Here is a 46175-nt window from a genome sequence, read left to right on the forward strand (position 1 = left end):
GGTGTATTCATATCAGCATAAAATGCTGATATGAAACACAAAAGTAAGATTTTGAGTCAGATTTATCTAAAAAATACTCAATATTAAAACATATGAAAAAGGGCTTTCATTAACTCAACAGCCTTTATTATTTGCGGATAGTTCAAAAGGTAGTGTTTGAGGATTTAAATTGTTTTTTTTGATATTTACAAGAGCTGTAGTTCTAGAACTATGGGGAATATACTTATGGTTTACTAGATCAGATAGGCTAGAGGGGATACCATAAAGTTCTAGATATACAGGACTTGCACATAATATATATCTTGTTGTAGCTATTTTACGAGCAATAATATCTTCTGGAGGAGTCCAGTTAACTCCTAGAATTATATCTGTTTCTTGAGTTTTAAAATTAGGCATTCTCTCTTCAATATTTACTTCAATTTTAACCTTGCTAAATTTCTTGGAGTACTCTTTGATCAGACCTATCAGAACACTCTTGGCAAAAAATGAGGAAGTATTTATTTTTAGGGTGCCTGATGGTTCACTATGAAAAGATCCTGCTAGATCACGAATGTTTTCAATTTCATTTTGTAATGTTTTACAATACTCAAATAAAAGTTTGCCTTCATGCGTCAATGAAAGTTTACGTGTTGTTCTAATTAGCAAGTCAACTTTGAGTTCTTTTTCTAATTGCTTAATAGTGTGACTTACAGCAGCTTTTGTTATACCAAGAGCATCTGCAGTATTTGTAAAGCTTCCATAAGTTACTAATTTATAAAAAATTTCAAAAAAATTAATAGGTATATTTTTTTTATTTTTAATTGTCAAATTTTACTAAACATAAGTTTATTAATAATGATATTGTAAAATATATTTTTTAATTTACTATAGCAATAGTTAAATTTTTTGATAAAAAAGGAATGGCTATGAAAAATTATAAAATCATACTTCTGCTTAGTTATATAAGTATAGCGAGCGCATCAGCTGTGATACTAAATCCGGCTTTACCTCACATCAGTAGTGAATTAAATCTTGCAAATGGGCAAGTAGAGTGGATTGTGAGTATTTTTCTGGTAGGGTATGTTGTTGGACAACTTATATATGGCCCAATTGCCCGTAGGTTTGGTAGTGTAAGTACATTACGAATAGGCTTAGTTATTAATTTGATAGGTATTATAGTTTGTATATTTGGTGGGATTCACTTATCTTTTGAGTTATTGCTTTTAGGTAGATTGATTACGGCTTTAGGATCATCTGTTGGATTGGTTTGTACGTTTATTATTTTGAATCACTCTGTAGAACCATCTAGAGCAAAGACAGCACTGTCATTTGCTAGTATATCTTTTGCATTGTCTGTAACTTTAGCTATCATGATAGGTGGCTTTGTTAATTACTATTCACATTGGAACTACTGCTTTTATGTTCTATTAGCTCATGGGGTTGCGATGTATTTATTTACTTATTTATATCAAAATGAAATACCTAGTATTTCAAAGATTAATGTTGGCAATATTTTTTCAGGGTATATAAATGCATTATCAAGTCCAAAACTTTTGATTTTTGCTTTTATAATAGGTGTAATGTCAACATTTAGTTATTGCTATACGACAGCTGCGCCATTTATTACTCAGCAACTTTTTGATTTTAATAGTGCTGAATTAGGTACTTATAATGCTATGACTATAGTAGGTATTATAGCGGGCTCATTTGGCGCAGCAAAAATTATTAATAGTTATGATAATGTTCTAGTTTTGAAAATTGCAATTGCTACTTTGTTGGTTAGTTTTATGATTATAGCTTCTATGGCATATTTTGATATTATTACGCCGATTATATTTTTTGGTATTATTACGCTGATGTATTTTATTACAAGTTTTATATATCCGGCGGCATCACATATAGCATCCAATGCTTTAGCTGATGACAAAGCGAGCGCTTCTGCAATGATGAATTTTATAAACATGGCAGTTGCAGTTTTATCGGTAAGCATCATGGGCTATATAAGCTTAGATTATACATATAGTTTTGTTGTTATTTGTTTAGTGGTGTCAGTTACTGCATTTTTCTTTTTGTTTCTAAAAGGTTTTGCTAAGGAATAATCTTGGTAATATCCTAGCTATAGGTTTTTATATATAGTAAAATCATAGCCATATCAATTAATTACTTTTTTGCGTTAATATGTCATCTTTAGAAAGGGTAAATGGTTTTTTTGAAGCAAGTATTCAAGCAAAGATTGAGACAGCAAATATTTTACCTCCAGCTATTGCACAGGCTGCAAAAGCGATGGTGTCTTGCTTAGAAAATGGTGGTAAAATTCTGGTATGTGGTAATGGTGGGTCAGCAGCTATAGCGCAGCATTTCACCTCTAAGCTTCTAAATCATTTTGATATGGAGAGACCTCCTTTACCAGCAGTAGCCTTAACAGCGGATGTTGCAACAATTACAGCTGTTGGAGATCACTATGGATTTGCCCATATTTTCTCTAAGCAAGTAGCGGCATTAGGCAATGAAGACGATATTTTATTAGTTGTATCTGCAAATGGTGACTCACAAAATATTATCAATGCTGTTGAAGAAGCACATGATTTAGATATGAAGGTTGTTGCATTGACTGGTGCAAGCGGTGGTAGATTACAAGCTATGTACAATGCAGATGATATCGAGTTAAGGGTTCCTTCTGACAATATGGCAAATATTCAAGAGAACCACTTTCTTATAATTCATTGTTTGTGTGATATTATAGACCAGAAATTATTTGTAGGCTTAGAAGATTAATATAATGACATTTAAAACTATATTAAAGAGTGTATGTATTGTTTTGTTCTTTTTAAGCTTATCAGCTTGTGGAGTTATTGAGCCTTATACGGCTCCTGTTCCTCAAGGTAAAGAGATTAAGAATAAAAAACTTTTTGATATCAAGCCTAATATGACTAAAGGCGAGGTTGTTTATATATTAGGCTCGCCAGATATTATCGATACCTTTAATCCAAACCAGTATATTTATATAAATACATATAAAAAACATATGACTGATACTGATTATAGTGAGTCAAAACTAATACTAACTTTTAATAATCAAGATAGGTTGATAGGTATATCAGGTAATTATGCTCCACCAACTGATGAACCAGTTTTCTAAATTAATAAAAATATGAAAAAACAAAATATATTTAATATTCTAATTATTAGTGTTATTGCTGTAGGATTTTTATTCCTCAACTTTTGTCAACCTATCTTTGCAGATGATTTTGGTAGATTATCTGCTTCAGCTTTAACCAAAGGCAATTTGATAAGTATAGTATATAACCAATATTTGAACTGGACAGGCAGGGTATCTGCAGAGTATTTGGCTTACTTGCTTTTCAATAAAGATCACCTTGTTATAAGCCTCTTTATTATAGATATATTAAACTCTATACTTTTTAGTATATTTATCATTCTCAGTTTTAAAATTGTAAGTAAGGATCAATATGAACTTAGCTCCAAACGCTTTGTGATTTTTTTCTTTTTCTTGAGTTTTATTTTTTTGTACTCTGGGGTGATAGGTAATGCTTTATGGAAAACAGCGGCAATTCAGTATTTCTGGGGAATTGTATTGTTGGTAGGGTATTATTACTTTATTTTTATAAGGCAAAAAAACTCTATAACTTTTAGTATTTTTGTAGGAATTTTTATAGGTTTATATAATGAAATATATGTAGGAGTTTTAACTATCCTTTTATTAGCATTTCCTTGACTGTAAATTGGACAATAAGAGTATCAATAGAAATGTAGTTTACTTTTTTGTCACCCTTATAGTAGGAGGTATTATATTGGCAGTAGCTCCTGGTAATTATAAAAGACTAGATGTTTTAGCAGGTTCGAGAAATATTGATTTGTTACAGAATATAAAGTTTATGTGGCAACTATTAATTTATCATCCTTATGCGAAGCTTTTGCATTATATGCTGGCTTTTATAGGACTGCTTTTAATTTTGGATAAGGATATTAGGCTTAAAACAAAGTTTATTTATTTTGCTGCATTGATTAGTTCTTTGTTCGTTTTGACTCCGATTGTTGGCCAGTATGGGGGATTAAACCAAAGAGTTTTAATGATTTATTATGTACTATTTTTTATGATTATTTTTGGATTATTATATAATTCTAAAAATGTTTTTATTATAAAGTTTATTGAAATTCTTTGTAGGTTATCCTGGCTGCTGTTGATTTTACTTTTATTTCAGTTATGGATGCTTTTCTCAGTTTACGATTCGTTACATGATTATGAATTGCAAAGACAGCAACTAATACACTATTATCATGAGCATGATGTCAAATCTGCATCTTTTCCAGTAGATTATAGGCTCTATTTAGATAAAAATTATAGATTTGTCTACTTTGATGATATTACTTTTAATAAGAATGATTGGAGAAATAAGGGCTTTGCTAATTACTATGGTTTTGATAGTGTTGTATTAAAGAGATAAGTTATAAACCAAAATAAAACTCAGTATCAGTTTCATTTACGATTACACGATAATCTATAGAGATATCAGAGTCATTACACAAGGATTTCAGGTCAGTCAATAAAATATTTCCTAATAATTTCCTTAGTTTAGGACTTCTACCTGGTAGAATGTCAATCTCAAGTTGAATAAAGCCATCAAAATTACTCGAACTGTCGCCAACTAGATAGGTTTTGCATGGGTAGATAAGAGTTCTACATGTATCAATGTCTGTTTTAATCACTTCAATAAGTGTAGAGTGTAGGTTTCTACAAAAGTCATCTAATTTATTCGAGATTTTAATATTATCTGTATAGTGAATTTTAATTGTAGGCACAAAATAACCAATCTTCTGCTAATACAGAAAATAGTAACATAAATGAAAGGAATATGTTTATAGAAGAAGCTTGATAAAAAGAAATAATTAAGCAGCTGTAGAAAGAGCTTTGATCTTAGCACTTAGACGAGACTTATGTCTAGCAGCTTTGTTCTTATGGATTAGACCTTTAGAAGCATATTTATCTAAAATAGGAACTACTTTTGCGAAATTCTCTTTAGCAGCTTCAACATCACCTTTCTCGATCGCATAAGCAGCTTTCTTTAAGAAAGTTCTCATCATAGAACGACGTGCAACGTTGTGTTGACGATTTCTTTCAGCTTGAATAATTCTCTTTTTTGCTTGTTTTGAGTTAGCCAATTTAATTCTCCAGTTTTAATTTTTTAACTTTTATAACCTTAGGCTTCTCTAGGGGGATACGTGAGAAACACAAATATATAAATTTAATAGCTAAAGTATTTTGCATACATTGTACATTTTTGTCAACAGAATTTGTAATATTATTAATGATTATTTCGTTATTTAAATATGGCAATCACTACATTTTAAAGTTATTTTATAGCATAATAGGTATCTAGATTTATTAAATAAAAAATTACTTCTTAGTAGCAACAGAGCTTAAATATTATGAAAAATATCAGAAACTTTTCGATAATTGCACATATTGATCATGGTAAGTCTACTCTTTCAGATAGATTTATACAGGTGTGTAATGGTTTGACTGAGCGTGAAATGAAAGAGCAAGTCCTAGACTCTATGGATATTGAAAGAGAGCGTGGAATCACTATCAAAGCACAATCTGTAACTTTAGATTATGTAGCTAGAGATGGTCAAACATATCAGCTTAACTTTATTGATACTCCTGGGCATGTTGATTTCTCTTATGAGGTATCGCGTTCATTAGCTGCCTGTGAAGGTGCCTTGCTGGTGGTGGATGCAGCACAAGGTGTTGAAGCTCAGACAGTAGCTAACTGCTACACAGCTATTGATCAGGATTTAGAGGTTATACCAATTTTAAATAAAATTGATTTACCATCTGCAGAGCCTGATAGAGTCGCAGAAGAGATTGAAGAAATTATTGGTATCGATGCTACTGGAGCAACTACTTGTAGTGCTAAGACGGGCATAGGTGTTGAAGATGTTTTAGAGACAATTGTTGCTAAAGTTCCAGCACCAGAGGGCGATGTTAATGCAAAACTACAAGCTTTAATTATAGATTCATGGTTTGATAATTATCTAGGTGTTGTTTCTCTTGTGAGGATTAAAAACGGAACTCTTAAGAAAGGTGAGAAATTTAAAGTTATGTCAACGGGAGTTTCTTATCAAGCTGATAGAGTTGGGGTATTTACTCCAAAGATGAAAGATCTAGATCACTTGAAAGCTGGTGAGGTTGGTTTTATTATAGCAGGTATTAAAGATATTCATGGAGCTCCTGTAGGTGATACTCTAACTCATACGCATAATCCAACAGATAAGCCTGTTCCAGGATTTAAAAAAGTCCAGCCACAAGTTTATGCAGGGATGTTTACTATAAGCTCAGATGATTATCCTGATTTTAGAGAGGCATTAGATAAGCTAAGTCTAAATGACGCTTCACTGTTTTTCGAGCCAGAAGTTTCACAAGCATTGGGATTTGGCTTTAGATGTGGATTCCTAGGAATGCTACATATGGAAATTATTCAAGAGAGGCTTGAAAGAGAATATAATCTTGATTTAATTACTTCAGCACCAACAGTTGTCTATAAGGCAATCAAGAAAGATGGTGAAACTATAGAAGTAGATAATCCATCAAAACTCCCTGAACCAGGGGCTATAGCAGAAATACATGAGCCAATTGTAAGAGCGAATATTCTTGTGCCAAAAGACTATGTTGGTAGCGTAATTACAATATGTGTTGAAAAAAGAGGAGTGCAAGTCGATCTTAACTATGTTGGTAACCAAGTGTCTATAACTTACGATTTACCAATGATTGAGGTGGTGTCTGATTTCTTTGATACTCTCAAATCTGTTACGAAGGGTTATGGTTCATTGGATTACGAGCTAATTCGCTATGAAGCAGCAAATATGGTTAGACTAGATGTGCTTATAAATGGAGATAAGGTTGACGCATTAGCAAGTATAGTTCATAAAGATCAAGCAAAGTACAAAGGTAGAGAACTTGTTGAGCGCCTTAAAGAGCTAATTCCAAGACAAATGTTTGAAGTAGCAATTCAAGCAGCTATAGGTGGGACTATTGTTGCCAGAAGTACAGTTAAAGCATTGCGTAAGAACGTTTTAGCAAAGTGTTATGGTGGTGATGTTTCGCGTAAGAAAAAATTACTAGAAAAGCAAAAAGAAGGTAAAAAGAGAATGAAAAATATTGGTTCTGTTGAAATTCCTCAAGAAGCTTTCTTGTCAGTTTTGAAGAAATAGTCTCTATAGTTATTACTATTTGTAGTGACAGATCATTGATCTGTTAGCCTATATTAATCTATCATAAGACAGCACACTGTGCTGTCACTACAAAAGGGTATAAAATATTTAAATATGCAAAATAAAAAAATAATAGTAGGTATATCAGGAGGAGTTGATTCATCTGTTTCTGCTTTGTTGTTAAAACAGCAAGGTTATGATGTAATAGGTGTTTTTATGAAAAACTGGGAAGAAGATGATACTGATGATTTTTGCTCAGCAGAACAAGATATTGCTGATGCTCAAGCAGTATGTGACTCTATTGGGATACCTTTCAAAAAGATTAATTTCGCAGCTGAATATTGGGATAATGTATTCGAGCATTTTCTAACAGAGTATAAGGCTGGTAGGACACCTAATCCAGATATTTTATGCAACAAGGAAATCAAGTTTAAAGCTTTTTTGAGCTATGTGCATTTGTTAGGAGGTGACTATATTGCTACAGGACACTATGCTCGTACTAAAGTGGCTGAAGATGGTTCAGTGAAGTTAGTCAAAGGTCTTGATGATAGTAAAGATCAAACATATTTCTTATACACACTTGGTCAAGAGCAGTTAAAGCAGACAATGTTTCCTATTGGTGATATTGAAAAATCTAAAGTACGTGAGATTGCTAAAGAGAATAAACTGGTAACATTTGATAAGAAAGATAGTACAGGGATATGTTTCATAGGTGAGCGTAAGTTTAAAGACTTTTTATCGAAGTTTTTGCCAGCTCAAAGAGGCGAGATACATGATGAAAATGGTATCAAGATTGGTATGCATGATGGGCTTATGTACTATACGATTGGGCAAAGACAGGGTCTTGGTATAGGTGGTGTAAAAAATCGCCCTGAAATACCATGGTTCGCAGCCCAAAAGGATTTAGAAAATAATGTTTTAGTTGCTGTTCAAGGTCATGATCATCCAATGCTATTCAAAGATACATTACAAGCTATAGACCTTAGTTGGGTAGCTGGATCTGCTCCAGCAGATAGTTTTAGATGTAGTGCAAAAGTTCGCTATAGGCAAAAAGATCAGTCTTGTAATGTGCAAATAAATGAAGATGGTTCAGTTAATGTGGTTTTTGATGAGCCACAAAGAGCAATAACTCCAGGACAATCTGTAGTCTTTTATGATGGTGAGATTTGTTTAGGAGGAGGGATAATTATTTAGATTTTTGTTAATATTTATGTGTTAATTATTATCACTTGCTAATGTGGTTTTCTGATTATCTGTTGAGTCAGTCTGTTTTTCTTGGGATGAGCTAGTATTAGAGCTACCGCTTGTAGCTATTTCTATAGCACTACCGCTATTTGCAATAATATCATCATTATCTTGATCAGCTTTTGTGATTAACTCATGATCTAGGGTTGCCGCATCACTAGATATTTCTTGACGAGTATAACTAGACTTCTTGGTAGATGTATCAACCACATCATTCAAGTAGACACCGACTTCTTTTTTGACGTCTTTTTGGCTTTTCAAAACGTCTCTTTGCATAAATTGCGCTTCATGCACTGTATCAATAGTCATATGAGTATATAAAAACTCTGGATCAATAATATATGGTCTGAGGGACGTGTTGTACTCTTTTTCTAGCTCAGGGAAATCAACAGTATAAGCCACTTTTATGCGCTTTGTACCATCCCTATCAGTTATTAACATTGCAACAAGATCTGAATCTATAGGGTACTGTTTTCTAACTAGGTGATACTGTTGTTTTCTATCTAGTACTATTTGTCTGACAGGAGTTGCGTATACACTTTCAGTCTTTATAGGCTTGTTAACAGTTGTTATTCCGGCTTTTTGAAGTTCTGCTATAGCACGATTACCATAATTATCTTTAGCTAACTTAAGATCAATCTCAATCATCTTAGCAAGTACTTTCTCTCTAAACTCTCTAGTTTGCTTTAAAGTAAATGCAAGACAAGTTCCAGTATCATCTTTTTGGAAACAACCATTTCTTTTATCAATTAGTACAAAAAGTTTTCTGGTTTTATCGTAGTATAGTTGGTAATCAGGAGTATTATCACCATGACCAAGATAAACAAACTGGTCATTTGATAGCATTCCGCATGAAGTAACAGTTAAAATTAGTAGTAATAGTGATATTTTGCTTAATATCTTGCGCATATTTCAAATTCCATAATTTAACAACAATTTCAAGACATAATTTTTGCTTAGTGACGCTAAAAAGTAAAGCTTTGATTACAGGAAAATACTAAAAATTAAGTTTTGGCATTTTCTTGCATCAGTTTTTTATATTTTTTCTCTATCATTTTACGTTTAAGTGAACCAAGATGGTCAAAAAAGGTAACGCCATTTAGATGATCTATTTCATGTTGGATACATCTTGCTAGGAAATCATCTTTTTCAATTTCAATCTCCTCACCAAACTCATTAAGTGCTTTTATCCTAACTCTTGTTGCTCTATTAACCTTAGCAGAAACTCCAGGAAATGATAAACAACCCTCTTCATCAATTATCTTACCACTTTGGTCGATTATCTCGGGATTGATGATTGTAATTGTTTCGGGAGTCTCACTCTCTAAGTTATCATACATGATAAAGAATCTTTTTTTGATACCAACTTGTACTGCAGCTAAGCCAACACCATTTGCTTCTATCATTAAATCGCGCATCTCTGCTATTGTTGCTCGGAAATCATCATTGATTTCTTCTGGTGTAACTTCTTGTGCCACTTCTTTGAGTATTGGGTGAGGATATTTTAGGATCTCTAAAGACATATTTTATACTCCTTGTTCTAATATATCTTTTTTCATTTTTGTCATAGTTAGGGCTGCTTGAACACAGTATTTGCCTTTGTGTCCTTTTTTGCCACCAACTCTTTCTAATGCTTGTTCTTTATTGTGTGTGGTCAATATACCAAAGATTACCGGAAGGTTATACTCATGCATAACTCTTTGCGTACCATAGCTTACTTGGTCACAAACATAATCATAGTGATCTGTCTCGCCCCTGATTACACAACCAAGAAGTACAATCGCATCAACTTGGTTAGTCTCTGCTAAAAGTTTAGCAGCATAAGGCAACTCTACTGCACCTGGAACTTTTTTGATATATATTTGACTATCTTTTAGACCTTGAGCATATGCTTCTTCTAGGGCTCCTTCAAGCATTTTATCCGTTATCAATGAGTTAAATTCACTTACGACAATAGCTAGTTTTCTCATGCTCTATATTCCTTTGATTATATGTTTTGCTTTATTTTTCTTGGTTATTAAATAATTTCTGTTATGTGAGTTTACAAATGCTTCGCAGTATACAGGCTCTGCATCTATATCAACATTTCTGAGGGCTGCTAATTTCTCAGGGTTATTTGAGATAAGCTTACACTTATTTACTTTATTATATTTTAGGACTTGTATAGCTAAGTCATATTTTCTTGCATCACTTGGCAAACCTAGAGCTAAATTGGCTTCTATAGTGTCCATATTTTCATGCATTTGTAAGTTATATGCTTTAAGCTTGTTTGTTAGGCCAATGCCTCTACCTTCTTGATTAAGGTAAATAAAGAAGCCACCTTCTTGAGCAATCATCTCAATACCTTTTTGAAGTTGATCTTGGCAGTCACAGCGTAGTGATCCAAAGATATCACCAGTCAAACAAGAGGAATGCATTCTAACAAAAGGGGTTTCACCCTGATAGGCTTTTGACAAGACCACAACTTCTTCATTAGAAAAGTTATCCCTATAAACACTCATCTCAAGCTCACCTATATTCTTAAAAGGTATAGTTGTTCCGACCAAGCGACTAACAAAAATTTCAGTTGCTAAACGGTACTGATAAAGTTCAGCAATAGTTAAAAGAGGTAGACTATACTTTTTGGCAAATGCTTCTAATTCAGGTGCTTTCATCATTGTGCCATCTTTGTTCATCAGTTCACATAGGACACCTGCACTATTGAAACCACTTAGTTTCATAAGATCAACTGTTGCTTCAGTATGACCGTTTCTACCAAGTACACCTTTATCATTTGCTATGAGTGGGAAGATATGTCCTGGTCGAGCTAGCTCCTCAGCTTTTGCATCAGCCTTTGATGCTACTTGTATTGTGTGGGCTCTGTCTTTTGCAGATACTCCTGTAGTCACACCTTCTTTGGCTTCTATAGTTATAGTAAATGGTGTTGTAAATGTACTATTATTTTGATCAGCTGCTACCATTGGTGTTAGATTTAACTGCTTTGCTTTTTTTGAATCCATTGCTAAGCAAACGATACCACTTGTGTATTCAAGCATAAAAGCAATATTTGCTTCTGTGGCTTTCTCACCAGGGAGAATTAAGTCTCCTTCATTTTCTCTATCATAATCATCGAGCACAACCACAGGTGTACCTTGCTTGAGAGCTTGTATTGCGTTTTCAATATTTTCTTTTATTTGTTTAAACATTTTCTTTAAATCCTTGTATATATTTGTAGATATACTTACCTGTTGCATCAGCTTCAAGATTTACAATAGAGCCCTTAGTATAGTTCTTTGCAATAGTGACCTCAATAGTATGCGGTATCAAAGTTACTGTAAAAGAGTCTTCAAGAGTATCGATTACAGTTATGCTCATACCATCTATAGTCACAAATCCCTTTGTGACTAGATATTTAAGTAATTCTTTGGATGCTGAAATCTCAACTAGCCATGCTCCGCTGGCATCTGTGATATTTATGATTTGTCCAGTTTCATCAATATGACCTTGTACCATGTGCCCACCGACATGATCGCCATAGCGCATAGCAAGCTCAGTATTCACTAACTGATTTTCTACTAGGCTATTTAGATTAGTTCTTTGTAGGGTTTCTGGAACTGCGTCAAAATTCGCAGTTAAATTTTGTTTATCGATTTCAGTTACTGTAAGACAAGTGCCATTGATAGCAACGCTGTCACCAATATTGCAATTTGTACTATTATTAAACTTTATACAAAAGGTTTTTATATTACTTTTATCTATTATACTTTCTATTGTTCCTAGTTCTTGGACAATGCCACTAAACATTGGTAGTTTCCTTAAAATATGAATTTATTAGTAAATCTTCGCCTAAAAAAGATACATCTTGAAATATGAGCTTCTCTTTAGGATTGCACCCTGCAATTACAACAGGCGATAAATATGTTACAAGTTCATTAATTAGTTTTTGATTTATAAAATTTTCTAGAGTTTTTTTACCACCTTCAACCAAAAGGCTTGTTATCCCTGTTTGTCCCATTTTGTTTAGAAGGCTGTCTAAGCAAACCTGATTCTGGAATGTTGGCAGTAGCCAGTATTCAATACCAAGATTATCTAGTTCACTGGCAACTTGAGCAGAAATCTTTGAACAAACAAAAATAGTTTTTGCATGAGTTTGGTCTAAAACTTTCCAACGCTTATCTATTTCTAAGAGGTTGTTGGATATAATAAATCTAGTAGGGTGTTTCTTTTTGCTTAGCTGTATTCTTACATCAAGGCCAGGATTATCATCAATTAGAGTTTGCTTTCCAATTAATATCGCATCACAAATATTACGTAGCTGGTGAGTATCTACAAATGCTTCGTTAGAGCTGATTTTTTTTGAATCATTACCATTTACAGCTATTTTGCCATCAAGAGACATTGCCCATTTTGCATACACAAAAGGTTTTTGAGTTTTTTGGTAGTGGAAAAATATTTTATTTTGTTCTTGAGCTTGTTTTTGTAAGATGCCGACTTTGATTTCTATTCCAGCATCTTTGAGCTTTTGTATGCCTTTGCCGGCAACTAATGGGTTAGGGTCAAGTGTCGCGACCACTACCTTTTGTATGCCTGCTTTAATTAAGGCATCTGTACATGGCGGAGTTTTTCCGTGATGGCAACATGGCTCTAAGGTTACGTATGCAGTAGCACCTTTTGCTTTGTCTCCAGCTTTTTTCAGTGCATGAATTTCTGCATGAGCCTCTCCTATAGCTTCGTGCCAACCTTCTGAAATAATGGCTCCATTTTTTACTATTATGCATCCAACCATAGGATTTGGAGATACTGATAGCTTACCTCTATTCGCTAGAGTTAGAGCTTGTTGCATATAATAGTTTTCAATATTTTTCATTTGCCCAGTTAAAATCGTTAGTTACACTTAGGGCAGGGATAGCAAAACGAATAATACACAAACAGCCAACAAAGCAGTTGCTATTACTAAGTTCTACTTATGAATTTCTTCGATCTTCTTTCATCCAGACTATACTGTCGGCTTTGGAGTTACACCAAATCTGCTTGACCTTTTTAGTATCTAAAAAGCGCTCGCGGGCTTCTGTGGTTAGACAGTTACCGCCGGTAGGGAATTTCGCCCTGCCCTGAAGATTATTTTGAAATTATAACACTTATAAACTTTATATAGTAAGAAAGTTTTTAAATAAAATATGCAAAATCATGAATCAATATTATAATTGTAAAATAGCCGTTTATATGGAGCTAAAATGAATCAGTATTATATATTTGTAATATTATGTGTTATAGCAGCCTTCTCTAGTTACGTTAACTATAGGTATCTTAAATTACCCAAAGCTATTGGGTTAACAGTTTTGAGTGCTTTGATAGCACTTTTAATTGCACTATTACTTAAGATTGATCACAAATCTTTATTTCCTATTTATACTCTGCTATACAATGTGAATTTTAAGGAAGTGGTTTTAGAAGTCCTTCTTGGCTATCTTGTTTTTGCATCAGCGATGCACCTAAACTTTGTAGAAATAAAAAGAAACTCGTATGGTATATTTATACTTTCTAGTTTAGGGGTCGTAATATCTACTTTTACAATAGGTACATTATGCTGGATTGCTGCACCATATATACTGGGGATTCATGTTGACTATGTACGTTGTCTTATGATTGGTGCTATCTTCTCACCAACGGATCCTGTTACAGTATTTGACGTATTTAAGAAAAATACAAATGTACCAAAGAAAGTAAAAACGATCTTATCAGGAGAGGCACTATTTAATGACGTATTCTCGATTGTCTTATTTTTATTTTTTCTATCTATTGTCGTAGATGGTAAGCAAAATACAGGCTCGGTAACGCTTCTCTTTATGTTTGCACAAGATATTTTGGGCGGTGCTTTACTAGGTGCTCTTCTAGGATACTTAGCAAAAACATTAATGAGTAGATTAGATGATGGATATACACTTATTATAGTCTCTCTTGCATTTGTTAGTTTTGGCTCTTGGTTTGCGACATACTTAAATGTTTCCGAGGCTGTAGCTATGGCTATAACAGGTATTGTTATAGGGAATTCTCGACCACAAGAACGAGTGTCTGTAGAGTCAAAGGCTATCCTTACTAACTTTTGGATGGTTATCGACGAGCTTCTTAATGCTTTTTTATTCGTATTAGTTGGTATCGAGATACTTGAGATGAATCCTTCTTGGTATTTTATCGCGGCAGGAGTTGTTGTTTTCGTTATCTCTGTTATTGCTAGATACAGTAGTGTGATTATTTCTCTATTTCTCACTGAAAGGAAGAAGCATGTAGACTTTTGGAGGAATAATCTTATTATCACATGGGCTGGGCTGAGAGGGGGAGTTTCTATAGCATTAGCCTTATCTATACCGTTAGCCCATAGAGAGACAAATTCATTCTCGATTGTTTATATTGCTGTTTTCTTATCAATATTTATACAGGGAGTGACCTTTAAAAAACTTCTTGATAGATTGTATAACAATAAGGTGGCTTACTCAAAATCTTAATATATTACCTTTTTCTAAGGGGCTTTATATTTGGGGATTAAGATACATATGAGGCTAATTAACAAGTATAATAAGTTGCAAAATTGTTAGTTGTTCAACTAGAGAGGTGCTTGATTTTGAGCTTATATTCATTGTTTGTTTTGCTTTGTGTTATAGCAGCATATTCAAGTTATTTTAATTTAAGGTTTTTAGGCTTACCTAAAGCTATAGGTCTTACAGCCCTTAGTGCTTTTATATCATTATCATTATTGGTGTTGATAAAACTAGAGCCAAATTTCTTTTCACCGGTATATGATATGCTTGATAGTGTTAATTTTAAGACATTGGTGTTAAAGGTACTTTTAGGCTACCTTCTTTTTGCATCAGCAATGCATTTGGACTTTTCAAAAATTAGGAAATTTTCATTACCGATAGCTGTTTTATCTAGTCTTGGTGTCGTTGTTACGGCCTTTATAATGGGTACACTTTGTTGGTTTATGTCTCCTTTAGTTGTAGGTGTTAATATTAGCTATGTGCATTGCTTGATGGTGGGGGCGGTATTGTCACCTACGGATCCTGTTACAGTGTTTGCTGTATTTAAATCAACAAAGGCTGTTCCTGAGAAGGTTAAGGCGATACTATCTGGCGAAGCTATATTCAATGATGTGTTTTCTATAGTATTATTCTTAATTTTGCTGTCGATAATCACCAACTCTAATCAAAATGTTAGTATCAGTGAGTTCGTAATAATGCTTTTTCAAGAAGGAACTGGAGGTATTGTTTTAGGTATGATACTTGGCTTCTTTGGTGCTCGAGTGATGTCTAACTCTGATGATACCCATACGCTTATAATCATGTCATTAGCAATAGTTAGTGTAGGTTCATGGCTTGCAACTAGAATAGAAGTCTCTGAGCCTTTAGCAATGGTGGTTTGTGGTATAGTGATTGGCAACTCTAAGCCTCGAGGTAAGATTTCTGAAGAGTCAAGAAAGGAACTCTCAAGTTTTTGGGCAATTGTTGATGAACTCTTGAATACTTTTCTGTTTGTGCTAATTGGAATAGTAGCTCTAAAAATGTCTTTTTCAGTTAATGTTTTAATAGCAGGGGCTATATTGTTTATTATAGCGCTAGTTGCTCGTTATTTGAGTGTTATTTTTTCTATGTTTTTGGTTGATAGATCTACCAAGAATCAATTTTGGAAAAATGGCTTTGTTATAACGTGGGCAGGTCTAAGAGGTGGGGTGTCCATAGCTTTAGCTTTGACAATACCTATTGAGTACAGGAGTGATCACGCATCATCAATAGTTTATATAGCAGTGTTACTATCAATATTTATACAAGGAGTTTCTTTTAGAAAAGTTTTAGATAAAGCGTATGCCAAGAAATAACTACTAATTTAGCCGTACATTTCTTTTAAGTGGCTGTTGAAGAAATCAAGTGCATTACCATAATCATACTTGCCTGTAATAATTTCTATATATACACCGCTCTTATGCTCTCTAGCTTCTTTGAGTGCTTGTGCTAGTTCTTCACCTGTTTTTACTTTGATTGTTAGCCAATCACTACAGCCAAAAGCCTTAGGTAAATCTTTATAGTTTAATTGAGCGAGATCATCATAGCTTGGATCAGGGTCTAACTCTAACGCTCTTTCGACCATAAAACCATCATTGTTTATGCATAATATAATAGGGTTTATTTTATATCTTCCCATTACTCCTATTTCATTAAGTGTTAATTGATGAGATCCCTCACCTGTAATTAATACTGTTCTAGAATCAGGATTAGCTAGTGCTACGCCAAGAGTAGCTGGTGTAGCCCAACCAATAGAGCCCCATAACGTTTGATTATGATATTTTACACCTTCAGGTAAAGGTAATTTTGGCATATTAAGAGAAGATGAGCCCGTTTCTACCACAAGATTATCTGTGTTTTTTAAGAATTTTAAAACTTGAGTGTATAGCACGCTAAGCGTTAGGTTTTCTTGCGTTATTGGAGTATCCTGTATTGTCATTCTGGAGTATTCAGGGCGATAGTTTATGCTATCAGCTTTTTCTAATAAAGCATCAAGTAGCTCTGATAAATAGATATCAGTTAGATAAGTCTTTTTATCTTCGACAAATAAAGGACCTAAATTCAGAACCTTATCTAAGTCCAAATTATTAGTAAATCCAGCAGTGTTAAAGTCAGACCATAGTGCGTCACCTAAATTAATTACAAGATCAGCGTCTTCAACTATCTCGGCTGTATTTGTGTCTGATAATAAACCAGCATAGAATCCTATATAGTTAGGATGTGTTTCAGATATCACGCTCTTATCATGAGGCATAATAGCAAAAGGAATGTTTAACTTTTCTATGAGTTTGATAGCTTTTTCGGTTACACCAAATCTGTCTAATTTAATAGCAGGGATAGCAACAACTTTTTTAGCCTTATTTAGGCGCTCTAACACTAGGTTTACAGCTAGCTCAAGCTGCTGAGGATTGGTCTTTAGATAACTGCAGTCTATATTATCTGGTGTTATGTCTGTGACAGGACGATTGCCACCATCTAATGAAACACTTATATAGGCGGGTTTACGGTATTTGAATGCTTCTGCTATGACTCTATTCATTTCTCTGCGAGCGTTTTCAGGGGTGATGACCGCTGAGACACAGGCTGCAGAAGCTGATAAGTCAAAGAAGTTTCCAAAAACGCCATCTCCCAATGTATGGTGAACTTGCTTTTTCTTTCCAACCGCTGCATCATTTGGACTACCAACTAAGTGAAAAACAACTAAGTTCTCTGCTTTTGAGCCCATGACACCATTTAGAGCGCTCAGTTCACCAACAGCATAAGTAGTACATAAGATAGCGGCTCCATTAACTCTGGCAAAACCATCTGCAGCATAGCTAGCATTAAGCTCGTTAGCATTTACGATATTATTAAGTTTTGGATTATTGATAAGTGCATGATCTAGTGCAAACGCAAAATCACCAGGTACGGAGAATGAATGATCTATTCCCAAATCGACTAATCTAGATACTACATATTCAGCCACATTAGTAGCATCTTTAGCAGTATCGAAAACTTTTTTACCATTAATATTCTTACTCATAAATCCCTCTTTTAGTTAAAGGGCACCTCTAAAAACTACCCAACAAATTGATTTATGGTAGAATTTTATCATATTTTTAAAAAATGTTTTTTGCAGATGGGTTTATTCGATTTAGAGTTTCATGAAAATAGAATCAGAGATTATCAAACAGCACTCTCAAAATTAGATGCAGTTATTGATTGGGAGATGTTCAGAGAAACACTTGAATCAGCTTTATGCACTAAACCCAATGGTTTAGGAGGCAGACCTCCATATGACAAAGTATTAATGTTCAAGATTCTGATTCTTCAAAAATACTACAACTTATCAGATGAGCAAACAGAGTTTCAAATAAGTGATAGAACTTCTTTTAGGCAGTTTTTGGGTCTTGAAATAGGGGATAAAGTTCCTGATGGAAAAACAATATGGTTATTTAAAGAGAACCTAGCAAATAAGAATCTTAGTAAAAAATTATTTGAATTATTTACAAGTATGCTTGTTAATAACGGTATAGTAGCAAAGGAAGGAAGCATTGTAGATGCGTCTTTCGTTGATGTTCCTAGACAGAGGAATTCTAGAGAAGAAAATGACTATATAAGAAAAGGAGCAGTTCCAGTATCTTTTGGAAAAAAAGATAAGAGTGGCAAGCAAACTAGACTTTCTCAGAAAGATATAGATGCTAGATGGGTGACGAAGTCGTCAGAACGTCACTTTGGTTACAAAAATCATATAAATGCTGATTCAAAAACAAAGATAATAACCGGCTTCAGTGTTAGTAGTGCTTCGCCTCACGATTCTACTGAAATAAAGAATATCGTTGATGAGAAAGATAGTAAGCTACATGCTGATAGTGCTTATAGGAGCGAAGCTATAGAAGATTATTTAAACTCTATTGGATGCGAAAGTTTTGTTCATGAGAAGGGTTACAGAGGCAATCCTTTAACTAAGGAACAAAAAAAGTCCAACAATATTAAATCTAAGGTTAGGGCACGAGTTGAGCATGTGTTTGGATTTATGACTAACTCTATGAATAATGCATTATTTATGAGGTCTATAGGGATAAAAAGGATTAATTCTGCTATAGGAGTCTTAAACCTAACCTATAATTTATTTAGATTTGAGCAGCTTGTTAGGCTACAGAAAATTAATACTATTTAGCAAAAAATAGAGAATTTAAACAACTATGTCATAATAATGTTTCAAAAACATTAATATTTTGGATTATTATAGTGCCCTAAATCATATTTTTTACTAAAATTTTGATAAATATAACCTTATACTCTTGAAAAGAGGTGTGCTAGCTTGAACCTGATCTAACATTTCAGTTAAAATAAGAGGTTAATAGAGGTGCCCTAAAATAAATTTTGAAATTACTTTCAGCATATCTTTTGCTTATATGTATAGCAATAATTTGATAACTATATTTTTTAAAAAAGATAATTTAAACCAAAAAGTCATTTTAGAGAGATTTTGTACAATGTGTTGTCAAAAACCGAGCCTAGTACTTTAAGACTCTCTTTTTGCAAAAGCGTATTTTTTGACTATTTTGCCACCAATTAGATGCTTTTGGATGATTTTTTCTAGAACCTCTGGAGTACAAGAGTGATACCAAACATTATCTGGTTGTACTACTGCTATTGGACCATTTTGGCAAACTCTTAGGCAGTATGTTTTTGATCTATAGATATGGCCATTTTGTGATAGTTTTAGCTCTTGGAGTCTCTTTTTTAGGTACTCCCAAGATTTCAGTGAAACATCGCCGGCACAGCATTTTTGTCTTTCTTGATCACAACATAGGAATATATGTTTTTCAATATTGTCTAAGCCTAGTTTTTTTGCTTTGGTTTCAAGTGATACTGACATTTTAGTTACCCTTAAATTTAAACAGTATAATTTTATTACAAATAGATTTAAAATTGTTGAGAAAATATTAACAAATATGGAGATAAAATGGAAAATAACATTTCCAAAGAGACGCTAGAAAAGTTAGCTCAAGCTTATCTAAAAGATATCAAAAGTAAGAGACGTTGGAAGTTTTTTACTAGAGCTCTAATTATTCTGGTCGTTTTAGTTATGATTATACCTGGCTTATTTAGCTCATCAAAAGAGCTTACATCTCACATAGGGTTAGTCAAAGTTGATGGTGTAATAGCCGAAGATGCCGAGGCAAATGCAGAGAGGATTAATAAAAGTTTAGATGATGCCTATGCTAGTAAGGCGGTTAAAGGGGTGATCGTTGAAATAAATAGTCCTGGAGGCTCACCTGTACAATCTGACGAAATATATTCTCATATGAGATATCTGCAGAAAAAATACCCAAATATCCCTATGTATGCTGTATGTACAGATGTTTGTGCAAGTGGAGGATACTATATTGCTGCCGGTGCAAAAGATATCTATGCTAATAAAATGACAATTGTTGGTTCAATAGGTGTTATAGGTAGTGGTTTTGGCTTTACTGGGCTTATGGATAAACTAGGTATAGAGCGTAGAACATACACATCAGGCTCTAATAAGGACTTTCTAGATCCTTTTTCTCCAAAAAGACCAGAGCAAACAGCACAATTTAATAAGCTCTTGAATGAAACGCATCAAGTATTTATAGAGGCTGTTGAGCAATCAAGAGGTGACAGATTGAAAGATAAAGCTATGAATACAACATTTTCAGGAGAGCCTTTTAGTGGTATTCAAGCAAAAAATATGGGGCTGATTGATGGTTTTGCGTCAGTCAGTCAAATTAAACGTGATAAGTTTAACAATATAGATATTGTTGACTATACACAGCCATTAGACTTTTTGACAGCAGTGTCAAATAAGTTAGGAAATAGTGTTTATTATAAGGCGCTTTCAGAAACAAGCTTTAGTCTAAAATAAATACATTAAGTGTTGAAACATATAATAACCATGATTATAATCGATATTATACTAAGTTTTCAAAACTAAACATAACTAAGGAATGGAAATTATGAAAAAGACTATATTAGGTGCAATGATCGCTGGTGGTCTAATGGTATCTGCAACTACTGCTATGGCTGGTGGAGTAGGTTTTGCTAATGTTCAAGATATCTTTGAGACTTCACCTTTAGGTAAAGCAAAAGTTACTGCTGATGAGAAGAAATTGAAACCACAAATGGATCAACTTAAGCAAAACATCACATCTTTACAACAAAAAGTAAATGCTTATACTGAAGAAAAAGATGATGTTCAAGCAGATGATTCTAAAGGTGATACTAAAGATGCTCAAGCAGCTGATAAGGTAGAAGGTCAAGATAAACAACAAGCTCAGGCTGATCTTGAGAAAGCAATGAGAGAATACCAAGATCTAATGAATCAAGTTCAAAAAATGGCTTCTGATGATGCTGATGCATTCAAAGATGCTTTGACTAAAGCTTCTGCGCAAGTTGCTAAAGATAAGCAATTAGATGCTATCTTACCTGCTGAGATGAGCCTATATAATGTTGATAGTATTGATGTAACTAAAGATGTTATTGCTAAAATGCAATAATTTAGTCTCTGTAATATAATTCTAATATATTTTTTCTAGTATCTCTTTTAAACTTATAACAATTAAAAGTCGCTTTTTTTTAACTATAAAGCTATGTATAATCTTAGCTTAGATGTCAATAATATTTAAATAAAAAAGAAAATTCAAATTATGGAAAATTTAGGCTATTTTGTATCGCAAAACTTATTGTTTTGTTTGTCTTTTATACTTCTGTTAGCAATTTATATAATTTTTGAGCTGACTCAAACTAAAAAAGCTCAATATACTTTGTCTGTTGCGGATGCTGTTATTACTGTAAATAGAGGTAAAGGCGTATATCTAGATACAAGAGATCAAGAGAGTTTTGCGAGTGCTCATATAATTGGGGCTCATAATATCAAGTTAGAAGAAATTGCTCAAAAGCATAAAAAGTTAGCTAAGTACAAGTCTAAGCCTATAGTTATATATGGAGACGGTGCCGAAAAAGCAATGCATGAGTTACGCAAAGAAGGCTTTGAACAAGTTTTTGTACTTAAAGGTGGTCTATCAGCATGGCTACAGGCAAGTTACCCTGTTAAATCATTATCAAAATAAAAATATTAAGGATCATAGAATGGATCAGCAAGCACAACCACAGTTTCAAATTCAAAAAGTTTATGTAAAGGATATGTCTTTCTCTATTCCTAATTCTGATAAAATCTGGACTACAGCATGGAAGCCAGAGTTGCATACAGATCTGAAAATCGAAGCGACACAGCTACCAGAAGAAAATACTTATGAAAGTGTTTTAACTCTTGAAGTGAAGGTTGAAAATGAAGGTGTGGTTGCTTTTGAGGCAGAGGTTAAGCAAGCAGGGATTTTTACAGTATCAAATATGCAAGAGGCTCAAATTGAGCATGCAAAAAAAGCATTTTGCCCAAATATTTTGTACCATTATGCACGTGAAGCTATTTCTGATTTAGTCAGTAGTGGCGGTTTCCCTCAGCTTTGTTTATCAGCTGTGAATTTTGATGCTATGTATCAGGATTCATTAGAAAAGCCTGTCGATGATAAGCAACACTAAGATTACAATAGGAGTTTGAGTTAGTTATGAGTAAAGAAAAAGCTCTAGAGTCAGCGCTCTCACAGATTGAGAAGCAGTTTGGTAAAGGCTCTATTATGAGATTGGGTGATCAAGAGACAGCTCATGATATAGATGTTATCCCTTCAGGTATTATTGCTCTTGATGTTGCATTGGGCATAGGAGGATATCCTAAAGGGCGTATTATTGAAATATATGGGCATGAATCATCTGGTAAGACTACGCTTACTCTCTTAGCAATTGCACAGTGCCAAAAACAAGGTGGTACAGCAGCCTTTGTTGATGCAGAACATGCTCTAGATCCTAAGTATGCTAAGCTTTTGGGTGTAAATGTAGATGATCTGATAGTTTCTCAGCCAGATACCGGTGAGCAGGCATTAGAGATTGCAGATATGTTAGTTCGTTCTGGAGGAGTTGATATTGTAGTAATAGACTCTGTTGCAGCACTTACTCCTAAGGCAGAGATTGAAGGTGATATGGGAGACTCTCACATGGGCCTTCAGGCAAGACTAATGTCTCAAGCGCTTAGAAAATTAACAGCAAATATCAAACGCTCAAACACTTTGGTAATGTTCATTAACCAAATACGTATGAAAATCGGGGTAATGTTTGGCAATCCTGAAACTACCACTGGTGGTAATGCTCTTAAGTTTTATGCTTCTGTTAGGTTAGAAGTTAGAAAGGGTGGAGCTATTAAAGATGGTGTAGATGTTAATGGTAATGAAATAAAAGTTAAAATTGTTAAAAATAAGGTTGCTCCTCCATTTAAGCAAGCTGAGTTTGAGCTCATTTATGGAGAAGGTATCTCGCTTGAAGCAGAGCTTATTGACCTTGGTGCCAAACATGGAATTGTAGAGAAGTCTGGGGCTTGGTATAGCTATAAAGGTAAAAAGATTGGTCAAGGTAAAGAAAAATCAAAAGATTACCTTAAAGAAAATACAGTAGAACGTGATGAGATAGAAAAAGCTCTTTTGGAACTTTTATTGCCACATAAATATGCTGTAGAAGAACAACCTCAAGAAGAGTCTAAACCTGCAAAGCAATCTAAGTCGAAACAAGCTACACAAGATGAGCTTATCTAAAGAGAAAAATTATCTTTTATATCTACTTGCTAAGCAAGATTATTCCCGCAAACAACTTTCTGATAAGCTTACGACTCGTGATAATATTTCATGCGATCAAATAGTGGCTCTATTAGATGAGTTTGAGAAGAATAAGTGGCTATCAGATGAGAGATTTGCGCGAGTGTTTATAATAAGTGAAATTGCTAAGTATCGAGGCAAACGAAGAATTATAAATACAGCTGTTTACCAAAAAGGTTTGTCACAAGAATTAGTAGAGGTTTTTTTACAAGAGGCTGAGGTTGACTGGATTGATATTTGTCATCAGTGTTTGCATAAGAAATATAAAGATCTAAGTAAGCTACAAAAAGATTTGAAATTAAAGCAAAAAGCGATTAATTATCTCTTATATAATGGCTTTGATTTTGATGAGATAAATTTTGTAATTAGTGGGAAAATTTAAGCAGATAAGTTTTATTCTTAAACTTTTTTACTGTAAGCTTTATTATTAGAAATATTAAATAATATAGGAGTTAAAGATGGCCAAAGGAACAGTAAATAAGGTTATTTTGTTAGGTAGATTAGGTAACGATCCAGAAGTTAGAACTACTCAAAACGGTACTACAGTAGCTACACTAAGTATCGCAACTAATGATGGTATGGGTGAAAATATAACCACTGAGTGGCATAGAGTTGTTGTGTTTGGTAAGTCTGCAGAGGCTATCCAAAGATATGCAAATAAAGGTACACAACTTTTTATAGAAGGTAGGCTTCGTACTAACAAGTGGCAAGATAAAAACGGTAATATGCAATATACTACAGAAGTTGTTGTTAGTAATTTCCAGTTTGTTGGTGGTGGTAATTCTCAGGGTAGTTCAAACTACCAAAACAACCCTAATCCCAACTTTAACCAACAGCCTAATAATAGTTTTGCTCAAAATAATCAGCAACCAGCACCAAAACAGGATAAAATGCCTGATTTTGCTGAGATTAATTCATCAAACTTTGATGATGATATACCATTTTAATCATATATAGAATCATATCGAAATATAGTGTACTAACTGTCACTACTCACAAGATTATTATATAATATAGTTACTTCTTATTTTATTCTTCAATTCATTTATGTCATACATATTAGTCTTAAATTGTGGGAGCTCATCAGTCAAATTTGCGCTTATGAATCCCCAAACATCAGAGTCACTTGTTACAGGTCTTGCCGAGAATATAGGAGCTAGTAATTGTAAGATAACTTTTAAAGCTCAGCAGAAAGTTCAGAAGCTTATAGAAAATGGTAAGTACAAAGATATTTTTGAGCTTTTAAAAGATTTTTTGGTAGAGAACAGTTATTTAGAAAAAATTTCTGCGATTGGTCATAGAGTAGTTCATGGGGGTCAATATTTTTCAAAATCTGTAATCATAGATAAAGATTCATTACAGAAGATAAAAGATTGTATACCTCTAGCACCTCTACATAATCCGGCGCACATTGAAGGGATACTGTTTTGTCAGCAAATATTCCCTAACTTACCTCAAGTAGCAGTATTTGATACAGCATTTCACCAAACTATGCCTGAGTATGTTGCAGAGTATGCGATACCTAGAGAGCTAACGTGTGAGCATAATATACGTAAATATGGCGCCCATGGAACTTCACATAAATACGTTTCTCAACAAGCTACAAAAATATTAAATCAAGATGCTGCTAATGTGATAGTTGCTCACTTAGGCAATGGTTGCAGTATTACAGCTGTTGTTAATGGTAAAAGCATCGATACAAGTATGGGGCTTACTCCATTAGATGGGCTTGTCATGGGAACTCGTTCTGGCTGTATAGATCCTAGTGTTTTTGCATATATCTCAGATAATCTTGGCTGGAGTATTGCAGATATCACAAATATGCTAAACAAAAAAAGTGGTCTATTAGGAATCTGTGGTCATAGTGATATGCGAGAGGTTTCTGAGCTTGCTGATAGAGGTGATAAACTAGCTAAGCTAGCTATTGAAATATTTTGTCATAGGATTGCCAAATTTGTTGGTAGCTATATGATCTATTTTAAAGACTTTGATGGTTTGGTTTTCACAGGGGGGATTGGCGAGAATGCCATTAATATTCGCGAAAGTGTAGTTTCTAAGTTAGCGAATATAGGTTTTGAGATAGATGATGCTAAAAATGTGAAATCAGAAACATTTATAAGTACAAGAAATAGTCATAATATAATGGTTATTGCGACTAATGAAGAGCTTATGATAGCTCAAGAAACACAAAGTTTGATATAAGAGTTTGCTATGAAAAAATCAATATTTATCCTTCCAACATCAAAACATACGGGTCTTAGAATTTTGGCAAGTAGTGTGGTATACGCACTACAGCAGAAAGGATTAAAAGTTGGCTCATTTCATCCTATTTACGATATGGGTATGAGCATTGAACAGATAGAATCATATTTGCTTAATAATCGTGTAAAAGACTATGTTGAAATAGTCATAAGTAGGTTTTATGAGAAGTGTCAAGATTCGGATTTTGCTGTAATATCGGGCCTATTTAGGCAAGGTAATAACTATCATAGGTTATATCCAATCAATGCGGTTGTTGATGAGTTGAATATAGAGATTATAAAAGCTCTTGGTTTGGAAGTGATAATAGCTTCATACCATGGTAATAAGCCTATAGATGATATCAATGATGAGCTTGATTATGTTATGCGAAGCCTACCCAAGCAAGTTAACATTATGGGTGCTGTAATTACAAAGTTAAATGCACCTTATGATGATGATGGAAGAGTTAGTTTTAGTTTGACTGAAGAAGATATTACCTATGACAAACAACAGCATGTAAGTATAGAGGAGCTCAAAGAGTTATCAGTATTTAAACAAAAAGGGTTAGCTCTTTTGGGTGTGGTTGAGTGGGATAAAGAAAGAACTTCGCCAAGAGTATTAGACATCAAAAGTATTCTTAAACTGAAGCACATATCAGAAGTTGGCTTAGAGGCTCGAGTTGAAAGGGTAATGATGTGTTCGAGAGGAGTTGATAACTTTATAAGTGATTTGACTCCAAATTCTCTGGTTATAACTGCTGCTGATAGATCTGATATTTTAGTTACAATTTGCTTAGCTGCGAAAAATGGTATGAAAATAGCAGGAATTATCTTAACAGCTGAAGAATATCTTAATGATAAAGTCAGGGAGTTATGTGTAGAAACTGCTAAAAAAGCAGGTTTAGCAATTCTGACAACAAAAAATAAAAGTGTAAATACAATTTTAAAACTTGCAAATATAGACCTAATGGGAATACCTATTGATGATAAAGAGCGTATTCAAAAAGTTAAAGAAGTAATATCTTCATCTCTAGATAGAGATGCGATAGTTAATTGTATTACTTCAGATGTCACTGAGCATCAGGTGATGTCGCCTCCAGCATTTAGATATCATCTTTTGAAGATGGCGCGAAAAGCTAAAAAGAGAATCATTTTACCAGAGAGTTATGAGCCAAGAACTTTGCAGGCAGCCAAAAACTGTCATGAACAGGGCTTGGCTGAATGTGTACTCATTGGAGATAGAGAAAAGATCTTTAAAGTTGCTGAGATGAATGGTTTTAGTTTACCTGAGAGTATCGAAGTTGTAACTGTTGTCGATGAAGCTGAGGCAAAATACCTAAAAACATTGATGGAGCTTAGAAAGCATAAAGGTTTGTCTGAAAGTATGGCTCGAGATGCTCTAAAAGATCCAATAGTTGTAGCAACACTTATGCTTTATTTGGGTGAAGTTGATGGATTAGTGTCTGGTGCTGAGCATACTACTGCAGCTGTTCTTAGACCAGCATTACAATTAGTCAAAACTAAGCCAAATTCATCACTAGTATCATCAGTATTTTTTATGTGTATGCCTGATGAAGTTATAGTATTCGGAGATTGCGCTGTTAATCAAGATCCTACAGCAGAGCAGTTAGTTGACATCGCGATACAAAGTGCTGAATCCGCTAAGAAGTTTGGCATTGAGCCTCGTGTTGCGATGATTAGTTATAGTACAGGTTCATCAGGTTCTGGGGTTCAAGTTGAAAAGGTGCGTAAAGCTACAGAGCTACTTAAACAAAGTGCTCCTAATTTATTGGTAGATGGACCACTTCAGTATGATGCTGCTATGATCGAGAGTGTAGCGAAGAAAAAAGCTCCAAATAGTCCAGTTGCAGGTAAAGCTACTGTACTAATATTCCCTGATTTGAACACAGGTAACACAGTCTATAAAGCAGTTCAACGAAGTGCAAATGTATTAAGTATTGGCCCTGTGCTACAAGGTATAAATAAGCCTGTTAATGATTTATCTAGAGGTGCAACTGTAGATGATATAACTTATACAATTGCGATAACAGCTATTCAAGCAATATAAACCTAGGAGGCAAATATGTCTAACAAGCTTCTAAAAAAAGTGATAGATAAATACTCTTTTTCTGGTGCAAAAAGTTTTGATGTAGTTAATCCTGCTACAAATAAGTCAATTTGTCGTTTAGAAGAGAAATCCTCAGAGTATGTTGAGGATAGTATTCTAGTAGCTAAACATGCACAAAATATATTTAAAAATATTCCTTCAAGTGAAAAATCGAAGTTATTAGAAAAATGGTTTGATTTGATAATAGAAAATTCTGATGATTTAGCAGAGATTATCACACTAGAGAGCGGTAAGCCTCTCGCTGAAGCAAAAATAGAAGTTCGATATGGAGCTAGCTTTATCAAATGGTATGCAGAAAAGGCAAAAAGAATAGATTCACGTGTTTTTGATCCAAATATTAGTAATTCTGAGGGAAGGGTGGACTATTATCCTGTTGGTGTGGTTGCTGCAATTACACCTTGGAATTTTCCTCTTGCGATGATTACTCGTAAGGCAGCCCCTGCAATAGCTGCTGGTTGTAGTGTCATTGTCAAACCTTCTGAGTTAACGCCTTTGACAGCTTTTGCTGCGCGCGAACTTTTTGTTGAGGCTGGAGCTGATGAGAATCTTCTACAGATAGTTTGTGGGGATTCAAAGATCATAGGTCATGAATTTCAGAAGAGTAATTTAGTCAGAAAAATCACTTTCACAGGATCAACAAGAGTTGGCAAACTCCTAATGCAGCAAGCAGCGGATACTGTTAAGAAAGTTTCTCTAGAGCTGGGAGGTAATGCACCATTTATAGTCTTCAAAAGCGCTAATATCGAAAAGGCTATCGAAGGTTTGCTAGCATCGAAAATAAGAAATGCTGGTCAAGTATGTGTAGCTCCAAATCGTGTTTTTGTTCATCAGTCTATAAAAGAAGATTTTATTACTAGATTGAAGTCAGCTGTCCTTGATCTTAGGCAAGGTAATGGATTAGGTGAAGGTATTAAAGTAGGACCTTTGATTAATGCCGCAGCTGTCGATAAAGTACAGTCTCATGTTGATAATGCTTTAGATAACGGAGCAAAGCTAGTTTGTGGTGGTAGGATAAATCCAGAGCTAGGAGGCAACTTTTATGAGCCTACTATTCTAGAAAATATGCAAGATAGTATGGTTATCAGTTGCGAAGAGACCTTCGGACCAGTTATAGCTATTTTTAGTTTTGAATCTGAAGATGAGGTTATCCAAAGAGCCAATAATACCAAGTATGGTTTAGCAAGCTATTTCTTTAGTAGTGATATGAATCAGATTAGAAGAGTAAGAAATGCTTTAGCTTATGGTATGGTAGGTATAAACTCAGGAGCTATCTCAAACGAGAAAGCTCCATTTGGTGGAGTCAAGCAATCAGGTCTTGGTAGAGAAGGGTCTGATGATGGTATTTATGAATTTTTGGAGGCTAAATATAGTTTACAAAGTTTTATATAAGTGTGTTTATCGTTTGTTACTTATTTCATATTATTTTTTTACTGTAAAAGGTTGTTCTTATTTCTAGAATCGTGTAATTTGGTCTTATAGCGCTGATTTAATGTATCAACTTGCGAGCGCTTTATAAGTTCTGCTAAAGCGTAGTTTGTTGTCTTTGATATTCATTTATAGACCATCCGCTTTTGCAGATGGTTTTTTTGAAATAGTTTTTCTAAAGCCTTTCCAAAAAAGCCTTAATTTTTAAATAAATGCTACATATTTATCATTTTTTATATGTGGTTTAAAGACTAAGAGGAGTATAAAAATGAGTATTAAAGAAAAAGAAGGTTTGCTAGAACGTTTAAATAAAGGTCCTGTTATCTGTGCCGAAGGTTTTATTTTTGAATTAGAAAGACGCGGATTCTTGGCATCAGGTGAATTTGTGCCAACAGTAGTTTTAGATCATCCAGAGATTGTAGAGGGTTTGCATAGAGAGTTTCAGCATGCAGGTTCTGATGTAGTAGAGGCTTTAACCTATTATGCGCATAGAGAGAAGCTTAAAGTGGCAGGACAAGAGCATATTATAGAGGATTTGAATAGACAAGCTCTTAGAATAGCTAAAAAAGTTGCTGATTCTGCTCCTAAAGGAGTTCAGCCAAATTTGATGGCAGGTAATATTTGTAACTCAAATATTTGGAAGCAAGGAGATAGAAAGGCTCAATTAGAAGTTGAGAGAATGTTTGATGAGATGGTGACTTGGGCAGTTGAAGAAGGTGCTGATATGATAATAGGAGAAACATTCTCCTATGCAGAAGAAGCATTTAAGGCTGTTGAGGTAATCAAAAAATCTGGTTTGCCAGCAGTTTTAACAATAGCTCCATTTGGTCAAAACGTGATGTTAGATGGATGGTCAATTGTTGATACCTGTAAAGAACTAGAGCAATTAGGCGCCGATGTTGTAGGCTTAAATTGTTTTAGAGGTCCTCAGACAATGCTTCCATATCTCAAAGATATTCGCAAAGCAGTTAAATGCCATGTTGCCGCATTGCCAGTTCCATATAGGACAACAGATGATCATCCAACATTTTTTAATCTACCAGATAATAATGGTTGTAGTTGCCCATCACCACATGGTAGAGCATTCCCTACAGCATTAGATCCACTGTTCTGTAATCGTTACGAGATCAGAGAATTTGCTAAAGAGGCTTATGATTTTGGGGTTAATTATTTAGGAGTCTGTTGCGGAGCAAGTCCAGCATTAATTAGAGAGGTTGCCGAAGCTGTGGGATTAACAGTACCAGCAAGTAAATATAGAGAAAAAATGCAAAACCATAGCATGTATGGAACACATCAGCGAATAGCTAAGCATATACAAGCGTATGGAGATAAGGCTTAAATCTATATCTCTTTTTATAGTCTCTATTTTGAGGGTATTAAAATGGGCAGACAAAAAACATTAGAACTTCTTTTATTAATACTAGCAGGAGGAGTTATATATCCAATAGTCTATCTTAGACAAAACTTTCAGGATCAAATGCTAGTAACCTTTAATATAAGTATTTTTCAACTAGGTAATTTGTATTCAATATTGGGCTTATCATTTTTCTTGGGATATGTCCCTGGTGGTTGGTTAGCAGATAAGATTTCGATGAAAAAGCTAATTACATTTTCTCTAATTGGTACAGGCTGTATTGGTTTTTATTTTTCAACCGTTCCATCTTTTTACTCTTTATATTTTGTATATTTGGGATGGGGTATAACTACAGGCTTATCATTTTCTGCAGCTTCTCTGAAACTAATAAATATCATTGCTGGTAAAAATGCTCAAGGTAAGTTTTTTGGAGCTTTTGAAGGGGGTAGAGGTCTTGTTGAAGCTATATTAGCGACAACTGCAGTATACATTTATTTTATAACCGCAAAGAAAACTTCTGATAAAGATCCTCAAGCTTTAATAAATGTCATATTGATGTATTCTGCGATTTGTGTTTTTGTAGGCATAATTTTTTATTTTTGCTTTAGGCAAAATACAGATATAAAGAAAGTTAAAAAAATAGCAAAAAGCGACTTATTCTCTAACTTAAAGATTATATTTAAAAATAGAAGATTTAAGTATGTTGTTCTTATAATTTTTTCGGCATATCAAGTATTTTGGGCAACGTATAGTTTTTCTGGTTACTTAAACGAATCAAGCTTCGGGTTAACTGCTTATATGGTTGGCGGTATTATAGCTCTAAAGCTTTGGACAAAACCCTTTGGTGCAATATGTGCAGGAATTTTTGCTGATAAACTTTGTATATTGAAAACTTTATTGCTAATAATGGTCTCTTTATTTTTACTAAGCCTTTCTGCTATAGCTATACCTATTTTTTTTAATAATACTTGGATAATTATCACTATTGTAATGTTGTTTGGAGTAGTAACTTATGCAGCAAGAGGAATTTATTGGTCTACTATAGAGATGTGTGATTTTCCAAAAGAGATATTGGGTTTAGCTATAGGTGTGGCAGCAATGTTATCTTTTTCGCCAGATATATTATTACCTATACTAAATGGATACTTATTAGAAACCTATCCGGGTGTATTAGGGTATCAGCTATATTTTGTGTATATGTCTATAGTCTCTTTAATTGGAGTCTATTCATGCATAGCTTTTTATAGGTTAGATAAGAATATTAAAATTAAGGCTTATGTAGAAAATCATAGTTATAATCAAGTATAACTAAGTTAATAATGGTATAAATAAGTGTATTATTAAGTGCGTAGATTAGCCTGGTCAATTTGTATCAGGCATTAGGTGCGAGATACTTAGTAATAATCATATTATTGATGATGAAACTTTTGATAAGTAATAGTTTATACTGCTTGATTTTTTGTGTAGTTGAAATGACAAATTAAGGATATTTTTTACTGTAAATAGGTTGTTCTTGTATTTAGAATCGTGTAGTTTATTCATATAGCGCTGATTTATTTCAACTTGCGAGCGCTTTACAAATCCTGCTAAAACGAACATTTCTTTTAAGTTTTGTACCCCCCCATCGTTTTAGTAGGAGACTTTTTGCTAATAATCAAAAAGTTTGTTTATTAACTAAAACATGGAGATTTCCAATTAATGAAAAAAGAAAATCTACTTGAGAGACTAAACAAAGGTCCTGTAATCTGTGCAGAAGGTTTCCTATTTGAGATTGAGCGTCGTGGCTATATGTCATCAGGCGAGTTTGTCCCTATGGTGTCATTGGAGCACCCTGAAGTTTTAGAAAACTTACATAGGGATTTTCAACATGCTGGATCAGATGTTGTAGAGGCTTTTACTTATAATGGGCATCGAGAGAAGCTCAGGGTTATAGGCAAAGAGCATTTGCTTGAGAAGCTAAATAGAGAAGCACTTAGAATAGCTAAAAAAGTTGCCGATACAACACCTGAAGGAGTTCAGCCGAATCTATTAGCAGGTAATATCTCTAACTCAAATATCTGGAAGCAAGGTGATAAAGAGTCTCAAAAGGAAGTAACTAGGATGTTTGATGAGATGATTACTTGGGCTGCCGAAGAAGGTGCTGATATTTTGATCGGTGAAACATTCTATTATGCAGAGGAGGCTTTTAGGGCTCTAGAGATCATGAAAAAAGCAAACCTCCCAACGGTATTAACTATAGCACCAATGGCTCAAAATACTATGCGCGATGGCTGGAGTATTGTAGATACGTGTAAAGAGTTGGAGCAGTTAGGAGCTGATGTTGTTGGTCTGAACTGTTTTAGGGGGCCTCAGACAATGCTTCCTGATCTAAAGAAAATCCGTGAAGCAGTTAAGTGCCATGTCGCAGGGCTTCCTATTCCATATAGGACTACTGATGAACATCCTACATTTTTTAATTTACCAGATAATAATGGTTGTGGCTGTCCAGCTCCTCATGGAAGAACTTTTCCAACTGCATTAGATCCGTTGTATTGTAATCGTTATGAGATTAGAGAATTTGCTAAAGAAGCTTATGATTTTGGGGTTAATTATTTAGGAGTTTGTTGTGGAGCAAGTCCTATGTTAATTAGAGAAGTTGCAGATGCCGTTGGTTTGACTGTACCAGGTAGCAAATACAAAGAAAGGATGGAAAACCATTTTATGTATGGCACAAATAAACGTATTGCCAAACATATGCAAGAGTATGGTAATAAAGCATAAGAGAGTGACAAACTAACTTAAAGAGCGCTGATTTATTTCAAATTGCGGGCGCTAGATAAAATCTGCTAAAGCGAAAATGTTAATAATATTGTTCTCATCGTTTTAGCAACTAAAAATTATGGGAGCAAACAATGACCATTATAAATTGTAAAATTGATACTCTAGCTGTTCATGCAGGTGATCCAGGTGATCCAGTAACAGGTGCAGTAACCACACCTATTTATACCTCATCAGTCTATCGTCAACAAACTCCAGGTGGTGAAAAAGCTTTTGAATATGGTAGAGTTGGTAATCCTACTAGATCTAGTTACGAAAAAGCCATAGCTGAGTTAGAGGGAGCAAAAAAAGGCTATGCCTTTTCGTCGGGGGTTGCTGCAATTAATGCAGTATTAGATATTTTAGGTGTAGATAGTCATATAATAGCTACTGATGCATTATATGGTGGTACTTATCGACTATTTGAAGAAGTTAAGAAATACTCATCAGGGCTTCAAGCAACATATACGAATCTAAGTGAATTAGATAATTTGGAGGAAAATCTTAGAGAAAACACCAAGATGATATGGGTTGAAACACCATCTAACCCTCTATTAAGAGTAGTTGACTTAGAAAGATTAGGTCAGTTTTGTAAGAAACATGGTTTGATATTTGTCGTCGATAATACTTTTGCAACTCCTTATAACTTAAAACCTATATCTTTTGGTGCAGATATCGTTATACATTCAGCATCAAAGTATATAAGTGGGCATTCAGATGTCATTAGTGGGGTCGTTGTTGTCAACGATAATGATAAGCTGATTAAGAAGTTAGATCTTATTCATTTAGCTGGTGGAGCAGTATCAAGTCCATTTGACAGCTTTTTAGCTACTAGAGGACTAAGAACATTAGCTCTCAGAGTAAGACAGCATAACTATAATGCTTTAACTCTAGCGAAATGGCTTGAACAACATCGGTTAGTTAAAAGGGTGTATTACCCAGGATTAGAAAGTAGTCCAGACTATCATCTTGCAAAAGCGCAAATGAATGGTTTTGGAGGAGTTTTGAGCCTTGAGCTAAATGGTAGTGATAACTTAGCAAAAGCATTTTTAGAAGAGTTAGAGCTATTCGCGATAACAGTAAGTGCTGGTGGGGTTGAAAGCTTATCATCAATTCCTGCTTTAATGTCTCATTCATCAATTCCTAGAGAGGTTAGGCTTAAACAAGGTTTAAGTGATGGTTTAATTAGACTCTCAATAGGTATAGAAGATGTTGAAGATCTTAAAAATGATATCGAACAAGCACTTATAAAAGCAACTACAAAGAAAAGGGATACAGATGAAGATGTTGACTGTAGCTAAGCAATCTAAATACCCTCAAGGAATGGTTTATCTTTTCTTAACAGGTCTGTGGGAAAGGTTTAGCTACTATGGTATCACAGCATTACTAATTCTATATTTATTAAAGTTTTTTGATATCTCTGACTCTAGGACATACCTCATTTATGGTGCATATGCTTCGATGGTATATGGCACACCAATTATTGGAGGGATTATCGCTGATAAATATATAGGTCAATATAGATCTATAATTATTGGAGCTTCATTAATAGCTTTGGGACATTTTGTGATGATTGTTCCTAATACACAGCATATTTATTTTTTTCTGGGCTTGAGTTTGGTCATAGTTGGTACAGGTTTGTTTAAGCCTAGTATTGGTGCAATAACAGGAGCATTGTTTACAGATACTGAATATAAAAGAAATGAGGGCTTCACCTTACTCTATATAGGTATGAATATTGGAGCAATAACCGCACCTATTATTTGTTCATATATAGCTGTGACAATTAGCTGGAACCTAGCATTTGGTATTGCTGGGATAGGAATGTTAGTAGGTCTATTTATATTTATAAAAGGTTCAGGATACTATAGAGATGTCAAAGAAAATAAAAATTCGTTAGTAGAAAGATACAAGTTTACAGTAACGATAGCTATGGGTCTGTGTATCTTGACTGGTTTTATTTTTGTCTTACTTGCTTATCCTATCTGGGCAAGTAGAGTTTTATATCTAATAGGGATTACTACATTACTAATAATCCTATATTTTGTGAGAATTTCGGAAGCTAATGATAGAAGTAGGATATATATCACAGTTACACTAACTATTTTCTATATGATATTTATGGTTCTGCTTCAGCAAAGTGGCGGTATGATGAATGTTTTTACAGAAAGGAATGTTAATAGAGTTATATTTGGATTCGATATTCCTGCTAGTGCTTATCAGTCTATAGAACCTTTCTTCATAATTCTTTTTGGCCCTTTGTATACCTATCTAAGTCGTAAATATGAAACAAATCCATACACATATCCAACTAAATTTGCCAAGGGACTATTTATCATGGGGCTGTCATTTTTTATTTTAGTAGTGGCGATTCCTTTGACAGCTGAAAACGGCGTAATCTCATCGTGGTGGATAAGTTTAAGTTATCTTTTTGAAGCTTTAGGAGAATTATTTATAGGACCAATAGGTTTGGCAATGGTTAGTGTAGTATCTCCTAAAAGAATGATAGGTTTTTTTATGGGAGTATGGGTCTTAAGTTCAGCTTTTGCTAACTTCCTAGCTGCAAGTTTTGGTATATTAATTAGTGGTGATGGCAAATCAGCTGCACTCCCTCCAGTGGAGACAATCTATACTTATTCAAAAGCATTTGGTTATTTCACTTTGTTAGGATGTGGTGCGGCAATTATTTTATTTATTTTATCACCATTTCTAAATAGAAGACTTAGGCAGTTGATAGTTTAGATTTTTAATTAACCTCGACGCTTTAGTGTGTATAAATCCTTACGTCTATCTCTTAGGTTCTTGACACTACCAAACTGATTCAGCTCACGAAGCAGGTTGATATCAACATCTGCAATCAGGATCATCTCTGTATTTGGCGTAGTTTCAGCTTTGATACCTGTAGGAGGGAAAGCAAAGTCACAAGGTGTGAATACCATTGATTGAGCATATTGGATATCCATGTTGTGAACATTAGGTAGGTTACCCACGCTACCTGCTATAGCAACATAACACTCGTTTTCTATAGCTCTCGCTTGGGCACAGTTTCTAACTCTCGAGAAGCCATTTTGAGTATCTGTTAAAAATGGTACAAAAAGAATATCCATACCATCTTCAGCGAGTATTCTACTTAATTCAGGGAACTCTGAATCATAGCAAATCAATATACCAATCTTACCACAATCAGTATCAAACACTTCTAATTTGTCACCGCCTTGAAGTCCCCAAACCATAGCTTCATCAGGAGTTACATGAAGTTTTTCATACTTGTCTACAGTACCATCTCTATGGCATAGGTAGCCAACATTATATAGCTTTCCATCTTTCATTTCAGGCATACTTCCTGTAATGATATTGATGTTGTAAGTTATAGCAAACTCTGAGAATTTATCAGTAATTGTTTGAGTATGTTTAGCAAGTTCTCTAATTGCTTCAGGTTCTGATAAATGGTTATTCTCAGCCATCAGTGGAGCATTGAAAAACTCTGGGAATAATGCAAAATCAGATCTATAGTTTGATACAGCGTTTACGAAGTATTCAGCATGTTGCATTAGTTCATCTAAGCCTTTATATGGACGCATTTGCCACTGAATTAGTCCAAGACGTACATCTCTTTTTATAGGTGCTGCTTCTTTAGCTTCTTCTTCATAATAGATATTTGTCCACTTTAATAGTACTGCAAAGTCGTTAGATTCGGTATCACCCTCTAAATATGATTTGACAACTCTAATCGGTTGAAAATCATTACTCATCTGAAAGCGTAGAACAGGATCGTGTAGCTCTTGTCTTTTTAGTTTGTTGATGTATTGCTGAGGAGTCATCTTATCTGCATACTCATGGTATCCAGGTATTCTACCGCCGATAATAATGCTTTTTAAATTTAGTCTTTCGCATAAGTCTTTTCTGTAGTCATAAAGTCTACGACCTAGGCGCATGCTTCTAAACTCAGGCTTAACAAATAGATCTATACCGTATAGTACGTCACCTTCATCATCATGGGTATTGAATGTGTCATTTCCTGTGATTTCTTTATAAGTATGTTTGTGACCAAATTTTTTATAGTCAACTATGATCGACAAAGCACAGCCAGCTAGCTGATCATTAACTTTTATGACGACTTGCCCTTCAGGGAACTTCTTTATTAGAGTATCGATTTGGTGGTCTTCCCAATAAGGATTTCTAATATTGTAAACCTCTATCATAGCCTCTTTGAGTTCTTGATAGTCATCGGAGCTTAGGTAGTCAAGTTTGATATTTTCTACGTTTATCATGTTTATATTTATTTGTTTAAATTAAAAAAAAGTAGTAAAAAATATAATACTATAATGCTTTATGCTGTAAAAGCTTTAATAAAATTTAAATTTATATTCTTAGATTAGTAATTTTGTATAATTATCTGACATTTTATTTGTATCAACTTAGTCTTCTTTATTATTTCTTGCTATAATATCGTGATTAAATTTTGTCTATTTATTTTTTAAAAACTTTTAAAGGGTTGATTTAAATGAGAACACATTATAGTTCAGATGTTAATGAGAAGTTACAAAATCAAAAAGTAACAATTTGTGGTTGGGTGCATAGACGTCGCGATCATGGTGGAGTTATTTTTCTAGATATTAGAGATAGAACTGGGTTGGTTCAGCTAGTTTTTAATCCTGAAAGCAAGGCTTTTAAAATAGCGGATAGCTTGAGAGGCGAGTTTGTAATTAAAGCTACTGGTACTGTCAATCTACGTCCAGAAGGTCAAGAGAACAAAAATCTTGCTAGTGGTAAAGTAGAAATCATTGGTGAAGACTTAGAGATAGTAAACAAGTCTAAAACAATTCCATTCCAGTTAGATGATTTCCAAGCAACAGGTGAAGATGTCAAGCTTAAGTATCGCTATATTGATTTACGCCGACCAGAGATGCAAAACAAATTAATTACACGTTCTAAAGCTATTAGATATGTGCGCAATTTCTTAGACGATAATGGTTTCTTAGATATCGAGACACCATTTTTGACAAAGGCTACACCAGAGGGCGCTAGAGATTATCTTGTACCGAGTCGTAATTTTAATGGTAAGTTTTATGCTCTTCCTCAGTCTCCTCAGTTGTTCAAGCAGCTACTGATGGTTTCTGGGTTTGATAGATATTATCAAATTGTTAAGTGTTTCCGCGATGAAGATTTGAGAGCGGATAGACAACCAGAATTTACACAGATAGATATTGAGGCTTCATTTATCGATGAAGCTTTCATTATGTCAACTATGGAAAAAATGATTGCTGGATTATTCAAAGAAACTATTGGTGTTGAGTTTAAGACTCCTTTCCAAGTTATGAGTTTTGCTGATGCTATAGATAAGTATGGCTCAGATAAACCAGATCTTAGAATCCCTCTTGAGTTTGTAAATATCAAAGAAGATATGAAGAACGAAGAGTTCAAAGTATTCTCTGGCCCAGCAAATGATCCAGAAGCTCGTGTTATTGCAATGAGAATACCTGGCGGAAATGATAAACTTAGCCGTAAGAAAATTGATGAGTATACTAAGTTTGTTGGTATTTATGGAGCAAGAGGACTTGCTTATATTAAGATTAACTCACTATCTGAAGGTAAAGAGGGATTACAGTCTCCGATCGTGAAAAATATTTCTGAAGAGACACTATTCAATGTAATTGAAAAAACTGGTGCCCAAGTTGGTGATGTATTATTCTTTGGTGCAGCTAAAGCTAAGATTGTAAATGATTCAATGGGTGCTTTGAGAGCTAAAATTGGTGAAGACCTTGGCTTGTTTGATAAAGAGTGGGCACCATTATGGGTTGTTGATTTTCCTATGTTTGAGAAAGATGAGAATCGTTTATATGCTATGCACCATCCATTTACAGCTCCCAAAGCTGAGTCTGTAGAAGAGCTATCAAGTATTAATCCTGAAGACTTAAGCTCAAGAGCATATGATATGGTTATTAATGGTTATGAAGTTGGTGGGGGATCTATCCGTATTCATAAAGAAGATGTCCAAGCAAAAGTATTTAGTTTACTAGGTATCGCTGATGAAGAAGCTCGTGAGAAATTTGGCTTTATGCTTGATGCTTTATCGTATGGTACTCCTGTTCATGGAGGTATTGCATTTGGTGTTGATAGGTTGATTATGTTACTTACTAATACTACAAACATTCGTGATGTTATCGCATTTCCTAAAACTCAGACAGCTAGCTGTTTGATGACAGAAGCGCCATCTAATGTTTCTCTTGAGCAATTAAATGAGCTTGGTATAGCTGTTAAGAAAGAAGATAAATAATCTCTAAGTTAATTCTATTTTTCTCAAAGCCAGAATTATTCATTTTTGCTAGTTATCTACTAAGATAAAGTTATTAAGTAATTTAAGATTCTAAAATATCTTTATTGTCGGTTTTTGTCCAGTGAGCATTTGGTTTGTCTATATATTGAAAGTAATCACTAGTGAAAGCTCCCTGTATACAAGTTTCTCTACTATGTCTAAAAGTAGTATTTTCATTACTCATGATTGCTTCCATCACACCAGGACCTGTTAAATACCAAACACCTAAATCAGATCTGTTAGCTTCGATATTTTTTAGAATAATATCAATATATTCTTTGATTTTTGAGTTATTAGCAGCGGCTGCAAAAAAATAGTTAGTTGCGTAGTACTTTTTAGACTCATCTGTTTCTTTTCTATGCTTAGCTTTTATAAACATTTCGTTATTTTCTTTCAAAAACTTCTCAGGTCTAGCAACAAGACAGCCATCCATATCTATATATAGACCACCATTTTTGTAGATAGCCAATAGCCTCCATAAGTCTGCTTTAGCTGCTCCTACGGTTAGCTTTTTATACGCGCTTAGAGCTTCTGGATGATTTTCGGCAATATATTTATCTGCAGCATCATTATCCATGAATCTATACTCATAGCGTGGAGCCATAAAACGATTAAACAGATAGTTTATATATAGCGGTAGCGTTACCTTATTAGTGAAATTTGTTTGCCAAATAATTCTAGGAATATTTGACTCTTTGTTTGTTTTTATAAGTGGTTTGCTGTAGCTTGGAAGAGTAAATCTTTTTTTTGGGAAAATCTTATGAAAAAGCTTGGATACTAGCTTGACTATATTTCCTATAATTCTGATAAATCTACTGCGTATAATATCGACATTTAGCATAAAAATATAAACTATTGAATGTTATAATCTCATCATTATAACATCCGAACTTTTTTTATGTTACTTGAAAATCAGAGCATCAAAAATGCCCTAGTAATTTTTAAATCAAAACCTGCAAAGGTTGTAGAGATATTAGATAAAAAAATAGAAATAGAAACTTTAGATAGTAAGAATATAAAGTTACCTGCAAAAAATGTCCAAATACTTACAGTTGTAGACCATGATTTCGATTTGGATAAGCTTGAGAGATTAGAAATTCCTGAGTTAGAGTTAACATGGGAATTATTGCAAGAACAGCAACAAACGTCTATTGATGAGTTAAGTGAGCTTCTTTTTGAATCTGTAGGAGCTAATCAAGCTTATACAGTATGGCTTTTGGTTTCAGAGGGAGAGTATTTTAGCTTTAATGAAGACTTTACTATCAATATTCATTCACAAGAGCAAAAAGATCAAATAGTTAGCGATAAACAAGAGAAGCTCAAAAAAGAACAAGAACTAAATGACTTTATAGAGCGTCTTAATAATAAGACTTTTAATATCGAAGACACAAAATTTCTTAAAGAAATAGAAGCTTTAGCAACACTTAAAAGTACAAAATGTCGTTTCTTTAAATACTTAAATATGGAAGAGTCTGAGAATAGTGCGTATAAGTTACTCTTGGATATTGGTTATTGGGATGAATTCTTTAATCCTTATTTATATCGATATGGTGCGGAGTTAGAAAGTAATCCTGCGGAATTTAAATATAATTCTGGGTCAGATAGTCAGCGTGTCGATCTAACACATCTATCCGCTTATGCTATAGATGATGAGGGTAGTAATGATCCTGATGATGCGATTAGTTGGGATGCCCAACAAAATAAAATGTGGGTTCATATAGCTGATCCATCTTCTAGCATAAATTTTGGCGATGAAGTAGATCTTGAAGCTAGGGCGCGAGGTTCTAATTTATATGTGCCAGAGTATATAATCACAATGTTGCCACCTCAAGCAACACAAAAGTTAGGTTTAGGCCTACAAGAAGTTTCTCCAGCTTTGTCAGTAGGATTTAGACTTGATGAGTCAGGTGATATTCATGATATTGAAATATGTTTTAGTAATATAAAAGTTACTAGATATTCTTATGAGTTCGTTGAAGAAAATATCTCTGCTCTAGAACTTGGAGACATAGAGGTTTATGCTAAATATTTCACTGATAAGCGTTTGGCAAAGGGAGCGGTAGAACTTGATTTTCCTGAGATAAAAATATCATTAGATAATGATAAGAATGTCAAGCTAACTGACTTACCACGTTTAAACTCAAGAACATTGGTACGTGATACTATGCTGATGGCTGGAGTTGCGATTGGACAGTTTTGTAAAGAAAATAATATTTGTGTACCTTTTTCGACACAGCCAGAGCACGATCTTGAGCAAGATGATTTAGAGAATATTGACTCAATAGCCGATATGTTTGCAACACGTAAAAAGCTCCAAAGAGGTAAATACTCTACAGAGCCAAGTATTCATGCAGGTATGGGTTTAGATTCTTATGTACAAGTGACAAGCCCTCTAAGAAGATATTTAGATTTACTTGTTCATTATCAATTACGTAATTTCTTAGAAAATAAGCAAATGATTAGTGTCGAAGATGTTGATAATATAATTGCTCAAGTAGACATTCCTATTAAGTCAAATAGACAAACGGAGCGTTTTTCTAATTCACATTGGAAACTAGTCTATCTAATGCAAAATCCTAATTTAGAGTTCCAAGCAACGGTTATTGAAAAACTAGATAAAGGTCGTTTAATGGTTTCTATCGCAGATTTAGCGATGACTAAAAAACTTGCTGTTAGTGGTAAGTATGATTTAAATGATCAGATAAAATTACAAAACACCTCTGTAAACCTTGTTACACAAGAGGCTTTCTTTAAGGTTATTGAAGAGAATTAACCGAGTTCTAACAATAAATCAACAGTTTTATCCACAGGGTGTAAAAAATAGCGTTACATAAATAAGCAATAACATTTTAGCTCTTCAAACGATTGTATATCAATGGTTTGATGTATGTGTTAAATCTTTACTAAATTAGTGAATCAACATTTTTAACAAAAGTTTCATATAGATATAAACAAACTTATCCACAATTGGTGTTGATATTATTCTTTCACAGCTTGAATTACTTAATGTGTAATGCTTTGAGGATTGTTTAACTTTTTAGATATTAATAAATTTTTTAAATTAATGTATCATTCTAATTAATATTAGAAGAATTAGAATTTTTATGAATTACGAGCTTATTGAGTCACCAAAGCAGTCTAAATTTTGCGTTATTTGGCTACATGGTCTGGGTGCAGATGGACATGATTTTGTTGATGTTATCAATTATTTTGATGTTTCATTAGATGAAATTAAATTTGTTTTTCCTCATGCTGATGTTATGCCTGTGACTATAAACATGGGGATGCAGATGCGTGCTTGGTATGATATCAAGTCACTTGATGCAAGTAGCCTAAATAGAGTGGTTGATGTTGAAGGTATTAATGGTTCCATAGCAAAAGTTAACAAGTTAATAGATGGTCAGATCAATCAAGGTATTGCTAGTGAAAATATTATCTTAGCCGGCTTTTCTCAAGGTGGTGTAATTGCAACTTATACAGCTATTACGTCTCAAAGGAGGCTTGGAGGTATTATGGCTTTATCTACATATTTGCCAGCATGGGATGATTTTAAAGATAAGATTACATCTATAAATAAAGGATTACCTATACTAGTTTGCCATGGTACCGATGATCAGGTATTGCCTGAAGTTCTTGGTCATGATTTATCAGATAAGCTAAAAGCTAATGGCTTTGCTAATGAGTATAAACACTATGTGGGTATGCAACACTCTGTATGTATTGAAGAAATAAAAGATATATCAAACTTTATCGCAAAGACATTTAAAATATGAAACAAATAGTTATAGCTAGTCGCGAAAGCAAACTAGCATTATGGCAGACAAATTACGTCAAAGATAGAATTCAACAAGAGTTAAAAATTCCTTGTCAGATAAGTACTATGAAAACACAAGGAGATATTATTCTTGATAAACCTCTTAATAAGATTGGTGGTAAAGCACTGTTTATGAAAGAGCTAGAAATAGCTATGCTTAATGGTAAGGCTGATATTGCAGTGCACTCTCTAAAAGATGTACCTTATCAATTACCAGATGGTTTTTGCTTAGCCAGCTTTATGCCCAGGGAAGACCCTAGAGATGCCTTTGTATCTAATAAATATAGTTCTATAGATGATTTACCGAAAGGTGCAATCGTTGGTACATCAAGTTTACGCCGTAAGGCTCAGCTTTTGAATTATAGAGATGATCTTATAATTAGAGATTTAAGAGGAAATGTTGTAACAAGGCTATCGAAACTTGATGGTGATGAATATGATGCAATTATCTTAGCGAGTGCTGGACTTATTCGTTTAGAGCTTAACGATAGAATAACACAGTATATTCCGGTAGAAATATCTTTACCAGCTGTAGGTCAGGGTATAGTAGTTGTAGAAGCTTTGAGTAAAAGTAGTAAGCTTTTAGAAAAATTACAAAATCTAAACTGTAGTGATAGCTTTTGTGTTGCTACTGCTGAAAGAGCATTCAATCAAGAGCTAAAAGGTGGTTGTCATGTTGCAATTGGTGCATATGCAGAGTTACAAGGTAATCAGATAACTCTCACAGCAATGGTTGCAAGTAGTGATGGTAAGAACATCTTAAAAAGAAAGCTTATAGGAGAGGATCCTATTAAACTTGGTAAATCACTAGCTCAAGAAATGATAGAGCTAGGAGCATATACAATATTGGAGAAATAAGAAATGGGACTTTTATTAGTATTGGTTGGTATCGGTGGTGGCCTTGGTGCCATGTCAAGATTTGCGTTGACTCAAGCAACAGCAAGTATTTCTAAGCAAATTCCTCTGGGTATATTACTCTGTAACGTTATTGGTTCTCTAATTATTGGTATGATGGCAGCTTTTTTGATAGAGACTAAGCTCTTTAATGAAGATATTTCGACATACGTTCGATCTCTTTTTGTTACAGGTTTTCTTGGGGGGTTTACTACCTTTTCTAGCTTTAGTTTAGATATCCTCAATTTACTACAACGTGGAGAGGTATTATTAGCTATTGGATATATCCTTGTTAGTGTAATTGTATCTTTAATAGCCGTTATTTTAGGCTTTTATTTTATAATGGGAGTATATAGATGAAAAGGCTAGTATCTTTGGTTTTAGTAACTTTGCTTATAGCTAGTTGTATACCCTTCCTTGGTGGTGATATGGTAGTTCAAGATAATAGATTTGAATCTGATGGCGGTCGATATGGTCTTGAAATGCAACAAGGAATTTCTGTTAAACAGGTATATGCTGCAATCAAAGAGGCTATAAAACAGCATCCTAAACAGTTTGAAGTAAAGGGTGATGACTATAGTGAACAAAAATCTACAGTATGGACCTATTCTAATAAATATAAAGAACTTGTTACATTTGAAGCAACCCAAAGAAATGACAGAGTATACTTAGAAGTCAGTATGGGCGAACAAGGTCAGTCTAAGCAGGATATGCAAGCTATATATCATATTCAAGATTTGGTACTAAATAATTTACAACAGACAAAATAGTTAGAGCTATTTTTTCAGTATTTTCCAATATCTTATAGTCATATTTAATCTTATTTTTAATCAGCAATAGTAACTTTTTGTCATATATGTATCAGTAAAACTTATATATTAAATAAGAAATATAAATTTGTTTTTAAATTAATTATGGATTTAAATATGTCAAAATTCATGGCCATTTCAGTATTTTATAAAGTAAAAATGAGATAGGGGTAATTATGGAATTTATAAAAAAAGTTTTTGTATCAATACTCATAGTATTTATAGCATCTTGCGCAACTACAGCAGATAATTCAAATACTAAAACAGGAGCTGAGATTGGAGCCGGATCAGGAGCCACAGCTGGTGCAGTAGGAGGTCTAGGAGTAGGTGCTGTTGCTGGAGGGTTGGTAGGTGCAGCTCTAGGATTTGTCTGTACTCTTATGACATTAGGGTTGGGAATAGTTCCATGTATGTCGATAGGTGTTGGAGGCGGTGTTGCCTTAGGTGCTGGAAGTGGTGCAGTGGTAGGTGGTGCCAGCGGTGCAGTAGTAGGTGGCGCTAGTGGTGCTGGAGTTGGGGCTGTTATGGATCACGATAAGTAGAGACTGGTATGAAAAAGTATTTAGTAATAATTTTCTCTGTACACGATAAAAAATATTGAAAGGACTGATTAAAGCCTTATATATTCATTATTTGCGAAAGATGAAAAAGTACTTTAATCAGCTAAGAGGAAGTCTATCTGAAATATTCAATTGGCACAA

General features: G+C 34.1%; 44 protein-coding genes, 1 pseudogene and 1 riboswitch. Of the genes and pseudogenes, 32 read left to right on the forward strand and 13 right to left on the reverse strand.

Annotated elements, in window-relative coordinates; translation table 11 throughout:
* Nucleotides 1–126: 126 nt before the first annotated feature.
* Nucleotides 127–801, reverse strand: a pseudogene (locus F3D57_RS05865) (LysR family transcriptional regulator); the annotation flags it as partial.
* Nucleotides 802–905: 104 nt separating this feature from the next.
* Between F3D57_RS05865 and F3D57_RS05870 the strand changes: the two are divergent.
* The 5 genes from F3D57_RS05870 to F3D57_RS10440 all read left to right on the forward strand — a co-directional run bounded on the left by F3D57_RS05870 (nt 906) and on the right by F3D57_RS10440 (nt 4445).
* Complete coding sequence (locus F3D57_RS05870) at nt 906–2078, forward strand: MFS transporter (protein ID WP_150465552.1); 1173 nt, start codon at nt 906–908, stop codon at nt 2076–2078.
* Between the two features lie 79 nt (nt 2079–2157).
* On the forward strand, nt 2158–2754 hold the full coding sequence (locus F3D57_RS05875; RefSeq protein ID WP_150465553.1) for an SIS domain-containing protein: 597 nt from the start codon (nt 2158–2160) through the stop codon (nt 2752–2754).
* A 4-nt stretch (nt 2755–2758) separates the two neighbouring features.
* A complete protein-coding gene (locus tag F3D57_RS05880) occupies nt 2759–3118 on the forward strand; it encodes an outer membrane protein assembly factor BamE (protein WP_013921884.1) in 360 nt (119 codons plus the stop codon).
* A 12-nt stretch (nt 3119–3130) separates the two neighbouring features.
* Nucleotides 3131–3715, forward strand: coding sequence for a DUF6056 family protein (locus F3D57_RS10435; RefSeq protein ID WP_263478302.1), 585 nt, complete (start codon nt 3131–3133; stop codon nt 3713–3715).
* 7 nt (nt 3716–3722) lie between these two features.
* Nucleotides 3723–4445: a DUF6056 family protein gene (locus F3D57_RS10440; RefSeq protein ID WP_263478304.1), complete on the forward strand. Its 723-nt coding sequence runs from the start codon at nt 3723–3725 to the stop codon at nt 4443–4445.
* A 1-nt stretch (nt 4446) separates the two neighbouring features.
* On the opposite strand, the gene F3D57_RS05890 is transcribed toward F3D57_RS10440, so the two are convergent.
* Both F3D57_RS05890 and rpsT read right to left on the reverse strand, forming a co-directional pair.
* The gene (locus F3D57_RS05890; RefSeq protein ID WP_150465554.1) at nt 4447–4800 is read right to left on the reverse strand and encodes a 5-carboxymethyl-2-hydroxymuconate Delta-isomerase; all 354 of its coding nucleotides are present in this window, start codon (nt 4798–4800) and stop codon (nt 4447–4449) included.
* A gap of 87 nt (nt 4801–4887) precedes the next feature.
* Nucleotides 4888–5160 (reverse strand): 30S ribosomal protein S20, encoded by a 273-nt coding sequence (gene rpsT / locus F3D57_RS05895; RefSeq protein WP_004286750.1) that lies wholly within the window; start codon nt 5158–5160, stop codon nt 4888–4890.
* 267 nt (nt 5161–5427) lie between these two features.
* Here rpsT and lepA point away from each other — a divergent pair, with 267 nt between their 5' ends.
* Both lepA and mnmA read left to right on the forward strand, forming a co-directional pair.
* Nucleotides 5428–7212, forward strand: coding sequence for a translation elongation factor 4 (gene lepA / locus F3D57_RS05900; protein ID WP_013921886.1), 1785 nt, complete (start codon nt 5428–5430; stop codon nt 7210–7212).
* 114 nt (nt 7213–7326) lie between these two features.
* The gene (gene mnmA / locus F3D57_RS05905) at nt 7327–8406 is read left to right on the forward strand and encodes a tRNA 2-thiouridine(34) synthase MnmA (protein ID WP_150465555.1); all 1080 of its coding nucleotides are present in this window, start codon (nt 7327–7329) and stop codon (nt 8404–8406) included.
* Nucleotides 8407–8427: 21 nt separating this feature from the next.
* On the opposite strand, the gene F3D57_RS05910 is transcribed toward mnmA, so the two are convergent.
* The 6 genes from F3D57_RS05910 to ribD form a co-directional block, all read right to left on the reverse strand.
* Nucleotides 8428–9366: a hypothetical protein gene (locus tag F3D57_RS05910; RefSeq protein WP_150465556.1), complete on the reverse strand. Its 939-nt coding sequence runs from the start codon at nt 9364–9366 to the stop codon at nt 8428–8430.
* Between the two features lie 95 nt (nt 9367–9461).
* Nucleotides 9462–9980, reverse strand: coding sequence for a peptide deformylase (def, locus tag F3D57_RS05915; RefSeq protein ID WP_146421629.1), 519 nt, complete (start codon nt 9978–9980; stop codon nt 9462–9464).
* 3 nt (nt 9981–9983) lie between these two features.
* Entirely contained in the window at nt 9984–10427 is a 444-nt protein-coding gene (ribH, locus tag F3D57_RS05920) for a 6,7-dimethyl-8-ribityllumazine synthase (protein ID WP_013921890.1), read from the reverse strand.
* A gap of 3 nt (nt 10428–10430) precedes the next feature.
* Complete coding sequence (ribB, locus tag F3D57_RS05925) at nt 10431–11642, reverse strand: 3,4-dihydroxy-2-butanone-4-phosphate synthase (protein ID WP_150465557.1); 1212 nt, start codon at nt 11640–11642, stop codon at nt 10431–10433.
* On the reverse strand, nt 11635–12240 hold the full coding sequence (locus F3D57_RS05930; RefSeq protein WP_149369055.1) for a riboflavin synthase: 606 nt from the start codon (nt 12238–12240) through the stop codon (nt 11635–11637). Before F3D57_RS05930 ends, ribB begins: the two co-directional genes overlap by 8 nt.
* The gene (ribD, locus tag F3D57_RS05935) at nt 12233–13303 is read right to left on the reverse strand and encodes a bifunctional diaminohydroxyphosphoribosylaminopyrimidine deaminase/5-amino-6-(5-phosphoribosylamino)uracil reductase RibD (protein ID WP_150465558.1); all 1071 of its coding nucleotides are present in this window, start codon (nt 13301–13303) and stop codon (nt 12233–12235) included. Before ribD ends, F3D57_RS05930 begins: the two co-directional genes overlap by 8 nt.
* Nucleotides 13304–13411: 108 nt before the next feature.
* Nucleotides 13412–13559, reverse strand: a riboswitch (FMN riboswitch).
* Between the two features lie 111 nt (nt 13560–13670).
* Between ribD and F3D57_RS05940 the strand changes: the two genes are divergently transcribed.
* Together F3D57_RS05940 and F3D57_RS05945 are read left to right on the forward strand one after the other, a co-directional pair.
* Nucleotides 13671–14939, forward strand: coding sequence for a cation:proton antiporter (locus tag F3D57_RS05940; RefSeq protein WP_150465559.1), 1269 nt, complete (start codon nt 13671–13673; stop codon nt 14937–14939).
* Between the two features lie 116 nt (nt 14940–15055).
* Nucleotides 15056–16306 (forward strand): cation:proton antiporter, encoded by a 1251-nt coding sequence (locus F3D57_RS05945; RefSeq protein ID WP_150465560.1) that lies wholly within the window; start codon nt 15056–15058, stop codon nt 16304–16306.
* 8 nt (nt 16307–16314) lie between these two features.
* Here F3D57_RS05945 and F3D57_RS05950 read toward each other — a convergent pair whose 3' ends face one another.
* Nucleotides 16315–18012 carry an alpha-keto acid decarboxylase family protein gene (locus F3D57_RS05950; protein ID WP_013921895.1) on the reverse strand — a complete coding sequence of 566 codons (1698 nt, stop codon included), beginning with the start codon at nt 18010–18012 and terminating at the stop codon, nt 16315–16317.
* 96 nt (nt 18013–18108) lie between these two features.
* Between F3D57_RS05950 and F3D57_RS05955 the strand changes: the two genes are divergently transcribed.
* A complete protein-coding gene (locus F3D57_RS05955) occupies nt 18109–19149 on the forward strand; it encodes an IS5 family transposase (protein WP_191092361.1) in 1041 nt (346 codons plus the stop codon).
* Nucleotides 19150–19497: 348 nt separating this feature from the next.
* Here the strand turns inward: F3D57_RS05955 and F3D57_RS05960 are convergent, their stop codons facing one another.
* Nucleotides 19498–19854, reverse strand: coding sequence for a (2Fe-2S) ferredoxin domain-containing protein (locus F3D57_RS05960; RefSeq protein ID WP_150465562.1), 357 nt, complete (start codon nt 19852–19854; stop codon nt 19498–19500).
* Nucleotides 19855–19941: 87 nt separating this feature from the next.
* Between F3D57_RS05960 and F3D57_RS05965 the strand changes: the two genes are divergently transcribed.
* The 15 genes from F3D57_RS05965 (at nt 19942) to F3D57_RS06035 (ending at nt 36383) form a co-directional block, all read left to right on the forward strand.
* Entirely contained in the window at nt 19942–20865 is a 924-nt protein-coding gene (locus F3D57_RS05965) for a S49 family peptidase (protein WP_150465563.1), read from the forward strand.
* A 91-nt stretch (nt 20866–20956) separates the two neighbouring features.
* The gene (locus tag F3D57_RS05970; RefSeq protein WP_013921898.1) at nt 20957–21496 is read left to right on the forward strand and encodes an OmpH family outer membrane protein; all 540 of its coding nucleotides are present in this window, start codon (nt 20957–20959) and stop codon (nt 21494–21496) included.
* Between the two features lie 150 nt (nt 21497–21646).
* The gene (locus tag F3D57_RS05975; RefSeq protein ID WP_149369061.1) at nt 21647–22069 is read left to right on the forward strand and encodes a rhodanese-like domain-containing protein; all 423 of its coding nucleotides are present in this window, start codon (nt 21647–21649) and stop codon (nt 22067–22069) included.
* 19 nt (nt 22070–22088) lie between these two features.
* Nucleotides 22089–22538 (forward strand): protein-export chaperone SecB, encoded by a 450-nt coding sequence (gene secB, locus F3D57_RS05980; protein ID WP_150465564.1) that lies wholly within the window; start codon nt 22089–22091, stop codon nt 22536–22538.
* Nucleotides 22539–22564: 26 nt separating this feature from the next.
* A complete protein-coding gene (gene recA, locus F3D57_RS05985; RefSeq protein ID WP_013921901.1) occupies nt 22565–23638 on the forward strand; it encodes a recombinase RecA in 1074 nt (357 codons plus the stop codon).
* A complete protein-coding gene (locus F3D57_RS05990) occupies nt 23625–24080 on the forward strand; it encodes a regulatory protein RecX (RefSeq protein ID WP_150465565.1) in 456 nt (151 codons plus the stop codon). Before recA ends, F3D57_RS05990 begins: the two co-directional genes overlap by 14 nt.
* A 76-nt stretch (nt 24081–24156) precedes the next feature.
* Entirely contained in the window at nt 24157–24645 is a 489-nt protein-coding gene (locus tag F3D57_RS05995; protein ID WP_013921903.1) for a single-stranded DNA-binding protein, read from the forward strand.
* A gap of 100 nt (nt 24646–24745) precedes the next feature.
* On the forward strand, nt 24746–25900 hold the full coding sequence (locus F3D57_RS06000) for an acetate/propionate family kinase (protein ID WP_150465566.1): 1155 nt from the start codon (nt 24746–24748) through the stop codon (nt 25898–25900).
* A 9-nt stretch (nt 25901–25909) separates the two neighbouring features.
* Nucleotides 25910–28006, forward strand: coding sequence for a phosphate acetyltransferase (gene pta, locus F3D57_RS06005; protein WP_150465567.1), 2097 nt, complete (start codon nt 25910–25912; stop codon nt 28004–28006).
* A 15-nt stretch (nt 28007–28021) separates the two neighbouring features.
* Nucleotides 28022–29455, forward strand: coding sequence for an NAD-dependent succinate-semialdehyde dehydrogenase (locus F3D57_RS06010; RefSeq protein ID WP_150465568.1), 1434 nt, complete (start codon nt 28022–28024; stop codon nt 29453–29455).
* Nucleotides 29456–29759: 304 nt separating this feature from the next.
* Nucleotides 29760–30830 carry a homocysteine S-methyltransferase family protein gene (locus tag F3D57_RS06015; protein ID WP_150465569.1) on the forward strand — a complete coding sequence of 357 codons (1071 nt, stop codon included), beginning with the start codon at nt 29760–29762 and terminating at the stop codon, nt 30828–30830.
* A 42-nt stretch (nt 30831–30872) separates the two neighbouring features.
* Nucleotides 30873–32153: an MFS transporter gene (locus F3D57_RS06020; RefSeq protein WP_150465570.1), complete on the forward strand. Its 1281-nt coding sequence runs from the start codon at nt 30873–30875 to the stop codon at nt 32151–32153.
* 390 nt (nt 32154–32543) lie between these two features.
* Nucleotides 32544–33605, forward strand: coding sequence for a homocysteine S-methyltransferase family protein (locus tag F3D57_RS06025; RefSeq protein ID WP_150465571.1), 1062 nt, complete (start codon nt 32544–32546; stop codon nt 33603–33605).
* 131 nt (nt 33606–33736) lie between these two features.
* Entirely contained in the window at nt 33737–34942 is a 1206-nt protein-coding gene (locus F3D57_RS06030; protein ID WP_150465572.1) for a trans-sulfuration enzyme family protein, read from the forward strand.
* Nucleotides 34920–36383, forward strand: coding sequence for a peptide MFS transporter (locus tag F3D57_RS06035; protein WP_150465573.1), 1464 nt, complete (start codon nt 34920–34922; stop codon nt 36381–36383). The genes F3D57_RS06030 and F3D57_RS06035 overlap by 23 nt, the downstream gene beginning before the upstream one ends.
* A gap of 8 nt (nt 36384–36391) precedes the next feature.
* Here the strand turns inward: F3D57_RS06035 and F3D57_RS06040 are convergent, their stop codons facing one another.
* Nucleotides 36392–37912, reverse strand: coding sequence for a carbon-nitrogen hydrolase family protein (locus tag F3D57_RS06040; RefSeq protein WP_150465574.1), 1521 nt, complete (start codon nt 37910–37912; stop codon nt 36392–36394).
* 233 nt (nt 37913–38145) lie between these two features.
* Here F3D57_RS06040 and aspS point away from each other — a divergent pair, with 233 nt between their 5' ends.
* Nucleotides 38146–39918: an aspartate--tRNA ligase gene (gene aspS, locus F3D57_RS06045; protein WP_150465575.1), complete on the forward strand. Its 1773-nt coding sequence runs from the start codon at nt 38146–38148 to the stop codon at nt 39916–39918.
* An 82-nt stretch (nt 39919–40000) separates the two neighbouring features.
* Here the strand turns inward: aspS and F3D57_RS06050 are convergent, their stop codons facing one another.
* A complete protein-coding gene (locus F3D57_RS06050) occupies nt 40001–40798 on the reverse strand; it encodes a glycosyltransferase family 32 protein (RefSeq protein WP_150465576.1) in 798 nt (265 codons plus the stop codon).
* 57 nt (nt 40799–40855) lie between these two features.
* On the opposite strand from F3D57_RS06050, the gene F3D57_RS06055 reads away from it, so the two are divergent.
* The 6 genes from F3D57_RS06055 to F3D57_RS06080 all read left to right on the forward strand — a co-directional run bounded on the left by F3D57_RS06055 (nt 40856) and on the right by F3D57_RS06080 (nt 46016).
* The gene (locus F3D57_RS06055; RefSeq protein ID WP_150465577.1) at nt 40856–42730 is read left to right on the forward strand and encodes a ribonuclease catalytic domain-containing protein; all 1875 of its coding nucleotides are present in this window, start codon (nt 40856–40858) and stop codon (nt 42728–42730) included.
* A 331-nt stretch (nt 42731–43061) separates the two neighbouring features.
* The gene (locus F3D57_RS06060) at nt 43062–43730 is read left to right on the forward strand and encodes a dienelactone hydrolase family protein (RefSeq protein WP_150465578.1); all 669 of its coding nucleotides are present in this window, start codon (nt 43062–43064) and stop codon (nt 43728–43730) included.
* On the forward strand, nt 43727–44629 hold the full coding sequence (gene hemC, locus F3D57_RS06065; RefSeq protein ID WP_150465579.1) for a hydroxymethylbilane synthase: 903 nt from the start codon (nt 43727–43729) through the stop codon (nt 44627–44629). The genes F3D57_RS06060 and hemC overlap by 4 nt, the downstream gene beginning before the upstream one ends.
* Nucleotides 44630–44632: 3 nt before the next feature.
* Nucleotides 44633–45025: a fluoride efflux transporter CrcB gene (gene crcB, locus F3D57_RS06070; protein WP_150465580.1), complete on the forward strand. Its 393-nt coding sequence runs from the start codon at nt 44633–44635 to the stop codon at nt 45023–45025.
* Entirely contained in the window at nt 45022–45435 is a 414-nt protein-coding gene (locus F3D57_RS06075; RefSeq protein ID WP_146421653.1) for a hypothetical protein, read from the forward strand. Before crcB ends, F3D57_RS06075 begins: the two co-directional genes overlap by 4 nt.
* A gap of 215 nt (nt 45436–45650) precedes the next feature.
* On the forward strand, nt 45651–46016 hold the full coding sequence (locus tag F3D57_RS06080) for a hypothetical protein (RefSeq protein ID WP_150465581.1): 366 nt from the start codon (nt 45651–45653) through the stop codon (nt 46014–46016).
* Nucleotides 46017–46175: the final 159 nt, after the last annotated feature.

This window comes from Francisella sp. SYW-2, assembly GCF_008711475.1.
In the GTDB taxonomy this organism is placed as follows: Bacteria; Pseudomonadota; Gammaproteobacteria; order Francisellales; family Francisellaceae; genus Francisella; species Francisella salimarina.

Excerpts from the sequence above, each read along its gene's own strand:
- F3D57_RS05870 (WP_150465552.1), top strand. The coding sequence starts at position 906 with ATGAAAAATTATAAAATCATACTTCTGCTTAGTTATATAAGTATAGCG.
- F3D57_RS05875 (WP_150465553.1), top strand. The coding sequence starts at position 2,158 with ATGTCATCTTTAGAAAGGGTAAATGGTTTTTTTGAAGCAAGTATTCAA.
- F3D57_RS05880 (WP_013921884.1), top strand. The coding sequence starts at position 2,759 with ATGACATTTAAAACTATATTAAAGAGTGTATGTATTGTTTTGTTCTTT.
- F3D57_RS10435 (WP_263478302.1), top strand. The coding sequence starts at position 3,131 with ATGAAAAAACAAAATATATTTAATATTCTAATTATTAGTGTTATTGCT.
- lepA (WP_013921886.1), top strand. The coding sequence starts at position 5,428 with ATGAAAAATATCAGAAACTTTTCGATAATTGCACATATTGATCATGGT.
- mnmA (WP_150465555.1), top strand. The coding sequence starts at position 7,327 with ATGCAAAATAAAAAAATAATAGTAGGTATATCAGGAGGAGTTGATTCA.
- F3D57_RS05910 (WP_150465556.1), bottom strand. The coding sequence starts at position 9,366 with ATGCGCAAGATATTAAGCAAAATATCACTATTACTACTAATTTTAACT.
- def (WP_146421629.1), bottom strand. The coding sequence starts at position 9,980 with ATGTCTTTAGAGATCCTAAAATATCCTCACCCAATACTCAAAGAAGTG.
- ribH (WP_013921890.1), bottom strand. The coding sequence starts at position 10,427 with ATGAGAAAACTAGCTATTGTCGTAAGTGAATTTAACTCATTGATAACG.
- ribB (WP_150465557.1), bottom strand. The coding sequence starts at position 11,642 with ATGTTTAAACAAATAAAAGAAAATATTGAAAACGCAATACAAGCTCTC.
- F3D57_RS05930 (WP_149369055.1), bottom strand. The coding sequence starts at position 12,240 with ATGTTTAGTGGCATTGTCCAAGAACTAGGAACAATAGAAAGTATAATA.
- ribD (WP_150465558.1), bottom strand. The coding sequence starts at position 13,303 with ATGAAAAATATTGAAAACTATTATATGCAACAAGCTCTAACTCTAGCG.
- F3D57_RS05940 (WP_150465559.1), top strand. The coding sequence starts at position 13,671 with ATGAATCAGTATTATATATTTGTAATATTATGTGTTATAGCAGCCTTC.
- F3D57_RS05950 (WP_013921895.1), bottom strand. The coding sequence starts at position 18,012 with ATGAGTAAGAATATTAATGGTAAAAAAGTTTTCGATACTGCTAAAGAT.
- F3D57_RS05955 (WP_191092361.1), top strand. The coding sequence starts at position 18,109 with ATGGGTTTATTCGATTTAGAGTTTCATGAAAATAGAATCAGAGATTAT.
- F3D57_RS05960 (WP_150465562.1), bottom strand. The coding sequence starts at position 19,854 with ATGTCAGTATCACTTGAAACCAAAGCAAAAAAACTAGGCTTAGACAAT.
- F3D57_RS05965 (WP_150465563.1), top strand. The coding sequence starts at position 19,942 with ATGGAAAATAACATTTCCAAAGAGACGCTAGAAAAGTTAGCTCAAGCT.
- F3D57_RS05970 (WP_013921898.1), top strand. The coding sequence starts at position 20,957 with ATGAAAAAGACTATATTAGGTGCAATGATCGCTGGTGGTCTAATGGTA.
- F3D57_RS05975 (WP_149369061.1), top strand. The coding sequence starts at position 21,647 with ATGGAAAATTTAGGCTATTTTGTATCGCAAAACTTATTGTTTTGTTTG.
- secB (WP_150465564.1), top strand. The coding sequence starts at position 22,089 with ATGGATCAGCAAGCACAACCACAGTTTCAAATTCAAAAAGTTTATGTA.
- recA (WP_013921901.1), top strand. The coding sequence starts at position 22,565 with ATGAGTAAAGAAAAAGCTCTAGAGTCAGCGCTCTCACAGATTGAGAAG.
- F3D57_RS05990 (WP_150465565.1), top strand. The coding sequence starts at position 23,625 with ATGAGCTTATCTAAAGAGAAAAATTATCTTTTATATCTACTTGCTAAG.
- F3D57_RS05995 (WP_013921903.1), top strand. The coding sequence starts at position 24,157 with ATGGCCAAAGGAACAGTAAATAAGGTTATTTTGTTAGGTAGATTAGGT.
- F3D57_RS06000 (WP_150465566.1), top strand. The coding sequence starts at position 24,746 with ATGTCATACATATTAGTCTTAAATTGTGGGAGCTCATCAGTCAAATTT.
- pta (WP_150465567.1), top strand. The coding sequence starts at position 25,910 with ATGAAAAAATCAATATTTATCCTTCCAACATCAAAACATACGGGTCTT.
- F3D57_RS06010 (WP_150465568.1), top strand. The coding sequence starts at position 28,022 with ATGTCTAACAAGCTTCTAAAAAAAGTGATAGATAAATACTCTTTTTCT.
- F3D57_RS06015 (WP_150465569.1), top strand. The coding sequence starts at position 29,760 with ATGAGTATTAAAGAAAAAGAAGGTTTGCTAGAACGTTTAAATAAAGGT.
- F3D57_RS06020 (WP_150465570.1), top strand. The coding sequence starts at position 30,873 with ATGGGCAGACAAAAAACATTAGAACTTCTTTTATTAATACTAGCAGGA.
- F3D57_RS06025 (WP_150465571.1), top strand. The coding sequence starts at position 32,544 with ATGAAAAAAGAAAATCTACTTGAGAGACTAAACAAAGGTCCTGTAATC.
- F3D57_RS06030 (WP_150465572.1), top strand. The coding sequence starts at position 33,737 with ATGACCATTATAAATTGTAAAATTGATACTCTAGCTGTTCATGCAGGT.
- F3D57_RS06035 (WP_150465573.1), top strand. The coding sequence starts at position 34,920 with ATGAAGATGTTGACTGTAGCTAAGCAATCTAAATACCCTCAAGGAATG.
- F3D57_RS06040 (WP_150465574.1), bottom strand. The coding sequence starts at position 37,912 with ATGATAAACGTAGAAAATATCAAACTTGACTACCTAAGCTCCGATGAC.
- aspS (WP_150465575.1), top strand. The coding sequence starts at position 38,146 with ATGAGAACACATTATAGTTCAGATGTTAATGAGAAGTTACAAAATCAA.
- F3D57_RS06050 (WP_150465576.1), bottom strand. The coding sequence starts at position 40,798 with ATGCTAAATGTCGATATTATACGCAGTAGATTTATCAGAATTATAGGA.
- F3D57_RS06055 (WP_150465577.1), top strand. The coding sequence starts at position 40,856 with ATGTTACTTGAAAATCAGAGCATCAAAAATGCCCTAGTAATTTTTAAA.
- F3D57_RS06060 (WP_150465578.1), top strand. The coding sequence starts at position 43,062 with ATGAATTACGAGCTTATTGAGTCACCAAAGCAGTCTAAATTTTGCGTT.
- hemC (WP_150465579.1), top strand. The coding sequence starts at position 43,727 with ATGAAACAAATAGTTATAGCTAGTCGCGAAAGCAAACTAGCATTATGG.
- crcB (WP_150465580.1), top strand. The coding sequence starts at position 44,633 with ATGGGACTTTTATTAGTATTGGTTGGTATCGGTGGTGGCCTTGGTGCC.
- F3D57_RS06075 (WP_146421653.1), top strand. The coding sequence starts at position 45,022 with ATGAAAAGGCTAGTATCTTTGGTTTTAGTAACTTTGCTTATAGCTAGT.
- F3D57_RS06080 (WP_150465581.1), top strand. The coding sequence starts at position 45,651 with ATGGAATTTATAAAAAAAGTTTTTGTATCAATACTCATAGTATTTATA.